This window comes from uncultured Solobacterium sp., from assembly GCF_963517755.1.
GTDB lineage: Bacteria > Bacillota_I > Bacilli_A > Erysipelotrichales > Erysipelotrichaceae > Bulleidia.
The window spans coordinates 1-57,671 of the sequence record NZ_CAUQGG010000007.1 but is presented as its reverse complement, the minus strand read 5'-3'; the positions used below and the strand labels follow the sequence as shown (position 1 = coordinate 57,671).

The 57,671-nt window shown below is 37.5% G+C and carries 54 protein-coding genes and 4 tRNA genes (1 of these 58 running past the window's edge); 15 read left to right on the top strand and 43 right to left on the bottom strand.

Features of this window, described 5'->3' with window-relative positions; genetic code table 11:
* The 6 genes from RWM19_RS05505 to RWM19_RS05480 form a co-directional block, all read right to left on the bottom strand.
* Window positions 1-533, bottom strand: partial view of an alpha-amylase gene (locus RWM19_RS05505; RefSeq protein ID WP_294022852.1) — the 5' end (the start) only. Its footprint begins 937 nt before the window's first position; 533 of the gene's 1,470 nt are visible here — the first part of the coding sequence; it begins with the start codon at window positions 531-533; the stop codon falls past the left edge of the window.
* Window positions 534-542: 9 nt separating this feature from the next.
* Window positions 543-1,043 (bottom strand): hypothetical protein, encoded by a 501-nt coding sequence (locus RWM19_RS05500; protein WP_294020059.1) that lies wholly within the window; start codon window positions 1,041-1,043, stop codon window positions 543-545.
* A 113-nt stretch (window positions 1,044-1,156) separates the two neighbouring features.
* Entirely contained in the window at window positions 1,157-2,140 is a 984-nt protein-coding gene (locus tag RWM19_RS05495) for an ABC transporter permease (RefSeq protein WP_294022853.1), read from the bottom strand.
* Window positions 2,137-3,324 carry an ABC transporter permease gene (locus RWM19_RS05490; protein ID WP_313984637.1) on the bottom strand — a complete coding sequence of 396 codons (1,188 nt, stop codon included), beginning with the start codon at window positions 3,322-3,324 and terminating at the stop codon, window positions 2,137-2,139. The genes RWM19_RS05495 and RWM19_RS05490 overlap by 4 nt, the downstream gene beginning before the upstream one ends.
* Complete coding sequence (locus tag RWM19_RS05485) at window positions 3,314-4,894, bottom strand: ABC transporter ATP-binding protein (RefSeq protein WP_313984634.1); 1,581 nt, start codon at window positions 4,892-4,894, stop codon at window positions 3,314-3,316. The genes RWM19_RS05490 and RWM19_RS05485 overlap by 11 nt, the downstream gene beginning before the upstream one ends.
* A 206-nt stretch (window positions 4,895-5,100) precedes the next feature.
* Window positions 5,101-6,219 carry a BMP family ABC transporter substrate-binding protein gene (locus RWM19_RS05480; RefSeq protein WP_313984631.1) on the bottom strand — a complete coding sequence of 373 codons (1,119 nt, stop codon included), beginning with the start codon at window positions 6,217-6,219 and terminating at the stop codon, window positions 5,101-5,103.
* Window positions 6,220-6,437: 218 nt separating this feature from the next.
* On the opposite strand from RWM19_RS05480, the gene rlmD reads away from it, so the two are divergent.
* Window positions 6,438-7,742: a 23S rRNA (uracil(1939)-C(5))-methyltransferase RlmD gene (gene rlmD, locus RWM19_RS05475; RefSeq protein WP_313984627.1), complete on the top strand. Its 1,305-nt coding sequence runs from the start codon at window positions 6,438-6,440 to the stop codon at window positions 7,740-7,742.
* Entirely contained in the window at window positions 7,742-8,632 is an 891-nt protein-coding gene (locus tag RWM19_RS05470) for an RluA family pseudouridine synthase (protein ID WP_313984624.1), read from the top strand. The genes rlmD and RWM19_RS05470 overlap by 1 nt, the downstream gene beginning before the upstream one ends.
* A 22-nt stretch (window positions 8,633-8,654) precedes the next feature.
* On the opposite strand, the gene RWM19_RS05465 is transcribed toward RWM19_RS05470, so the two are convergent.
* The gene (locus RWM19_RS05465) at window positions 8,655-9,464 is read right to left on the bottom strand and encodes an HAD family hydrolase (protein ID WP_313984621.1); all 810 of its coding nucleotides are present in this window, start codon (window positions 9,462-9,464) and stop codon (window positions 8,655-8,657) included.
* Window positions 9,465-9,514: 50 nt separating this feature from the next.
* Here RWM19_RS05465 and RWM19_RS05460 point away from each other — a divergent pair.
* A tRNA-Arg gene (locus RWM19_RS05460) sits at window positions 9,515-9,591 on the top strand.
* 256 nt (window positions 9,592-9,847) lie between these two features.
* Here RWM19_RS05460 and RWM19_RS05455 read toward each other — a convergent pair.
* From RWM19_RS05455 to RWM19_RS05430, 6 genes are all read right to left on the bottom strand, one after another.
* Complete coding sequence (locus tag RWM19_RS05455) at window positions 9,848-11,017, bottom strand: MFS transporter (RefSeq protein WP_313984616.1); 1,170 nt, start codon at window positions 11,015-11,017, stop codon at window positions 9,848-9,850.
* 386 nt (window positions 11,018-11,403) lie between these two features.
* Entirely contained in the window at window positions 11,404-12,363 is a 960-nt protein-coding gene (locus RWM19_RS05450) for a diacylglycerol kinase family protein (RefSeq protein ID WP_313984613.1), read from the bottom strand.
* Window position 12,364: 1 nt separating this feature from the next.
* Entirely contained in the window at window positions 12,365-13,282 is a 918-nt protein-coding gene (locus RWM19_RS05445) for a ribonuclease Z (protein ID WP_313984609.1), read from the bottom strand.
* 53 nt (window positions 13,283-13,335) lie between these two features.
* Entirely contained in the window at window positions 13,336-14,973 is a 1,638-nt protein-coding gene (locus tag RWM19_RS05440; RefSeq protein WP_313984606.1) for a putative manganese-dependent inorganic diphosphatase, read from the bottom strand.
* Between the two features lie 37 nt (window positions 14,974-15,010).
* Window positions 15,011-15,907: a type I methionyl aminopeptidase gene (gene map, locus RWM19_RS05435; RefSeq protein WP_313984603.1), complete on the bottom strand. Its 897-nt coding sequence runs from the start codon at window positions 15,905-15,907 to the stop codon at window positions 15,011-15,013.
* Entirely contained in the window at window positions 15,882-16,391 is a 510-nt protein-coding gene (locus RWM19_RS05430; protein ID WP_313984600.1) for a deoxyuridine 5'-triphosphate nucleotidohydrolase, read from the bottom strand. The genes map and RWM19_RS05430 overlap by 26 nt, the downstream gene beginning before the upstream one ends.
* A 166-nt stretch (window positions 16,392-16,557) precedes the next feature.
* Here RWM19_RS05430 and RWM19_RS05425 point away from each other — a divergent pair, with 166 nt between their 5' ends.
* Window positions 16,558-17,763 (top strand): D-alanine--D-alanine ligase family protein, encoded by a 1,206-nt coding sequence (locus tag RWM19_RS05425; protein ID WP_294026661.1) that lies wholly within the window; start codon window positions 16,558-16,560, stop codon window positions 17,761-17,763.
* 280 nt (window positions 17,764-18,043) lie between these two features.
* Here RWM19_RS05425 and RWM19_RS05420 read toward each other — a convergent pair whose 3' ends face one another.
* The 6 genes from RWM19_RS05420 to RWM19_RS05395 form a co-directional block, all read right to left on the bottom strand.
* The gene (locus tag RWM19_RS05420; RefSeq protein WP_294022866.1) at window positions 18,044-18,292 is read right to left on the bottom strand and encodes a hypothetical protein; all 249 of its coding nucleotides are present in this window, start codon (window positions 18,290-18,292) and stop codon (window positions 18,044-18,046) included.
* 61 nt (window positions 18,293-18,353) lie between these two features.
* A complete protein-coding gene (locus RWM19_RS05415) occupies window positions 18,354-19,490 on the bottom strand; it encodes a glycerate kinase (RefSeq protein WP_313984596.1) in 1,137 nt (378 codons plus the stop codon).
* An 88-nt stretch (window positions 19,491-19,578) separates the two neighbouring features.
* Window positions 19,579-20,826 (bottom strand): ABC transporter permease, encoded by a 1,248-nt coding sequence (locus RWM19_RS05410; RefSeq protein ID WP_294022868.1) that lies wholly within the window; start codon window positions 20,824-20,826, stop codon window positions 19,579-19,581.
* Entirely contained in the window at window positions 20,826-22,523 is a 1,698-nt protein-coding gene (locus tag RWM19_RS05405; RefSeq protein ID WP_313984591.1) for a hypothetical protein, read from the bottom strand. Before RWM19_RS05405 ends, RWM19_RS05410 begins: the two co-directional genes overlap by 1 nt.
* Window positions 22,516-23,190, bottom strand: a complete 675-nt coding sequence (locus RWM19_RS05400) for an ABC transporter ATP-binding protein (protein ID WP_294022870.1) — start codon at window positions 23,188-23,190, stop codon at window positions 22,516-22,518. Before RWM19_RS05400 ends, RWM19_RS05405 begins: the two co-directional genes overlap by 8 nt.
* A 2-nt stretch (window positions 23,191-23,192) precedes the next feature.
* Window positions 23,193-24,341, bottom strand: coding sequence for an efflux RND transporter periplasmic adaptor subunit (locus RWM19_RS05395; protein ID WP_294022871.1), 1,149 nt, complete (start codon window positions 24,339-24,341; stop codon window positions 23,193-23,195).
* Between the two features lie 165 nt (window positions 24,342-24,506).
* Between RWM19_RS05395 and RWM19_RS05390 the strand changes: the two genes are divergently transcribed.
* The gene (locus RWM19_RS05390) at window positions 24,507-26,504 is read left to right on the top strand and encodes an LTA synthase family protein (protein WP_313984587.1); all 1,998 of its coding nucleotides are present in this window, start codon (window positions 24,507-24,509) and stop codon (window positions 26,502-26,504) included.
* Window positions 26,505-26,522: 18 nt separating this feature from the next.
* Window positions 26,523-27,473 (top strand): restriction endonuclease, encoded by a 951-nt coding sequence (locus RWM19_RS05385; RefSeq protein ID WP_313984584.1) that lies wholly within the window; start codon window positions 26,523-26,525, stop codon window positions 27,471-27,473.
* Here RWM19_RS05385 and RWM19_RS05380 read toward each other — a convergent pair.
* From RWM19_RS05380 to murQ, 9 genes are all read right to left on the bottom strand, one after another.
* Window positions 27,470-28,168, bottom strand: a complete 699-nt coding sequence (locus RWM19_RS05380; protein WP_294022874.1) for a CpXC domain-containing protein — start codon at window positions 28,166-28,168, stop codon at window positions 27,470-27,472. The genes RWM19_RS05385 and RWM19_RS05380 overlap by 4 nt on opposite strands.
* Before the next feature lie 16 nt (window positions 28,169-28,184).
* Complete coding sequence (locus tag RWM19_RS05375) at window positions 28,185-29,132, bottom strand: carbohydrate kinase (RefSeq protein ID WP_313984579.1); 948 nt, start codon at window positions 29,130-29,132, stop codon at window positions 28,185-28,187.
* Window positions 29,133-29,310: 178 nt separating this feature from the next.
* Window positions 29,311-29,859, bottom strand: a complete 549-nt coding sequence (gene rbr / locus RWM19_RS05370) for a rubrerythrin (RefSeq protein ID WP_294020031.1) — start codon at window positions 29,857-29,859, stop codon at window positions 29,311-29,313.
* A 139-nt stretch (window positions 29,860-29,998) separates the two neighbouring features.
* Window positions 29,999-30,256, bottom strand: a complete 258-nt coding sequence (locus RWM19_RS05365; protein WP_294020030.1) for a SemiSWEET family transporter — start codon at window positions 30,254-30,256, stop codon at window positions 29,999-30,001.
* 350 nt (window positions 30,257-30,606) lie between these two features.
* Window positions 30,607-31,563 (bottom strand): L-lactate dehydrogenase, encoded by a 957-nt coding sequence (locus tag RWM19_RS05360; RefSeq protein WP_294020029.1) that lies wholly within the window; start codon window positions 31,561-31,563, stop codon window positions 30,607-30,609.
* A 126-nt stretch (window positions 31,564-31,689) separates the two neighbouring features.
* Window positions 31,690-33,378: a Na/Pi cotransporter family protein gene (locus tag RWM19_RS05355; protein ID WP_313984574.1), complete on the bottom strand. Its 1,689-nt coding sequence runs from the start codon at window positions 33,376-33,378 to the stop codon at window positions 31,690-31,692.
* A gap of 127 nt (window positions 33,379-33,505) precedes the next feature.
* The gene (locus tag RWM19_RS05350; RefSeq protein ID WP_313984572.1) at window positions 33,506-34,429 is read right to left on the bottom strand and encodes a TIGR01212 family radical SAM protein; all 924 of its coding nucleotides are present in this window, start codon (window positions 34,427-34,429) and stop codon (window positions 33,506-33,508) included.
* A 41-nt stretch (window positions 34,430-34,470) separates the two neighbouring features.
* Window positions 34,471-35,520 (bottom strand): MupG family TIM beta-alpha barrel fold protein, encoded by a 1,050-nt coding sequence (locus RWM19_RS05345; protein ID WP_313984569.1) that lies wholly within the window; start codon window positions 35,518-35,520, stop codon window positions 34,471-34,473.
* Between the two features lies 1 nt (window position 35,521).
* Window positions 35,522-36,424, bottom strand: a complete 903-nt coding sequence (gene murQ / locus RWM19_RS05340; RefSeq protein WP_313984567.1) for an N-acetylmuramic acid 6-phosphate etherase — start codon at window positions 36,422-36,424, stop codon at window positions 35,522-35,524.
* Window positions 36,425-36,577: 153 nt separating this feature from the next.
* Between murQ and RWM19_RS05335 the strand changes: the two genes are divergently transcribed.
* Window positions 36,578-37,426 (top strand): MurR/RpiR family transcriptional regulator, encoded by an 849-nt coding sequence (locus RWM19_RS05335; protein WP_294023382.1) that lies wholly within the window; start codon window positions 36,578-36,580, stop codon window positions 37,424-37,426.
* 20 nt (window positions 37,427-37,446) lie between these two features.
* On the opposite strand, the gene RWM19_RS05330 is transcribed toward RWM19_RS05335, so the two are convergent.
* From RWM19_RS05330 to RWM19_RS05305, 6 genes are all read right to left on the bottom strand, one after another.
* On the bottom strand, window positions 37,447-38,385 hold the full coding sequence (locus RWM19_RS05330; RefSeq protein ID WP_313984562.1) for a nucleoside hydrolase: 939 nt from the start codon (window positions 38,383-38,385) through the stop codon (window positions 37,447-37,449).
* The gene (locus RWM19_RS05325; RefSeq protein ID WP_313984558.1) at window positions 38,382-39,341 is read right to left on the bottom strand and encodes a nucleoside hydrolase; all 960 of its coding nucleotides are present in this window, start codon (window positions 39,339-39,341) and stop codon (window positions 38,382-38,384) included. The genes RWM19_RS05330 and RWM19_RS05325 overlap by 4 nt, the downstream gene beginning before the upstream one ends.
* Window positions 39,338-40,297: an ABC transporter permease gene (locus RWM19_RS05320; protein ID WP_313984555.1), complete on the bottom strand. Its 960-nt coding sequence runs from the start codon at window positions 40,295-40,297 to the stop codon at window positions 39,338-39,340. The genes RWM19_RS05325 and RWM19_RS05320 overlap by 4 nt, the downstream gene beginning before the upstream one ends.
* Before the next feature lies 1 nt (window position 40,298).
* Window positions 40,299-41,444, bottom strand: a complete 1,146-nt coding sequence (locus RWM19_RS05315) for an ABC transporter permease (protein WP_294020020.1) — start codon at window positions 41,442-41,444, stop codon at window positions 40,299-40,301.
* Complete coding sequence (locus RWM19_RS05310; RefSeq protein ID WP_313984552.1) at window positions 41,437-42,996, bottom strand: ABC transporter ATP-binding protein; 1,560 nt, start codon at window positions 42,994-42,996, stop codon at window positions 41,437-41,439. The genes RWM19_RS05315 and RWM19_RS05310 overlap by 8 nt, the downstream gene beginning before the upstream one ends.
* Window positions 42,997-43,226: 230 nt before the next feature.
* Window positions 43,227-44,354 (bottom strand): BMP family ABC transporter substrate-binding protein, encoded by a 1,128-nt coding sequence (locus tag RWM19_RS05305; RefSeq protein ID WP_313984549.1) that lies wholly within the window; start codon window positions 44,352-44,354, stop codon window positions 43,227-43,229.
* 138 nt (window positions 44,355-44,492) lie between these two features.
* On the opposite strand from RWM19_RS05305, the gene add reads away from it, so the two are divergent.
* Both add and RWM19_RS05295 read left to right on the top strand, forming a co-directional pair.
* Window positions 44,493-45,524 (top strand): adenosine deaminase, encoded by a 1,032-nt coding sequence (gene add / locus RWM19_RS05300; RefSeq protein ID WP_313984546.1) that lies wholly within the window; start codon window positions 44,493-44,495, stop codon window positions 45,522-45,524.
* A complete protein-coding gene (locus RWM19_RS05295; protein ID WP_313984543.1) occupies window positions 45,518-46,255 on the top strand; it encodes a nucleoside phosphorylase in 738 nt (245 codons plus the stop codon). The genes add and RWM19_RS05295 overlap by 7 nt, the downstream gene beginning before the upstream one ends.
* A gap of 9 nt (window positions 46,256-46,264) precedes the next feature.
* Here the strand turns inward: RWM19_RS05295 and RWM19_RS05290 are convergent, their stop codons facing one another.
* Window positions 46,265-47,161, bottom strand: a complete 897-nt coding sequence (locus RWM19_RS05290) for a ribokinase (protein WP_313984540.1) — start codon at window positions 47,159-47,161, stop codon at window positions 46,265-46,267.
* Window positions 47,162-47,320: 159 nt separating this feature from the next.
* On the opposite strand from RWM19_RS05290, the gene RWM19_RS05285 reads away from it, so the two are divergent.
* The 4 genes from RWM19_RS05285 (at window position 47,321) to RWM19_RS05270 (ending at window position 48,167) form a co-directional block, all read left to right on the top strand.
* Window positions 47,321-47,806: an HD domain-containing protein gene (locus RWM19_RS05285; protein ID WP_294020014.1), complete on the top strand. Its 486-nt coding sequence runs from the start codon at window positions 47,321-47,323 to the stop codon at window positions 47,804-47,806.
* Window positions 47,807-47,915: 109 nt separating this feature from the next.
* Window positions 47,916-48,006: transfer RNA gene (locus tag RWM19_RS05280), tRNA-Ser, on the top strand.
* A 6-nt stretch (window positions 48,007-48,012) separates the two neighbouring features.
* Window positions 48,013-48,089 (top strand) — tRNA-Asp (locus tag RWM19_RS05275).
* A 4-nt stretch (window positions 48,090-48,093) separates the two neighbouring features.
* Window positions 48,094-48,167: transfer RNA gene (locus RWM19_RS05270), tRNA-Gly, on the top strand.
* A gap of 51 nt (window positions 48,168-48,218) precedes the next feature.
* Here the strand turns inward: RWM19_RS05270 and RWM19_RS05265 are convergent.
* Window positions 48,219-48,422 carry a hypothetical protein gene (locus tag RWM19_RS05265; RefSeq protein ID WP_313984535.1) on the bottom strand — a complete coding sequence of 68 codons (204 nt, stop codon included), beginning with the start codon at window positions 48,420-48,422 and terminating at the stop codon, window positions 48,219-48,221.
* Window positions 48,423-48,718: 296 nt separating this feature from the next.
* Here RWM19_RS05265 and RWM19_RS05260 point away from each other — a divergent pair, with 296 nt between their 5' ends.
* Window positions 48,719-49,777 (top strand): hypothetical protein, encoded by a 1,059-nt coding sequence (locus RWM19_RS05260; RefSeq protein WP_313984533.1) that lies wholly within the window; start codon window positions 48,719-48,721, stop codon window positions 49,775-49,777.
* A gap of 136 nt (window positions 49,778-49,913) precedes the next feature.
* Complete coding sequence (locus tag RWM19_RS05255; RefSeq protein WP_294023393.1) at window positions 49,914-51,146, top strand: MFS transporter; 1,233 nt, start codon at window positions 49,914-49,916, stop codon at window positions 51,144-51,146.
* A 26-nt stretch (window positions 51,147-51,172) separates the two neighbouring features.
* Here RWM19_RS05255 and RWM19_RS05250 read toward each other — a convergent pair whose 3' ends face one another.
* The 7 genes from RWM19_RS05250 to RWM19_RS05220 all read right to left on the bottom strand — a co-directional run bounded on the left by RWM19_RS05250 (window position 51,173) and on the right by RWM19_RS05220 (window position 57,502).
* The gene (locus tag RWM19_RS05250) at window positions 51,173-52,744 is read right to left on the bottom strand and encodes a UDP-N-acetylmuramoyl-tripeptide--D-alanyl-D-alanine ligase (RefSeq protein WP_313984528.1); all 1,572 of its coding nucleotides are present in this window, start codon (window positions 52,742-52,744) and stop codon (window positions 51,173-51,175) included.
* A 1-nt stretch (window position 52,745) separates the two neighbouring features.
* A complete protein-coding gene (locus tag RWM19_RS05245) occupies window positions 52,746-53,507 on the bottom strand; it encodes an alpha/beta hydrolase (RefSeq protein ID WP_313984525.1) in 762 nt (253 codons plus the stop codon).
* A gap of 53 nt (window positions 53,508-53,560) precedes the next feature.
* The gene (locus RWM19_RS05240) at window positions 53,561-54,964 is read right to left on the bottom strand and encodes a HAMP domain-containing sensor histidine kinase (RefSeq protein ID WP_313984522.1); all 1,404 of its coding nucleotides are present in this window, start codon (window positions 54,962-54,964) and stop codon (window positions 53,561-53,563) included.
* Complete coding sequence (locus RWM19_RS05235) at window positions 54,964-55,623, bottom strand: response regulator transcription factor (RefSeq protein WP_006525508.1); 660 nt, start codon at window positions 55,621-55,623, stop codon at window positions 54,964-54,966. The genes RWM19_RS05240 and RWM19_RS05235 overlap by 1 nt, the downstream gene beginning before the upstream one ends.
* A gap of 98 nt (window positions 55,624-55,721) precedes the next feature.
* Entirely contained in the window at window positions 55,722-55,961 is a 240-nt protein-coding gene (locus RWM19_RS05230) for a hypothetical protein (RefSeq protein WP_294023839.1), read from the bottom strand.
* A 105-nt stretch (window positions 55,962-56,066) separates the two neighbouring features.
* Window positions 56,067-57,095: a glycosyltransferase family 2 protein gene (locus RWM19_RS05225; protein ID WP_294023841.1), complete on the bottom strand. Its 1,029-nt coding sequence runs from the start codon at window positions 57,093-57,095 to the stop codon at window positions 56,067-56,069.
* A gap of 146 nt (window positions 57,096-57,241) precedes the next feature.
* Window positions 57,242-57,502: a SemiSWEET family transporter gene (locus tag RWM19_RS05220; protein ID WP_294020003.1), complete on the bottom strand. Its 261-nt coding sequence runs from the start codon at window positions 57,500-57,502 to the stop codon at window positions 57,242-57,244.
* Window positions 57,503-57,671: the final 169 nt, after the last annotated feature.

Sequence of the window (57,671 nt, the reverse complement as noted above, 5' to 3'; positions counted from 1 at the left end):
ATAAGATAGACGGCACTTTGTTTCTTCTTTTCATCCCAGTCCGTACCATCAAAATGACTTGCATTCCAGGTAAATGTAGAGTACTTTCCTTTACGATTCGGAAAGGTAAATTTTGTCCATGCGGTAATTTGATAATCACCACCGATTTCTTCATTACGATTATTTGGGTCTGATTTAATGACATCTATCGTTTCTTCTGTATCACCACCCATTTTCTGATTTAGCACAATATCCGCTAGAACTGATATATTTTCTTTTTGCAATGCATCAATCGCATCTAGATATTCTTGTTTCGTGCCATATTTTGTAGGAATCGTTCCCTTTTGATCAAACTCTCCAAGATCGTATAAATCATAGACACCATATCCCACATCATGTACTCCACCAGCTCCTTTATATGCTGGTGGCAACCACACCAGTGTGACTCCCAGATTAGAAAAAGAAGGTGCCAGCACCTTCAGTTTATTCCAATGTTGACTATCATCTGGAAGATACCACTCAAACGCTTGTAATAGTGTATCGTTTTTTTCCATAGTAACCTCTTATTCAAGAGTTAGTTTCGCTACCTCTTTTTCAAAATATTCCTTTGTGTCTTCAATCGATAAATCTAACACAACAGAAAGTTCTTCATATAGGTATTTCTCAGCTATCTGTAAATATTCATCATCAATCGAAGCTAACTTCTTATGTTGTTCTAGACGTTCTTGATTACGTCCATACGAAGTCTTGATGATGCGTACTAATTCACTAATATCATTTCCCTTTAACAGTGAAGCATACTGACTTTTCATATTCGCAGGTTTACTTTCAAGAGTCTCTAAATCAGGTGTATCGATAATCAACTGATCAATCTCCTCTTTTGTAATTAAATCACGTAAGTGACCTGCTTTATTGGATACTGGAACCTGAATAGAAACAGATCCAGAAGTAGGAAAATACGGTTCAAGAATATAACATTGTTCTCCCGTAAAGTCACTGCGTTTCTTTCCTGTAATGCGACATACATCTCTTCGATAGACAACGATATCTTTTACTTTATACAAAGAAATCACCTACTTTCACCACTTCTATTTTACCACAATATCCATCTTTTTCCTAATGCGCCAAGAGTCGCAAAGAAAAGAAGTTGCCTGCCGCAACTTCTCCATCTTTATGATTAACGCGTTCCCTTATCGTAAGGAATACCTTCCGCCTTAGGTGCTCTAGATTTTCCACTAGAGAAGCCTAACACAATTAATACAACCAGATAAGGAATAATGTTATAGAAATACATTGGTAATGGTAGTCCTTTTGTGAATGGAATCTGGTTATAAACAACACTTAAACACTTTAGGAAGCCAAACATTAAGGAGCCAAACGCAACACCAAGTGGTGACCAGTTACCGAAAATCATAATCGCCATCGCTAAGAATCCCATACCAGCTACTGCACCAGAAGCTGTACCATTGGCAACTGTCGCAATATATAAGTAACCACCAAATCCACCTAACGCACCTGAGATTGTTGTGCCAAGATAACGCATCTTATATACATTGATACCTACAGAGTCAGCTGCCTGTGGATGTTCACCACATGCACGCAAACGTAAACCTGTCTTCGTCTTATACAAGAAGATAGATAAGATAATAAATAATACAATTGCGATAAAGGTCGAAATATACGCCTTATCAAATAGTACCGAAAAGATACCTGTCGCTTCTTTATTTTGGATAACATAACCAAAGTCATGACGTTGTCCAAGGGAGTCGACAGCTGTACCCATCTCTAACTGATCTTTACTTGTAAATACCTTGATAAAGAATAGTGCAACAGCTGGCGCAAGAAGATTTAATGCAGTACCAGCAATTGTCTGATCTGCTTTAAACTTAATCGCAGATACAGATAATAGAAGCGAGAATAATGCCCCTGCAACAGCTGCCGCAAGCATCGCTACCACAAACATAATCTGATTATGGTCAACGAAGAACGGAACGTTCTGTCGTAATAATAGTGTCACAACTGCACCAATGAAGGCACCAAAAATCATAATACCGTCTAATGCAATGTTGATGATACCACTACGTTCCGCAAACATACCTGCTAAGGCAACGATCAATAGCGGAATGGTAAAAATCAATGTTTTCTGAAGAATAAAAATCATTTCTTTTCCTCCTTGCTATTTTTGATCTCTGTCTCAATTTCTTGTAAGGATTTCTTCTTCGTGCTTAGTAACATACTGATATATCTTGCAAAGCCTGAGAAGTATACAATCATCGCTACCATTAACTGAGATACATATTCATTAAATGCAGTATTCGCTGCAAGGTTTGATCCACCTACGTTGATATACTTTAAGAAAATTGCAGTAAAGATAATGCCGATAGGATTATTTCCTGCAAGCAAGGCTGCTGGGATACCATTGAATCCATCCACTGGTAATGTCTGGTATGTTTCCCACTTAAAGTCTTGATGACCATTGAGGCACCAGATAGAAGCACCCATCGCCGCAAGACCACCAGCGATAGCCATCGCTAGAAGTAGATTTCTCTTTTCATTCATGCCTGCATACTTTGCACCATCACGGTTGTATCCGCAAGCCTTCAGTTCATATCCAAACGTCGTCTTATTCATCACAACATAAAGTGCGATAGCTACACAGATTGCTAGGAAGATACTTGCGTCTGCATAGGATACAACAGAGCCACCTGAGAAGATCTTATCTAATCCAAATGTTGCCGTTGCGATATTATTTACTTCTGTTTTCATAATGAAGTTTACTTTTGATTCCGCAACGTTGATAAACTTGGAACCATTAAATACCCAGCTAACTACGTTAGCTGCGATCCAGTTTGTCATAATACAAACAATAACTTCATTAACATTGAGATATGCTTTGAAGAAGCCAGGAATCGCACCCCAAAGTGCACCAGCTAACGTACCGCAAATTAATGCAAGTAACCAAATCACTGGAGATGGAACCGTTGCGGATGGAATCGATAATGAAACAATCAATGTTACCATCGCACCCATTAAGTACTGTCCTGGAGCACCAATATTAAATAAACCCGTCTTAAATGCAATACATGCAGATAAACCCGTTAGAATTAATGGAGTTGCATTAAACAACATGTTCCCAAACTGGAATAGTGAGTTACCACCACCAGAGAACGGTCCACCAAGAACAATCAGAATACCGCGTACTGCTTCCGCAAATCCAATACGAGGATTAAATACAGATAGTAATACAAGAACAACAAATCCAACAAAGATACCGCCGAAGATACACAGGAAAGAAGCACTTAGCGACTTCAATCCCTCAGAGGATTTTTTATTTTTATTTTTCATCGCTCTTCTCCTCCTTACCATTACGCTTCGCACCAGCCATATATAGACCTAACTCTTGTACTGTTGTCTTCTTTGGGTCTAGTTCACCGACAATTTCACCTTCATACATGACAAGAATACGGTCAGATAAGTTCATAACTTCATCTAATTCTAGAGAAACAAGTAATACACCTGCTCCACTATCACGACTTTGAATAATCTGTTTATGAATATACTCAATCGCACCAACGTCTAGACCACGTGTAGGCTGTACCGCAATCAATAAATTGTGCTTACGGTCTAATTCACGAGCAATAATAGCCTTCTGTTGGTTACCACCAGACATACTGCGAGAAATTGTAATTGGTCCTTGACCGCTACGTACGTCGTATTCTTGAATGAGTCTTTCCGCATACTTCCGAACTTCCTTGAACCGAATCATGCCATGACTTTGGAACTCTGGTTCAAGATACCGTTGTAAAACTAAATTTTGTTCTAAGGTATAATCCAAAATTAAGCCGTGTTTATGGCGGTCTTCTGGAATATGAGATATACCATGTGTATTCTTATAACGAATTGACGTATGAGATACGTCTCTCATTTCACCATCAATATTAAGCTTTACCTTACCACTCTTAATCTTTTCAAGACCAGTGATTGCATGTACTAACTCCGTCTGACCATTCCCATCAATACCTGCAATACAAACAATCTCACCCTTACGTACCTTGAAAGATACGTCATGAATACTATCCTTCTTATGAATCTTATCAAAGACACATAAGTTCTCCAGTTCTAACACTTCTTCAGTAGGATTGCTTTCCTTCTTATCAACAACGAACTTAACATCACGACCAACCATCATATTTGATAGTTCTTCCTTCGTTGTATTCTTCACATCAACCGTACCAATATACGCACCCTTACGAAGTACTGAGCAGCGATCTGCCACCTGCATAATCTCATTTAACTTATGCGTGATAAATAAGATTGACTTTCCTTCCTTTGCAAGACTCTTCATGATTTGCATGAGCTCTTCAATTTCTTGTGGTGTTAATACAGCCGTAGGTTCATCAAAAATTAAAATATCATTATCACGGTATAACATCTTTAGGATTTCTGTACGCTGTTGCATACCTACCGTAATATTTTCAACTAGCGCATCTGGATCAACGTTTAATCCATAAGACTTCGATAACGCAACAACCTTTTTACGTGCTTCCTTCTTACTGATAAAGCCAAGCTTTGTTGTTTCGACACCAAGAATAATATTTTCTAAAACAGTAAACACCTGCACTAACTTAAAGTGCTGATGTACCATTCCAATGCCCAAATCATTCGCATCATTTGGATTATTGATTTGAACTGGCTTTCCATTCTTATAAATCTGTCCCTCTTCTGGTTGATATAGACCGAAAAGAACACTCATCAAAGTACTCTTACCAGCACCATTTTCACCCAAAAGTGCATGAATTTCACCCTTCTTTAACTGCAATGTAATATTGTCATTCGCGATAATACCCGGGAAAATCTTGGTAATATTGCGCATTTCAATAATATAGGGAGATTCATGAACTACATTTTCATCCATAGTATATCCTCCATTACTGATGATGTAATAATCAATTTTTTCTTGTTGTAAGATAATTATACATGATATTTTTGCAAGGTTATATGAGCAGTTTTATATCACGTATCTTTGATACAGGATATAAAACCGTCCTTGCATACAACAAGAATATACAAATACAGGGATGATAGCGTTACTATCATCCCTGTAAAGAACTTATGACTTCATTACGCTTCAAAATCAATTGTTACGTTTGGAATGCCCTTCAACCAGTCAGCGTTGTTTGCGTCATCCGGTGTCTTAGAATCTGGTACGATTTCACCGTCAGCAACCTTCTTGAACAATGCCTTGTATTGTTCAACTGTGAAGTTCTTCATTGACCATGTGTCTTCTGGCAAGCCTGTAGCACCTTCAGCTGCGCCGAGGTTCTGAGCCTTATCAGCAAGTTCACTGTCCCACTTATCATCATAGAATTGACCTAAAATACGTTCAACAGATGCACTTAAGCCCTTCATAGCACTTGTAATAACCTTTGAACTTTCAGCAGACTGGTCAACGTCTACACCGATAATCTTTGCATTTTCATATTCAGAAGCTGCAGATAATACAGACTGGAACATTGATCCACCACATGCGAATACAACTTCAGTTCCAGATGCATACCAACCAGCAATCTGTGTCTGTAATTCTGTTGAAGCTGAGAATGTAGAACCATACTTATAGGAGTACTTGATTTCTACTGTGATTCCCTTTTCCTTCGCAGCAGCACTTGCGCCTTGAACGAAACCATAACCGAAACGATTACATGCAGGGTTAGCGCCTCCGCCTCCACCTGTATAACCTAGTTTTGTATAGCCTTCCATTACTGCAGCGTATCCAGCAAAGTAACCAGCTTCCTGTTCCTTATAAACAATAGCTGTAACGTTTAGTAGACCTAAAGCCCAACCATCAACGAATGCAAATTTAACATCAGGGTTTTCCTTAGCAACTGTTTCCATTGCCTTAGCCTGTAAGAATCCTGGAGCCACAATGATCTTCGCACCATTTTCGATAGCCTGCTTCATCGCATCGATACGATCATTATCTGTTGCGTCTGCACCGTTGGCTGGCTGATAGTAATTGTGTGTTAACTTGTGGTCTTCCGCATACTTTACAGCACCTTCATAAGTACCTTGGTTGAAGCCTTTGTCCATTAACTGACCAACGTCAGTAACAACCGCAATTTCAGCAGTAGCCTTGCCTGAACCTGTTTCTGTAGCAGTACTGTTCTTTGCAGTATCTCCGCCACAACCTGCCATCGTTGCAATCATTGCAAGTGATAGCACAGAAGTTAATAATTTCTTCATGATAATTCTTTCCCTTTCTTTGTCAGAATTTTCTGACTCCCGTTATATCCATTTTAAAACGTAACGAAAGCGTTTGCAACAACCCAATCTTGAACTTCCTCTTTTCTGGTTATTAAATTTAATCTTTAATTTGCCATTTTATCTATTAAGAACGATAAAAGCGTGATACGCTAAACACAGATATTGTAGAAAGAAGCTTTTAAGCAAATGAGGTCACTATGAAAGTAGAATTTAAAAAGTTAGGAATCAACGGCGAAGGAATCGGTTTTATCAATCGAAAACCAGTGTTCTGTGATGGAGTATTACCAGAAGAAATAGCAGAAGTTGAAATCATCGAAGAGAAACCAAAATACGCAATGGCTCACCTCAAGCGACTTATCACGAAATCACCAGATCGTATTGAATCCCCTAGTCCACTAGAACAAGCACATGGTTGCCCTCTCTTTATTTTGGATTACCAAAAACAATTACGTCACAAACAAGACATTCTTGAACAAGCATTATTTAAATATGGAAATGTAAAACGTTCCTTCGTGCGTGATATGCACGCAAGTGAAAAGCAAGTTGGTTATCGCTCTCAATGTAAACTACCAGTCCAGAAATCACATGATGTATTGGTCAATGGTATGTATGAACCAAAGACAAACCACTTCCATCCTATCGAACATTTCTTAATCCATGATCCAAAGCTAGAAGAAATCCGTAAAGAAATCTTACGTATCCTCAACGAAGAAGGCTATGATGCCTACAACCAGAGATCACAAAAAGGACTACGCTATATCGTTCTACGTGTGATCGATGGCAAAGCACAGTGTACCCTTATCACCGGTAAAGAATATATCCCTTCTATCATCATTGATAGAATCATGGAAATTCCTGGTATGGAATCCCTATGTCAATCCTTTAATACCAATCGTAAGACAAATCAGATATTTGGTTCACCCGCAAAAGTACTTGCAGGACAACATGCATTAACCATCTCCATGGACCAGATTCAACTTCAACTTTCAGCAAAATCCTTCTTCCAGTTAAACATTGACCAAGCCGAAAAGATGTATCAGATGGCAATCAGTAAGATTGACCCATGCAAGGTATTAGTAGAAGCTTATTGCGGTATCGGTACGATGGCACTTATGGCCAAGGATAAGGCAAATGTAGTTTATGGTATTGAATCTGTTCCAAGTGCAGTTGAAAATGCCACAAACAACGCAAGACTAAACAACATCACAAACACAGAATTTATCTGTGATGATGCGGCACATGGCTTACGCAAGATTGCGATGAAGAAGACAGTTGACTGCTTATTAGTTGATCCACCTCGCAGTGGTATGGATGATGAAATGCTAGATACCATCATGCATGTATTACCAAAGAAGATTGTATATATCTCTTGTAACCCTTCCACCCTTGCAAAGAACCTCAAAGTACTCAAGCAACGCTATCACGTAGTGACTGTAATTCCATATGACTTATTCCCACAGACACCACTTGTAGAATCTATTACAGTATTGGAGTTAGGTTAATGAAATACCTCATAAAAGACAATGCGATTACGATTGATCCAGAAGGAAAATACCTCAAAAAAACAGTAGAAGATTTTCTAAACGATTACTATCAATCGAAGAAAAACAAATATCTTCTACTGTTAAATAAACAAATTTTATTAGATGGTATCCCCGTCAAACACAGTAAAGAATTCATTGACCACAAAACTATCACAATCACCTTTCCAGAAAGTACAGTCGATTGGATTCCTGCAGAAACAGAATGTAAAGTCGTATATGAAGACGCATTCATCTATATCGTGCATAAAGATGCAGGCATGATTATCCATGGTGATCCTGGAGATACAACATGCTTGAATGCTTATGCGGCTAGATACCAGATCAACCATGGCATCAAACAACCAGTACGACCAATTCACCGTTTAGATAAAGATACGGTTGGACTTGTCATCTACTCAAAGATTCCATTTTTCCAACCATGGTTTGACACACAACTTTCTAGTAAGAAAATTCATCGTCACTACCTAGCAATTACAAATGGTAATATTGATCCAAACTTCCGTATGACAATCAATAAGCCACTAGGAAGAGACCGTCATAACAATGGTATGTATCGCATTTCTTCAACAGGAGTTGAAGCTATCACACGCGTAGAAGCACTAGGCAATTATCAATCCTACAGTTTACTGGGATGTACACTTGAAACAGGTAGAACTCACCAAATCCGTGTTCATCTTTCCAGCATTGATCATCCTATCGTCAATGACGTACTCTATGGAATTAAAACAAAAGATTTCCCAGCTATGGGCTTATGGGCAGACTGGATTGCATTTAGAAATCCAATTACTAATAAAAAGCACAAGATTTTTGATCAACCAAATCCAATGTATGAACCATTCAAAAAGTAGATGACCAGCATCTACTTTTTCGTTATACAATCCCTAATTCTTCTAATACCTTCGCTACGCCATCATTTGCGCAAGTATCCGCAACAATATCCGCATGCTCACGTACATCATCTTTCGCATTGCCTAATGCAACACCGATTCCTGCTTTCTGAATAAATGGTGTATCATTTCCTGCATCACCAAACGCAATGACATTTTCCCAAGTATAACCTTTCTCCTTGAGAACAGCTTCTACTGTTAATGACTTATTGATAGAATGCAAGAATACATCAAATCCCTTCAAAGATGACCAAGCAAATACCAAGTCAGGTATCTCCTTTGCAAAATTCATAATCACATCTTCATCACCCACTAAGAATGTTCCTAGAGGATTGCCATATTCTATGTGATGCGTGCGCTTCTCTGTATCATCGATAATCAGTTTAGCTTTGATAGGATCACCATTTACATACCCATCCACAAACCTCTGATGTGCGTTGTATGTCACTACGTGATCTACAAACTTAAAACCTAAACCAATATCATTCGCTTGCGCAAAAGAAATGATTCGATTCATATACTCTGTTGGTAGTGGATGTGTCTTTAACACAGTACCATCACGCTTTACCAAACACGCACCATTGATTGTCCCAATGATATCCATTGGTAAATCCTCAAATAGCGTTGGCTGTAAGAACGTATAATGTCTACCCGTATTAATCATGACATCATAACCACTCGCCAGCGCTGTTTGTAAAGCATTACGATTACGCTGACTTAACTGCTCAGAACCACTTGGAATCAGTGTATTGTCTATATCACAGACAATCATTTTAATCTTATCTACATTCATATTCATAACTTCAAAATTATAGCATACCGTGCTAATATATAAAGTGTTCTGTGCTCGTGGCGCAACTGGATAGCGCATTTGATTCCGAATCAAAAGGTTGTGGGTTCGATTCCCATCGAGCACACCATTCAAATTAGAAATAAGCCCTTTATTTAAAGGGTTTTTATTATGTTTTAGTATATTTGGAGAACTTTCTAGAGAACTTTGAAGTAAACCCAATGAGATGCTCGGTCACATAATTCTCTTTAAAAATATATCTAGCTAGAGGTTATGTTCTTCTTTGTACATAGCATTCATGAATTCCTTTTGGTTTGAATTACATTCTTCGTACGCATAGTTTCAACATAGATACTGAGATATTCCGTATTCATGCATTAACTCTTTTATTTACTGTTAGAAAAAAACTTATTTAGTTTTAAACTAAATAACGATATCAAGAAGAAGACTATTCCCATTGATAAATATATAAAATTCTGATTGTAAGAAGTTAATAGAGCGGAAGAAAATAGAAAGATGATTTCCAGAAAATTATTCCCCATATTAAGAATAGAAAGTATTGTAGCTCGTTGATTTTCAAGATGGATTTTATTTATAAAAGAATTTTCCATCTTATCTAATAATGTACTGATAATAGAAAGAATAAATGGAAGTACAACCATTGGAATTAAAATGAATAGATTGTTAAGAAGTGCAAAAATAACAAAGATTAGACTACAAATAGCAGAAGTGCTAATAAATAGAATTTTATTTGAATACTTTTCTGTCATTTTAAAAAAGTAAGGAATAATTAAATCACCTGCTGTATAAATCAAAATAATTGGTGTTATTAATTCTTCAGATAACCCAGCTGATGCAATTTTCAATATATACATAAAGTTAATAATAATAAAAGACAAGCCGATCAAAGAATTAAGAATCAAAAATACGAGTAAATTTGAATTTAAATTCTTAACTATTTCTATTAGTTTTATTTTTTTAACAAGATTTTCTCCATTTTCTATTACTTGAATTTCATTAGGAGATATAGATAAGAAAATGAGACCGATAATAGAAAAGATCAATGATACAAATATTAAACCATTAATTTCAATTTGTTTATATAACAAGGAAAAAAGAATTGTACTCACTATAAAACCTGTAGATCCGAAAGCGATAAATTTTGCTTTTTCCTGTGTATATAAATCATTATCTGAATCACAAAAAGAATGTATATACGCATCGATTGTGCCAGATGAAAATGTAGCTGCGATGGCTTCTATAATGGTTTCTAAAAGAAAAAATGTAACACCGAAACCAATTAAGAATATCAATTTGCATAAACAAAGTAATATTTGATTTAATATCAAGGATTTTTTATATCCTATCTTATCTGTTAGGATTCCAGATGGAATTTCTAGAAGAAAGATAAGAAAAGATAGAATTGCTTGTAGATAGAAGAACCATGATAAAGATACTCCTTTATTAAGACGAACAAGGATAGCAACAGGTGCATAGAGAACCATACCATTACAAAAACCCGCTAAATCTATCCATAAAAATTGTTTAGCTTTCATTGTTATCACTCCAAAGAAGACCATTTAATTTTAGATTAAATGATTCTATAATAATTTTTTTAATATGAACTGCGTATTATAAAACTATTACAATCACATCGTCAGCACCACCACAGCAAAGCTAGTATAGAAGAAAAATTCCTTATAGTATTATATCAAAGTTATAAAATTTAAAATATAACTTCTTGAATGTTGTGGTGATAAGAGGATTCTTAAAATTTAGACTTTAACTAGTAGACCGTCATTCATACCATTGTATGGTCATCCCACAGTCTATCTTCAGCTAGAGGAAGACAAAATGGATTTTTCATAGCCCAAGTTTTTATAAAAAAAGAATTATTATCAAACATGAACGCATGTATTGATATAATCCTTTTTATAACGAATTACCAACCAAGGAAGTGTAACTTTTCATCCATTAGATGATAAGATACAGAGTCCGTCTTATATTCTACTTCACCGTCCGTATGAACCCATACTGGTTGTCCTGTTTGAATATGGATTTGTTTACCATCTTTTAGGGAAACACCTTTGAACTTTCCATGTTCTCCCTTCATTGCATAAGGGAAGATGCGGAAGAAGTCAATTCTACCTAAACCATCCGCAATACAAGCATTCAAGATACCATCGCAGGGATTCGCTGTTGGACAGAACTTAAATCCTCCACCTTCATATGGTTCGTTCATTGTTGCGATAAACAATAACTTATCATAGGAATAACTTTGATCATCAATCTGAATCTTTGTCTTGAAGTGATGATGTAAGAAAATTAAGCGTGCACCGACAAACAAGTAAATGAGCTTACCTAAATGTAATGCATTTAAGACTTTCTTCCATGGTGATCTTTGAACCTGCTCAGAAATTGCGGCGTCATAGCCGATACCAGAACTGATATTGTAGCGACGTGAATACGGTTCGTCAGATACCTTATTTCCCTTTTCATCATAGCGTGTATGGTATGTCAATACACCTACGTCTAAATCTTTGCCATGCTGGTCATTTAGAATACGGTGTAAACATTCAATCTCTGTTCCATGAATCCCAAGTGACTTAGCTAAGTCATTGCCTGATCCACAAGGAATCAAACCAAGATATGTCTTATCAAAGTTTACAATACCGTTTACTGCTAGATTCATCGAACCGTCACCACCAATTAAGATGATATTGACTCTTTCATCATTTGAAGTTAATTCCTTCATTATATCCTTGATACCATGTTCAAGATTTGAAAGATGTACTTTATACTCAACTCCAATTGTATCGAGTTCTTTTTTAATAATATCCCAACACTCGTTTGTCCTACCGCTAGCCCCAGCAGGATTAATCACAATATGATAGACACTCATTTTATTCCCCTTCATCCACAAATCGAAGTACCTTTTTTTGTCCATCTGCAGGAATGATTGCCTGCGGGAAGATTTGTCTTATGACTGTTTCGTATTCCAATGGATCTTTGATGGATGGAGAATAATGTGTAAACCACAATTCTTTTACCATCATCCGCTTTGCAAGAATTGCTGTTTCTTGCATGGTACTATGTTTGTTTAGATTTGCTTTTTCAATCTTTTCTGGATCACCATACATACCCTCACCGATATAGAGGTCCGCATGACTTCCGTATGTTACCAATTCCTCTAATGGTCTTGTATCTGTTGCATAGACCAGCTTGAGTCCTTGACGACTTTCACCCAACACATCATCAGGTGTATATATCTTACCATCAAACTCGACAGTATTTCCTTTTTGCAGCTTTCCCCAGACTTTCATTGGTACATTCTTAGCAATTGCTTTATCCTTATTAAACTTACGCGTACGATCTAATTCAAAGATATACGCATAACAGGGCACACTATGTTTGGCATGTAATGCTTTGATTTTTAGACCGTTTACTTCAAAGTCTGCTTGTGGCCCATCAATCTCTACAAGTTTTATTTCAAAAGGAATATAACGAGCAACTTTATAGATACCTTCAAATACTTCTGTTAATCCTTTTGGCCCATAAATCGTTACAGGTTCTGTACGCTCAGACTTTGCCATCGTCAGTAAAAGACCAGGTAAGCCAGCCGTATGGTCTGTATGGAAATGTGTTAAAAGAATTGTATCGATTGTCTTACAAGAATATCCATATTGATGTATGGCTATCTGTGTTCCCTCTCCACAATCCACTAGTAATGTATTTCCATTCCATCTTACCAATAAGGATGTTAACCATCGATTTGGTAAAGGAACCGTTCCACCTGTACCTAGTAAACAAATATCTAGCATATAACCTCTTTCTACTCATCTATGGTAACACAAAAAGCCCTGCAAAGCAGGACTTAGAGTTCTTTGATAATTGCAGATAGTTTTGGTAATAACTGCTGCTTTCTAGAAATGATATTTGGATCATAACCTGAATGTTCATCAATCTGTGTTTCAATCATCTCTGATAATACATAAGACATCGGTCCATAGAAGACGAAGTAAGAACCATTACCCATTACATCTGTAAATAACATCAGTAACAGATCTAAATGACGATCCTTCTGTTCTTTTTCCATATTCTCTTTGAATGCAGGTAGTAACTTCTGTACTTCTTCGGTATGACTGTAGTTTGTCTGACCGATAGAAATCTTGTATCTACCGATATCATAGTTCTTAAGGTCACGATTGAGGATTTCATGTGGTGTAGAATCCTTCAAGGCAACAGAAGCACCTAACATCTCTCTTGCATAAGCATCAATATCATCGATACCTGCAAGTTCTGCTAACTTCTTAGCCACATTGATGTCTTCTAAGGTTGTTGTGGCAGACTTAAAGTTTAATGTATCAGAGAGAATTGCACTCATCATTAAGCCAGCCATAGTTGGATCTGGAACGATATTCTTCTCACAATATAAGCCATACACAATTGTACTTGTACAGCCACAACGATGGTTACGATATTCAATTGGATGATCTGTTTGAATATCTCCAATATGGTGATGGTCAATAATTGCGACAATATCTGCTTTATCAATATGATTCATTGTTTGGTTTGTTGCGCTATGGTCAACAAGCGCAATACGTAACTTCTTATAGTTACGTGTGTGGTAACGTGATACACCACCTACAACTTTACCATTTTCATCCAGTACAGGATAACTACGTACACGTGAGGCATTCATCTTTGTCGCAACATCTTCTACATACTCTGTATTCTTAAAACAGATTAAATTTGTAGTCATAATCTGAGAAACAGAATAACTTTCCGTGATAACTGTCGCTGTATGCATGGTACGATCAGGTGTCTCAACGATTGCACAACCATACTCCTTGGCTAGTTCTTTAACATCATCCGATGCATGTTCATCACAAGTTAGAACCAAACATTTTACACCTAGACGAATTAAGTTTAGCTGCTTTTCATGGCCTTCGGACATGATGATAATACTGCCAGCGATAAAACTCTCAACCAGTTTTAAATCATCTAAAGTAACGATGTGTACTTGACCATTTGTACTGAATTCTTTTGGTCGCAATACAACCTTGCCACCAATCGTACGTGCGATATTATCTAATGTCGCAGTTGCCATCAAGTCCTTTAAATCAGTATCTTCGTGGATACGATAACGAGAAAGATCACTTGTAGAACAGATACCACATAGATTCTCATTTTCATCCAGAACATATAAAGAACGGTTTTGTGTTCTTAACATCAGATGCCATGCATGATGAACTGTTTCATCATAACGAATGGTTGTTGGAGTATCGAGATTGATATCTGCTAAACGTGCACGTGCATCCGTCATCAATAACGGATTATCTAAATGAAATGTACGTAAAATAAATTTTGTTTCTTCATTCAAAGGCCCTTGACGACAAGCAATTGCCGTACTACCAGTCTTATTCAATAAATTCGCAAACGCAATTGCCGAGCAGATTGAATCACTATCTGGATGTTTATGACCTGTTACATAAATATTGTGATTACTCATGTCCTTTCAACTAACCCTCCACAAATTATCTAATATATTAATAACTTAATACTTCATTACCATCTTCAGTAATCAAGATTGTATATTCCCATTGTGCACTATCTTTGCCATCTTTCGTGCTGATTGTCCAATTATCATATGGGTCAATTACAACCGAAGCTTTTCCTAAGTTAATCATTGGCTCAATCGTAAGAATCATACCTGGTACAAGTACCATACCTGTACCCTTCTTACCAACATGCGCCACAAATGGATCTTCATGGAATTCAATGCCTACTCCATGGCCACCCAATTCTCTTACAACACTATATCCTTTGGATGTCGCATACTTCTGTATTGCATAACCAATATCCCCAACAGTATTCCATGGTTGTGCAGCTGCTAGTCCAATCTCAAGACATTTCTTTGTTTCTTCGACAAGCTTACGGCGCTCTTCACTTACATTTCCAATACAGAACATACGGGACGCATCACCATAATAGCCATCCACAATCGTTGTACAGTCAACGTTGATAATATCACCATCATGCAGTTTCTGAATATGCTTTGGGATCCCATGGCATACAACACTATTTATTGATGTGCATACATGTTTTGGAAAACCTTCATAGTGATATGGTGCACAGATTCCACCATTTTTTTCAGTGAAATCTTTAACAATATCATCGATTTCCTGTGTCGACATACCAACGTGAATATGCTTTTCTACTTCGTCTAATACCTGTTTATTTAATAGCGAAGCCTTGCGAATTCCTTCAATCATCGTTGGACGCTTGATATATTTTTCCTCAGGTAAAATCGCACCTTTTTGTCTTAATTCCTCCATACGTTTCAAAATGTGTTCTGGAATTGGTTCATTCTGATCTATTTCTTGCCAAAGTTTTAAATCCATTTTACTACCTGTCTTTCTATTTTGTTGTACTGCCAAAGCCACCAGTTCTTACAGCATCTACTTCATCATCCACCGTAATGCCGAAGGATACGAAAATACCCTGCAACATTCCCTGGCCACTTGCAATGTCAACTGTCTTATTTTCATTTGTATCATTTGTCAGTTTGCAGAAGATATGACCTTCATTATCTGCGTGATAGTAGTCACTATCAATAATGCCAACTGTGTTATTCATCTGTAAACGATACTTGAATCCTAGTCCACTACGTGGAAATAACATCAATACATAATCATCTGCCATCTTTACTCTGATACCAGTAGGTATTAATACCGTTTCTTGTGGGGCAATCTTCAAATCAATTGGTGTATAAAAATCATACCCTGCAGAACCTTTCGTTGCACGTCGTGGAAGCTTAATTGCGTTGTATATTTCCGCAATATCTCTTGTTTCATTTGGAAAAGTCTTGAGCCAATCCTTATAAAACTCTTCATAACTAACTTTTTCAAACTGTGCAATTTTATTCATTTTGTATTCCTACCTCTTCTTCCTTGATATTTTACCACGTTTATGCGATTTCTCTACACTTTCAGCCACTTTAATTAGTTATGATTAACTTCATTTTAAGTTATAAAATTTCATTTTCGTTTCGAATGGAGTTTAGAGTATAATAAGGAGTGTTAACGGAGGTCTTATGAAATTAAATATCGCAGTATTTTTCGGTGGTGAATCCGTCGAACATGAAGTAAGTATTATCTCTGCACATCAAGCGATTGAAGCGCTTGATAAAAATAAATACAATGTCATTCCTGTATATGTCTCAAAGGAACGCAAACTATATGTATCTGATTTATTAAAGGATATGAGTAACTACAAGGATCTCAAGCATTTGATTTCCCAATGTACACAAGTCTCCATTACATCAGAGGATAATCGTGTTGTAATCCGTCCTGTTAAGCCATCCCTATTTGGCCCTAAAGAATTAGGTACAATTGATGTGGCTATCCCTGTGATGCATGGTACAAATGGTGAAGATGGCACAATCCAAGGTTTCTTTGAAATGTTGAAAGTTCCATATGCTGGATGTGACCTCTATGGTGCAGCGATTGGACAAGATAAGGTTTTACAAAAGAATGTCCTCAATGATAACAACCTACCAATCACAAACTGGTTCTGGGTATATGGGGCAGAAATGGATACACGTCAAAGTGAAATTCTCGATAAAGTACATCGCTTAATCTATCCAGTAATTATCAAACCTGCCCGTACAGGTTCATCTGTCGGTATCTCTATCGCTCATAACGACGAAGAATATCTAGCATGTTTTGATGAAGCACGTCAGTATGACGAAAAAATCATCACAGAAAAGGTTGTAAAACCAATGCGTGAAATCAACTGTTCCGTTGTTGGAGACTCCTATTCCTGTGTAGCCAGTGTACTAGAAGAAGTAAGTTCAGTTTCCCAAGATGAATTGCTCAGCTTCTCTGATAAGTACCTCGGTGGTAGTAAGAGTACAAAGAGCGAAGGTTCTAAAGGTATGGCAAGTACAGCACGTATCGTACCTGCACCACTTACGGATGAACAAACAAGACTCATCCAACAATTAGCGAAGGAAACTTTCCGTGTACTTGGCACCTCTGGTGTTTGTCGTATTGACTTCTTGATGGACGCGGATACTAAGAAAGTTTATGTAAATGAAATTAATACCATCCCAGGCTCACTTGCCTTCTATCTATGGCAAGCAGCTGGTGTATCTTTCTCTGAATTAATGGATAAGCTTGTAGAACTTGCATTAGATAGAGAAAGAAGAAGATCAAAAATGACCTTCTCCTATGAAACAAATATCCTCAGTAACTTCTCTGCTTCAAGCGCAAAAGGTTCCAAGGGATCTAAGATGTAAGATAAGCCCACGTGTTGTGGGCTTTTTAAATGTACATTAGATAGTAAGAATAACTGGTGGAGCTCCCTACTATGTCAAAGCATAGCCATTCCACATACAAGGGCGGCGAAGGAGGTTTTCCGTCTTCAGTCATCCTTACATTAAATTTTATCGTCTTACTACGAAAAAATCAATCCAATGAAGTTCCACAAAACATTCATGCATGCAGTTAAACAAAAGCACTTCGTCTTGAAGTGCTTTTGTTTACTTAATTCTTTTACGAATACTATTCTCTAAAATATTATAGGGTATTCAAATTCACAATATGAACTTCAGGATTATGTGAACAATACAATGTATCTAAACGTACTAAGAATTCTTCCGCATCTTCTTTAGATGGGAAAGTTCTTACTGGTTCAGAAACTCCATTTACAATAAATGTCACATCATACATATCATCTGAATTGTATACAGCTGAAACTGTCATTGCTTGAATCTGTGTAGGAACATAGTATTTCGTTTCCTTTTCACGTACAACTTTTAAAATCATATCAATTATCCTCCATGAAACTTTTCTCTATATAAATCATATCATTTACGATGGCTTTCAACTAAGAAATATTTCCATTTTTGATATCTTCAAACATACGAACAGCTGCCTTCATAAAGTTATCATTCGCATTTGCTAGAATTTCTTTTTCGCTCAAATCATTATCTACTGTTGCATAGAACTTTGTAATACCGTGTTCATATAATGCTTCATAACCGTTTCCAAGGCATCCGCAGATTGCGATGACTGGGATATTTTTTTCTTTGCAGCGTTTACCAATGCCATAAAGTACTTTACCATGTAATGTTTGTGCATCAGCTCTTCCTTCACCACTAATGACATAATCAACGCCATCTAGCATCTGATCAAAGTTCATTAAATCCATTACAACTTCAATACCCGACTTCATCTCACCAATCAAGAATAATGAGAAGGCTGCACCCATACCGCCTGCTGCACCTGAGCCAGGAATTTCATTTACATCTTTCCCAAATGTTTTTAGTAAAACCTGACGGTAGTTTTCCATTCCCTTTTCAAGTTCTTCTAACACTTCTGGGGTGCCTCCTTTTTGTTTTCCATAGCACATTGTTGCGCCATTTGGACCACATAAAGGATTATCCACATCACACATGATTGTAAACTTAGCTTCTTGAACTAATGGGTTCATACGTGAAGTATCGATTGTAGCGATATCTTTTAGACTATCGCCAATCCCTTTTACTTCATTGCCACCTTTATCTAAAAAGCGTACACCTAACGCTTGCATGGCACCGATACCACCATCATTTGTGGATGTTCCACCAATCGCAATCTTAATATCACGAATTCCATCATCAAGAATATGCGCAATTAACTCACCTACACCATAGGATGAAGTGTAACGAGGATCACGTTTCTCTTGCGGAATCAATGCTAAACCCACTGCTTCCGCAACTTCTAGGATTGCTTCTTTTTGATTTACTAAACCAAATTTAGCGTCTCTTCGTTTCATGTATGGATCGTGTGTTGGTACATACATAATTGAACCACGCAGATTACGAGTGACAGTTTCCACTGTTCCTTCTCCACCATCAGCCATTGTTACATCGATATATTCCACACTTCCAAGCACACGATGAGTCGCATGTCTTAACAAGCGATTAATATTGATAGCACTCATCGTACCTTTGAATGAATCGGGGGCAAATAAAAATTTCATATATCCTCCTACTGTCGACATTTTTATTATGATATCATTCTCATCCATTTTTCGCATCAAAAAAGTGATTGATGATATCATCAACCACTTACTCACGGCGTAATGCGTCGATAGGATTTAAGTTTGCGGCCTTGTAGGATGGTAAGATACCAAACACAATACCAATTAACATAGAGAATAATACTGCGAAGATAGAAGCTTCGACGCTAATGGCTATCGGTGTACCATTAAGCTTTGATATCAAGAATGCTAGGATAACACCTGAGATAACTCCAATGACACCACCAGTCGATGTAAGAACGACCGCTTCTGTAAGGAATTGAATCAGAATCGATTTCTTAGGAGCTCCAATTGCTTTCTTTAAACCAATTTCACGTGTTCTCTCTGTTACGCTTACTAACATAATATTCATTACACCAATACCACCGACAAGTAAGGAGATACCCGCAATCCACAACAACATTGTATTGGTTGCTTGAGATAATTGTTGTATTTGCTTGGCTTGCTTCATCAGATCTTCTGACTTATAACTTGTATCACCATTGCCAGTCGCTGTCGCATTTAAGATTTCTTCTGCTTGCTTACCAATTGTTGTCATTGAATTTGTGTCTTTTGCACGTAAGATTACATTTTCTGGCTCATCATATTGGTATAATAGTGGCCAGACGGATGTTGGTACATATACCTTTCCAGAAGTATCCTGGTTATATGTATAGTAATCATTCATATTTTTAATGGTAGGTTCAAACTCTACCGCTGGTGAAACAACACCAACAACTACGAATGGTTCCTTTTGAATTTCTACAGTTTTCCCAATTGGATTTTCTCCTTGGAATAACTGTTCTGCAGAAACTTTATCCAATAAACATACTTTACGATTCTTAACCACATCATTTGTAGAGAAAGCTCTACCGCGACTTACAACCAAGCCATTTGTCTGTAAATACGTATCATCGATTCCGTATACATATCCGCCAGTCAAAGAGTTTGTCAGATGGAATACACCGTCATATACCTGACGGCGATGATAGAGTGATACATTGACTACACCAGAAATATTCTTTAAATCATCTTTTTGAGATGCAGAAACTTCTTTATATTTACCCGGAATTCCTTGTCCAAAGTCATACTCCCAATCGCCTTGTGTCATACGTACATTGACGGTATTGACACCTGAACCGATGAGGTTTGTTTGAATCTGTTCATTGGTACCTTTGATTGTGGAAACGATAGCGATGATTGCCGCAATACCAATAATTATACCCAGCATTGTTAGAATTGAACGCATCTTATGCGATAGGATTCCACGAATTGATAATCTAATATTCTCACCCATTAGTAGCCTCCTAACATAGCATTATCATCCATATCAATCTTCGTACGAGTACCCTCTATCGCACCATCACCATATGGGAAGGCAATATAGTCCGTATCCGCAAGACCAGATAATACTTCTGTTGACATATTGAAGTACACTTTTCCTGTCTTGATGTATGTCTTTACAAGTTTTCCATCTACATCTTTCATAACATACTTCTGTCCGTGTTCATCACGGATAAAGGCATTGCTGAGGTAGATAGAAGATGTATCCATATTTTCTTGTTGAATTGATAAAGCAAGATATGTACCTTGTTTTAAATCATCACCTTTTTCAATATATGCAGTAAAACCATACATTGATACATTTGGATTACCACCATAGAATCCTTCACCAGAATTCGTCGGGAAGTTATCAATCTGTGTAACAACTGCTTCATAGATTGAACCAGTTTCATAACTTGTAACAGATACCTTAGTACCCTTTTGAATTGTTGTTAATAACAATTCTGAAATAGTACCCTTTACTTCCGTACCTGTTCCACCTGCAACAGTTAAGAACGGTGTTCCATCGGTAGGTACATTATTTATATCCTTTAAGCCTTTAATGACACCACTTCGCTTTGCGTAAACAACACCATCCGCTAACTGTGTCTGTAATTCGGATAATTCTAACTGTTTACGACGAATATCGATATCATATTCACGAACTTCAGATTCCTTTGCGTGAATAGCACGTACAAGCTCTGAGGCCGTCATCCCATCCGGTTCAATTTCAGATACTGGATCTTCGTGAGGAACTGGAATAAAGCTAAGCTCATGCTTCTTTAGATCAACCTTTGCCAAATCATTTGTTTCTGTACCTAAGATTTCCTTCAGTCTATCTATAGATACTAACCAAGAATCCACAAGACCTTTTGTTTTATCATCATCTTTGTAAACATCAAGGGAAACATAGAATGTCTTTCCATCTGTTTCTGCTTTCTGAATCAGTTCTTTCACAAACTTTCCAGTTAGGAAACCATCGCCCTTTATCGCAAAGTGATATGGATTAGCCTTTGTGCCCTTTTCATATGTGTTTACAGCAGGAACTGCTGGGGTTGGGGTAGGTGTCGGAGCTGGTGTAGGAGTTGGAACTGGTGAAGTCTGTGGAGTTGGGGTAGGTGTTGGTTCGTCAAGATCCTTTGTAAACTCTGTATCCTCATCCGTTAAAGAATTTAGATAGTTCCACACTTTATTATCTTCTACCTGTGTTCCCACTTCTGTATCCAGTTTAAATTCTGGTTCTGGTGTAGGAGTAGGTGTTGGGGTTACCTTTCTTTCTACCGGCTTTGTATTTTGTAGTTGTTGCAATTCTTTTTTCGCTTGTTCTAAACGAAGCTGTGTAGTAGAGATTTCAATCTTCTTTAATTCCACTGTATAGTTCAAGCTAGTAATATCATATGCAAGTAACTTATCACCGACAGATACAGCTTGTCCTTCCATAACATACACCGCACTGATGATTTGTGATGCGGATGGTGTAACAGTCTGTGTAGCTGGATCTGATACTAGTCCACTCATCTGTGATTCCATTGGATTACCGCCCATATTCATCGTGCTCACTTGCACAACATCCACCTTGCGAGATGCCTTGCGATATTGCAGGATTCCAAAGTATCCAATGACGAAGGCCGCAACGATAGAAACACTAATAATTACTCGTTTTTTATTCATGCGCGCCCTCCTGTATCATGCCATCAATAATATGAATTACACGCTTTGCCATGCTTGCGACATGTGCATCATGTGTAATCATAACGATTGTGACACCCTCTTTGTTTAACTCTTCAAATAATTCCATCACTTGTTTACCAGATGCTTGGTCAAGTGCTCCTGTTGGCTCATCTGCTAAAAGAATACGCGGATGATTAATGAGTGCTCGTGCAATCGCTACACGTTGTTTCTGTCCACCAGATAATTGGTTTGGTTTAAAGTTTACACGTTCGCCTAAACCAACCTTAGTTAGTGCTTCAATCGCAGCCTTTTCACGTTCTGGCTTTGGAACACCAGCATACACTAGTGGTAAAGCTACGTTTTCAATTGCAGTTTCACCTGGCAAAAGTTCAAATGTTTGAAATACAAAACCAATCTTCTTTAAACGTACTTCTGATAACTCATTTTCAGAGATACGCGAAATATCTGTGCCATCTAGTTCATAAGTTCCTTCTGTACAGCGGTCTAAACAGCCAATGATGTTCATTAGCGTTGTCTTACCAGAACCAGAAGGACCCATAATTGCGACATACTCACCTTCTTCTACCTGTATTGAAACATTCTTTAAAACAGGTACTTCAATGGTGCCACCATAGCTTTTATAGATTCCTTGTAAGTTCAATAACATACTTATTCTCCACTTCCTACTGTAGAGATAGATTCTGTCTTCATACCTTCTTTATAGTCTTCCATTGGCCATGCGATACTATCAGATTCAGATACCCCAGATTTAATCTCATATTGGTACAGATTTTCATCTAATTCACCAATTTCAACTTCACGCTTTTCTAAGCGATGATTCTGATTGGCAACCCATAGATATGCTTTATCGCCTTCCATCACGATATAAGACGCATCTAACCAAATACCATCCTTCTTCACAGCAGTTCCGTTATTCTTTTCTAAATACACGTGCTGGCCTAACATTAAGCCATCTGAAGAATCTAATGAAATATAGAATGGATACGTACTGGCCTTTTCAGAATTACTAGAGCCGCCCATGCTGTACATATCATTTTGTTTTGCATTTGGTTCTGTCTTGATTTCTGTAATTTTGCCTGTCCAGAACTTTGACTCATCCGTTCTAGAACGTACAATCATCTCTTCTCCAAGAGAAATAGATGTAATAGATGTTTCATCAATAGTACCCTTGACTCTAAATTCACCAGATTGTGAGATTTCGATAAAGGCAGTTGCATTACCTTGCGCATCTGTACTATTTTCATTGATAGCCTTAATAATACCGGTTGTATTAGCAAGCACATCCGCAGTATCGATTTCTTTTTGTTTCGCAGCCAAATCCAACTGTTTTTGTTGGATAGATAACTGTGCAACACGAATATCATTTTCCGCAATCGCAACCTGGCTGGTATCACCGCTAGCCTTATATTCAGAGATTGCATTATTCTTGTCCGTAATTGTGCCTCTTAATGATTCAATATCTAGATTGATTGAGCTAATTTGTTTCTGTGCTTCCGAAACATCATAGCGGAAAAGGACTGTGGTAGGAATTACCTGATCACCCACAGACACGAACACCTGTTCAATCTTCTTCTCTTGATTTTTATTGACCTTTACACTCTGTTGGGCTTCCACCACACCAGAATAACGGTCATTTCCACCACCTGTGGAACCCATGATATTACTAATGGTATCTACATAGGCAACCGCTCCACCACTAGCTCCACCAAGATTCTTTTGGAAGAAGGTAAATATTGTAGCGACAATCGCCACCACCGCAACAAGTACCGCAATCAAAATCTTCTTACTTTTTAACATATAAATTCTCCTGTATCTTTTCTAACAGACTATATCTTGCAAAATGATGTATTTCTTTTGATATAAGTAGAATAAACTAACTCTTTAATAATATTCTACCATCTTGCAAGCATAGTATATATAACAAAAGTGACAATTCCATTACAATCCAACTATAATATTCTTATGAATAAATTAAGACGCATCACTTCACTCCTAATCACGACCATTTTGTTGATCGAAAATATCTATTTTTATCAGGATTATCATAAACTCGATCCAACAAATACCATGTTTCTCATCACAATCATCGTATCGTTCCTACCAATTCTTCTAAAATGGATACCCCACAAACCAAAAATCGATACGATAATCAAAGTGATTACAATCATGCTTGTACCGCTACTGATAGAAATGGCAGTCGAACTCTGTAATAATAACTTACTCTCCGATATCGAAGGTATCGGTAATGTATTTGTAAACTACGGCATTATTCTTCTGCTTGCGATGATTTTCTACGTACTACTTGCAAACATGAAATTCTCCTTTGCGATTACCACTATCATCCTAAGCATTTTTGGAATCGCAAACATGTATGTAAAGCAGTTTAAAGGTATCCCTCTTTTACCATGGGATTTAAGTGTCATCAAAACTGCAGCTGGCGTCGCCACCAATTATCAACTGACATTTAATGTACAGGTGCTATTTACGCTAACTATAGTCAATATTATCTTTGCGCTATTATTCTGGTTACCAAAAACAAAGAAGACAAAACAACGGATACTCTATCGTACAACTTGCCTCTTCCTATCTGCTGCAGTACTAATTACTTTCTATGGTACAGATTTCTTTCAACTTACGCTTGGCGCAACACCAGACTTCTTCAATCAAGCAAGAGGATATGAAAACTACGGTGCAATTGCGGAATTCTTCGTCAATACACGCTATCTATCCCTTCAAAAGCCACATGGCTATGATATAGAAACACTTTCAACAAAGTTAAAGGAAAATACCAGTTCTAAACAAACCATCACAGAAACGGCACTTGGGCAGCTTCCAAACGCGACAGTAGAACACCCAAATATCATCACCATCATGAATGAAGCCTTCTCCGACTTACAAGTAGTCGGAAAATTCGAGACCGATAAAGATTATCTTCCATTTGAAAACAGTATGAAAAATACTAAAAATACCATTCAAGGAAATATCTATGTTTCCACGATAGGAACTGGCACCAGCAATACGGAATATGAATTTTTGACCGGTAACTCTATGGCTTTTTTACCGATTGGCTCCAATGCCTATACGCTATATGAAAAACATACACAGCCCGGTCTTGCGATGACTTTATCTGATCAAAACTATAGTACGACTGCCTTCCATCCTTACCACAAAGAGAATTGGAATCGTATCAATACCTATCAATACATGAACTTTGAACGATTTATTGGTATGGAAGATATCACAAACTATCAGAAGTTAAGAAACTATATCTCTGATGAATGGGATTTCCAACATGTCATTGATTTATATAAACAACGTGATCCAACAAAACCATTCTTCATGTTTAATGTGACGATGCAGAATCATTCCCCATACGATACCGGATTGATTCATGATGTACATATCACTTCCATGAAGGGAAATTACCCACAGACAGAAGAGTATCTCAGTATCATCCGTAGAAGTGACATAGCCCTAGAACAGCTTGTCAATTACTTTAAAAATGTATCTGAGCCAACAATCATTCTAATGTATGGTGACCATCAACCATTTATTGAAGATGCATTCTACGAAGAACTCTATGGCAAGAGTCTACACGAACTTAGTGATGCGGAAAATCAACAGAGATATATCACTCACTTCTTTATGTGGGCCAACTATGACATTCCTAGTGGTAGTATCCCTTATATCAGCGCAAACTACCTCAGTACCTTACTTGCGGAAAACGCAAACGCAAAACTAACGCCATATCAAAACTTCCTTCAAAATGTATATCAAGATGTACCTGTCGTATCGGCTTTAGGTTGTATTGATAAAGATGGTAACTACTTTGTTTATGGTGAACATAATGCGTATTCATCGAAATTAGAGACGTATGCACAGCTCGCTTATAATAACCTTATCGAAGAAGAAAAGCGTAAAAATGAATTATTTACCCTTCTTCCTGCAAATTCAAAATAAGTACTGTATAATGATTTTATGAACGGAATTCAATACGAACACAGCTGTGCAAAATATTTATCCAAGCTTGGATATAAGAATATTACTCTCACCAAGGTAAGTGGTGATCAAGGTATTGATATTATCGCTACCAAAGGGAATTTAAAATACGGTTTTCAGTGTAAGTATTACAGTGGAACTGTAGGAAACGATGCTGTACAGCAAGCCTTCTCCGGTATCGCTTATTACAAGCTAGATAAAGCAGTTGTGATCACCAACAGCGATTTTTCCTCGGGTGCACGTAAGCTTGCTGAAGAGGCAGATGTCCTATTATGGGATCATGTAGAACCGATAGAAGAAGATAATCGTTATACACTGTATCAGGCAATGGCAATTCTCTTCTTCGGTTGGTCAATCATTCAACTCTATCAAATTTTCTATAGTGCAGAGCCAACCAAAGACTATCAGTTTATTTCCTATAGTCTATTATTTATCGCATCCTTCTTACAAGCAATTCCACATCATGCACGGATCGCAACAGGCATTGCTGTGATACTCTCTTCAATACATGCATACATGTATTCGATACAGAAGGTATTCTCAATCTTCACTTTAGATTATTACCAGCTTGCGTTATTCTTCTTTATTATTGTTACATTTATACGATTTGTTTACTATATCAAGAAGTACTCAATTCGTCGTCAAGCAAATAAACGAAATCAATTACGGCAAGATATACAAGAAACACGTTATACGATTGCACAAAATATGGCTGTCTTCCTTGCAAATGAATTTAACTGTAATGTGAAGGTAATTGATATGAAGGTAGAAGATAACGATCTTATCATCACCTTACAAACAAATCGCACACAAACTAGTCAACTAGCATCGATACAAACAAAATTAAATCAAAACCAAGAACAGATTCAATATGAACTACGTGCTACTGCACTACACATGATTGAACTAACAATAAGAGCCAGTCATTAGTTTGACTGGCTCTGCTTATCTTTTACTTTTCTTAGGAAATCACTGACCCAATTAGAGTCAATTTCTACAGATTCATCTTCAGCTAGATATGGTTTGTAGTGTTCTTCTAAAGTTTGATACAGTTCTTTGGTAAAAGGAACTTCTCCCACAATCCCATCACCAGATTGAATCAAGAACGCATACTCATCACCACTTGTATTGAAATACATATGATCGATTTCCAAACTTTGTGATTGTATCTTAGCCAGATCACCTGTTACATACTTACCGATTTCAATGATACGATCATCTAACCCAAGTAGGGCAATCAATGCCTTTTCTTGCATGTCTGATTGATTCGACACAATTCTCTTCGTGCATGTTTCAATCCACTTATTTAAGGCTTCATCTAACTCATCACGATGATAGCGACGATTGAACATGAGGTTCATCTCTTCATAATCTTTTTGGTTATCTGGATATCCAATCAAAAGATTCTTACTACCATCATGATACATGCATGTATATAACATGTTTTGTTCCGTATGGCATTTTGAGCAGCTATGACGGAATAATTTACCACGTAGTAGGTTTGTTTCTGCCGATGGATCTAAAGCTGTATCAATGAGTGATTTGATTTTAACCTTTTCTTTCTTCCCACAGGAATGACAAGTAATCTCTGCTTCATAGGTATTCATCTCTGCTCTTTTAAACATGATATTCTCCTATTTTTTATTTCTGTAATTCTTCTAATGTTGGGGCTGCATTCATCGCACCCTTTTTCGTCGTAACGATGGCAGCTGCGTGATTTGCAAAGCATAATCCATCTTTGATCATCTCAGGTGAAATCTGATCAGGCTTTTGTTTGTGATGATCTAAATAGTATAACAGCGCACCAACAAACGTATCACCTGCACCAGTTGTATCAACTGGATTAACTTTACGCGCATCCGCATGGCTATGACAATGTTTCAGGTACGCATCACTACCCTCAGGTCCATATGTCACAATGACATGTTCAACACCATATTGTTTTACCACTTCGATAGCTTCTTTGACTGACTTTTTACCAGTGATGAATTCTACTTCATCATCTGCCATCTTAACGATATTTGCATACTTCATAAAGGATAATACTGTTTGTTTACACTCATTTAAATCATCCCAAAGATCTTTACGGATGTTTGGATCAAACAGGATTGTCGCATTCGCTGCTTTTGCCTTCTGTAACAAATACTCTGTTGCGTACTTTACAGGATACTCCACTAAGTCAACAGAGCCAAAACTGATATAGTCATCGCTTGTAAATTCAACTTCTTCAACATCACACTTATCTAAGAGTAAGTCTGCACTTGGATTACGGTAGAAACTAAAGTCACGTTGTCCATCATCCGCAAGGCTTACAAAAGCTAGTGCTGTCTTTGCCTTCTTTGTAGTCTTTAAATATTTTGTATTAACACCATAACTCGCAATCGTATCTTTTAAGAAATGTCCAAATGGATCATCTCCAACCATACCAATAAAATAAGCTTCTGCACCTAGTTTCGCTGCCGCTACTGCCACATTAGCTGGTGCTCCCCCTGGTCTTTTTTGAAAGGCATCCACAGCACTTAGGCTTGCGGCTGTCTGTACTGGAATAAAGTCAATTAATGCTTCACCGATTGTATAGATTTTTCCCATATATTTTCTCCAACTTTACATACTGATTTTACCCTTTTTAATCATACTAGTGCAATCATTCCCATCATTTTATTATCTTTTTCCACTGAAAAAAACTGTCTATTTGTTTATACATATACGATGTATCTTACAACAAAAAAAGCCAAAGCACAGTGTACTTTGGCATAAATTTATCATCTTAGAAATTTTCTGCGTGAATTTCAAAGAATGCTTGTGGGTGATGACATACTGGGCAAACTTCTGGAGCTTCCATACCAACAACGATATGACCACAGTTACGACATTCCCAAATCTTCACTTCACTCTTCTTGAATACTTCCTGCATTTCTACATTCTGAAGTAACTTTCTGTAACGTTCTTCATGCATCTTTTCGATAGCACCAACACCTCTAAACTGAGCAGCTAGGTCGTGGAAGCCTTCTTCTTCCGCATCCTTTGCCATACGTTCATACATGTCAGTCCACTCGTAGTTTTCACCATTTGCAGCTGCTTGTAAGTTTTCCTTAACATCACCAAGCATGCCTAATGCCTTAAACCAAAGCTTTGCATGTTCCTTTTCATTTTCGGCTGTCTTTAAGAATAGAGCAGCGATTTGTTCAAAGCCTGCTTTCTTAGCTACAGAAGCGAAGAATGTATACTTGTTTCTAGCTTCTGATTCTCCTCTAAATGCTTCTAAGAGGTTCTTTTCAGTTTTAGTACCTGCATAAGGGTTCTTTTTGTTTTCCATTATTTTTCTCCTCCATGTTTCCACACACTCTCTTCGGAAACCATACTAATCTTCTTCCTATCGTCGTAGAAAGTCAACGATATTACTATAGATTTCATCAATCTTTTGCATAAAAAAAACATTCCCTTAGGAACGCTTTCTAAAGTGCTGTAATTGCGGCAATTGCGCCAAAGAATACACCAGGTAAATTTGCCATCATTAGTGGCCAATCCTTCTTTTCTTGCATAAAACCATATGTCACCCATAAGGAACAGTTGATAGCCGCAACCATAGGTTGTAGGAAACCACTCTTCATCCCATGTAGGTTATTCATAATTTGTGGGAAGTAGGAAACATACATTAACATTGCTGTACATGTCGCAATCCATCCTAGTGTTTTTAATGCCTTTTGATTCATCACTTATACCCCCTCTTTCTGGATATCGCTCTTCAAGATATGTATATTAAGAACGAACGCAAACATTCTACTACATTCCTTTCTTTTATGTAAGATATTCTTTCAAATGAATTATGTGAAATATGATACTTACAGTTCCATCTCGTATGTGATAAACTTGAATCGTCATTTGGCTTTGTTGCCATTGATATCTCCTCCTTATATTTTGAATTTCGGTTGTCAGCCTTATTCAATTATATACGGAGGCTTTTTTCATCGCTTAAGCTTTTCCATTCTTATACGCATAGCGTATGGTTTTTATAGGAAACTTCATTTCCTATAATAAAAAATCCGGAACTCCGGATTTCTTGTTAGAATTCTACGCCTTCCATCGTCTTCTTTAAGACAGCTGCAGATTCAGATAGCTTTGTACGTTCCTCTTCACTCAGGGAGATTGGCACCAATTCTTCAATACCATTTCTGCCGACGATTGCTGGAACGCTTAGCGATACATCACTAATACCATACTCACCATGTAATGCAGTTGATACAGGTAAGATAGACTTTTCATCACGTAAGATTGCACGACAGATTCTTACAACTGACATTGCAATTCCGTAGTAAGTAGCGTTCTTTCTTTCAATAATCTTATACGCCGCATTCTTAACATCTTCTGCGATATCTTCTTGAGCAACCTTCATGTCAAGGTCACCACCCATACCTCTTAACGCGAAGAAGTCAGCGAGTGGAACACCTGATACATTTGCCATAGACCATGTGCAGATTTCAGAATCACCATGTTCACCGATAACATATGCGTGAACAGAACGTGAGTCAACATCCAAACGTGTTCCTAATAGATATCTTAGACGTGCAGAGTCTAATACAGTGCCTGAGCCAAATACACGATTCTCTGGCATGCCAGAAGCTTTCTGTGCATAGTAAGTTAGGATATCAACTGGATTAGCTACAATCAATAAGATTCCTTCAGGATTTTGTGCCTTAATTTCAGCCATAATACCAGAGTGAATCTGGATATTCTTCTTGATTAAGTCAAGACGTGTTTCACCTGGCTTTTGGGCAGCACCGGCTGTAACGATAATGATAGCCGCATCCTTAATATCGGAATAATCACCCGCATAGATATTCATTGGAGAACTGATTGAAGTACCATGACCAATATCCATGGCTTCTCCTTCAGCCTTAGCACGATTTACATCTAATAAAACCATTTCTGAAAATAGACCGCTTTGCATTAAAGCAAATGCGCTAGAAGATCCAACAAATCCACAACCTACAACTGCGACTTTACGAAAATTAATACTCATATTTCATATATCCTTTCTGTTTTAAGATACGTTTCCATTATAGGCATTTCTTTTTAAAAATACACTTAATGTAATTCAAAAAAACATCTTACGCTTTTATTTTTCGCAAGATGTTTCATATATCAACTATTTTGTTGTTGCGTCTGTCAGGGTTGGATTAAAACTAGCATCTACATAATCTAATAGCGCTGACTTGGCAATATTACAGCAGTGGTCACCCATACGCTCTAATGTACCAAGAATATCACAGTAGATTGAAGCAGCCACAGAAGATTCACATTGGTTCTTAGACATACGTGTGAAATGCGCTTGACGTGCTACATACTCTGCCTTATCCATTTCTTCTTCTAATGCCATTAATTCTTCGTAGATAATCTTATCTTTTGTTCGGTATACTGCAATTGCCTTTGCGTACATTTCTTTAAACTTATCATACATACCGTTGATGTCAGCCATCGCAAAGGAGGTTAGTTCACTACGGTCTTCTTGAACCATCTTATAAAACTCAGAGAGGTTCATAGATAAGTCTCCTAAACGTTCTAAGTTCTTGATGATTTCTAGATCCCTACGAATATCCGCTTGATCAATAGCTGTTAAATTGGAATTTGCGGAAACCTGAACCAAGAACTCTGTAATCTTACGATCCAAAGAGTTGATCATAGACTCAGATTGCTTTAGGTTCTCAAAATCTTCATCCGTACCAGGCTTATTTAGGAAAGTACGAGAATCAGAGACATCTTCACTAACAACATCCGCTAACTTGAAGATCGCATCTCTAGCTGCAGAAATCGCAACTGCAGGAAGTTCAGTACTAGCAAGATGAGCATCCAACTCATCGATATTAATTTCAATCTTCTTAGGTTCTTCACCACGAACAATCAAACGAATTAGTGCTGTAAATTGGCGAAGTAGTGGGAAGAATACGATGGTTGCACTTGTGTTAAAGACGATATGTGCTACCGCTATCTGCATCATTCCACCAATATGTAACTCTGCACAAATCCATTGAATAAAGTTTGCGTATGGCACCAAGAATATCATACCAATGGTAGTACCAATAATATTGAACAGGATATGGATACCAGCCGTTCTCTTAGCAGCTGTAGAACCACCAATTGAAGCTAAGATACCCGTAACAGTTGTACCAATATTAGCACCAAATACGAATGGTAATACTGCGCTAAATGTTAATGCACCAGCTTCATACATCTTCTGTACGACACCAATTGTCGCAGCTGATGCTTGTACTGCACCAGTCATGATTGTACCAGCAAGTAGTGATAAGAATGGATTTTTGGACATAGCTTCCGCAAAGGACATAAATGCAGGCACATCTTTAATTGCCGCAAGTTCATCACCCATCGAATTCAAACCAAAGAAAATCAAACCAAAACCAAGAATGATATAACCAGTACTCTTAATTTTCTGTTTCTTACCAAAGCAGATAATCATTGCACCGACGAATACAAAGTATAAAACAAACTTATTAATATCCAGGGAAATCAATAATGATGTTACTGTTGTACCAATATTGGCACCCATGACAATACCTGCAGCCTGTTCCAAATTCATAAGACCTGCACGAACCAAGCCAATCGTAATTGCGGTTGAAGCTGAGCTGGACTGCATGACGATTGTAATCGCAATACCAATCAAAAAAGCACTGAATGGATTGGTTGTATATTTATCAATATAATCTCTCAATTTATCACCAGCAACAGCTTTTAAGCCATCGCCCATGAAATTGATACCAATCAAGAATAGACCAAAGCCACCTAGGATAATATCCCATCTAATGGATGTAAGTTCCATCATTCCTCCTGTGGATCATTAGACCCTTTAAAATCTCCCCATCTAAAACACACGGAAACAAATTCAATTTAAAATATTTTAGGCTAAAATTCAAGCATTTTTCACATTTAACTCTTCTAACCCATACACATTATTTTGACAATTTACAACCCTGTATATAATTTTTTATCTTCAACATATGATTGATAGAATTTAATACTCTCCGTTTATCTATACTCCATAATGGCGCAATCAACTCATCCGCATTTCCATCTCCTGTTAAGCGATGGATTACAATATGTTCATCTAAATGTGCAATACACTCTGTCACAAGTTCTACGTACTCATCCATCTCTAAAACATGATATTGAGATGGATTCAATAAATATTGCATCCCTAATCTTGTATTTTTTAAATAATGTAATAACTGTAACTTCACACCATCAATTGCACATGCATTTAAATGTTGTATCGTTTCTAACAACATCTTTTGATCTTCCCCAGGAAGGCCAATAATGATATGCACAATCACACTGATATTAATTGCCTTTAGATCCTTAACCGCTTTATCAAACACTTCAAGTGGATAACCACGGTTCATCCATTTGGCAGTACTCTCATGAATCGTTTGTAAACCAAGTTCTATCCAAATAAACTTATTTGGATAATTCTCTTTTAATTCTTTTAAAAGTGAGATAACATCTTCTCCTAAACAATCAGGTCTAGTCGCAATAGAAATGCCCGCAAATAAATCATCTTGTAAGGCTGCGGTAAAGATTTTCCGTAGCTTTACGATAGATGCGTAGGTATTTGTAAAGGATTGAAAATATGCGATATAGTCACCCTTAGGAATTTCTTGGTGATTATAAATCAGTTCTTCTCTGCTTAAACGTTTCCCTTCATAGGAAATTGCAAAATCCCCAGAACCACCTTCACCACAGAAGATACAACCTCCAACAGCGACCTTGCCATCGCGATTTGGACAAGTCATACCTGTTTCAAGTGCTACTTTGTAAAGTTTACGTCCGAAGGTATCTTTGAGATATTGTGGAAATGAATAATACAGTTGTTTCATATCTCTATTTTATGATGAAATGCAAAAGAAAAGAAGATACATCACATATCTTCTCTTACAAATCGAATTTTCATGCCACCCTTAATAAGTTTTAAGATAGACAAGTCCTTAGGTGATACATGACCAATAACATTCACACGATTATCTGCTGGAAGTGCGCTACGGACAATCTGTACTTCTCCTGCATAACGCAGGTAAGCATCATTATCCATGGTGATTGCGCCAATTTCACGTGTCGTTGTGTTGTTTGGTGCGATGTGTTCATCTGCCTTCTTTAATAAGCGTGCTTCTTCTACACGAATAATCCAAGAAGGACTATCGATACGACAAGTTACTTCCTTATCATAGAAATGTTCCGCATGTTTTAAAGTGGCTGGAATATCAATTACCCCTGTATCGCAATACGATTGAATGCGCTGTATCTCATATGCACTGATTCCAGGATCTCCTACAAATACTTGATCTACATGATACTTTAACGTTAGCTCCATAAACGCTGCGTATGGAGAAATATGGCGATGATGTTCCAGAGTTGGTAAACCCTCAAAGATAGGTCCACGCTTTAATACATCCCCTGGGATGAAGGCAATCACGTGGATACCTGCAGCCTGTAATGACTGTGTAATCTTTAAGAAGTACTCGTCATCTAGCCCTGTTTCACTACGTGGATAGTAGTTATGCATGGCAAGGATTTCTTTTCCTTCACGCACCAAGTCTTCTACTTCATCCACACGAATGGTGGATGCGTTTAGTACAATTGGCATCTCTTTTGCTAACGCTAGCATCTCCGCATGGTCAAAACCATAATCCAAGCGCAATGCATATACATCTAGTAACTTTGCGATTTCTCGTACAGAGGAGACCTGAAATAACTCTAATGATTTTGTAGATACATCCGCCACAATACGGAAACCCTCTTCATTTAACCAAGCACACATTGCATGCATGTCTTTTGTATATGTATCACTAAACTCTTCTGCGATGTGTAATGACACAAATACAAGTGGATGATTCTTTCCTACGCCTTGCAAGTATGACTTTTGTTTTTCAAATGTACTTAAAAATACAGAATATCCTAATGAATTTGCCATTTTATTTCTCCATGATTGCTTCACGGACATGACCACAAGCTTTTTCTAAACGAATCAATGCGTCTTCGTAAGAACAATTTGCCAGAATCATCGTGATAGCCACCTTACATGAACCTTTTGCTGTATCTATCGTAGCACGTGCTACAGAGCGTTCAACCCCCGTAGCTTCCATAACAATATTTTCTGCGCGATTGCGTAGTTTCTCATTTGTCTGCATTACGTCAACCATAAGGTTTTGATAAGCTTTTCCAAGACCTACCATCGTTGCAGTAGAAATCATATTAAGAATCATCTTTTCAGCTGTACCAGACTTCAAACGTGTAGAACCTGTTAATACTTCAGCCCCTACCGGAACATCCACCGCAATTTCGGCAACTTCACCAATCTTAGAATGATATGTATTTGAGATTGCGGCCGTATGACAACCTAGCTCTTGGGCATAAGAAAGTCCACCCAAAACATATGGCGTACGACCACTCGCTGCTAAACCAATAACGACATCTCTTTCATTTAAACCAATTTGAATTAAATCTTGTTTAGCAAGCTCTGTGGAATCTTCCGATCCCTCACGTGCTTTGATAAAAGCACCTTCACCACCCGCAATCAAACCAACAACAACATCTGGGGATACACCAAATGTTGGAGGACATTCTGCCGCATCAAGCACGCCTAATCTTCCACTTGTTCCTGCACCCATATAGATGATTCTGCCACCTTTACTGATTGCCTCAATACAATACTGAATTATCTTTGCAATATTAGGAAGATGTGGTTGAATCGAAGAAGCAATTAACGCATCTTCACGGTTCATCTCTGTAATGATTTCAAGTGAACTCATCTGATCCAAATTCATCGTATTTTCATTGCGGTGTTCTGTAGCGATTGTTTGAAGATTAATTGTCATATGCGTACGCCTCCTATGATATGTTCTAGTATATAAATCTATATTCATATTATAGGAAGAATGATAACAAAATTTCAATATTGATACTTTTTTTCGAAATAATATTTCTGTTTTTGGGATAATATGCTATTGTTTCTATAGGAGAATACAGCCATGAAAAATGCACTTATTCGATTACGTGAACATTACCACGAGTTAGCCGGTGCAGAAAGAACTGTCGCGGAATATATTCTTAAAAACCCTGAAACCGCAAGTACACTTTCTGTGCAGGAATTAGCACATAAAAGTTTTTCATCCCCATCTGCGGTTGTTAGAATGTGTCATCGTATCAACTTTGATGGATACAAAGATTTCAAACGCAGCTTGACTATTGAATTAGCACTCCACGCAAAAACTGGCGAACAGATGTATAACGAAGAAATCAAAAGAACCGATAATATCACAGATATCATTCGTAAGGTAACAGCCAAAAATGCAAAATCTTTAGATGAAACCGAAAAGTTAATGGATGTCGAAACATTGCGCGAATGCGTAAAAATCATGAATGACGCAAGAAATATTATCCTTGTTGGAATGGGTGCTTCCCTAGTTACTCTACGTGATTTATATCTGAAGTTACTACGTATCTCAAAGCCATGTACCATTAATGAAGACTGGCATTCACAGCTTCTTAGCTGTAAGAACAGTACTGCAGAAGATGTAGCGATTGTTTGTTCCTACTCTGGTAATACCACCGAAGTTATTACATGCATGAATGCTCTGAAGGAAAACCTAACTCCAATCATCGCAATTACACGTTGTGTTGATACACCAGTTTCTAAGCTGGCGGATCATAAATTATATACAACCGAGAATGAATCCCTTTTGCGTACAGCCGCAATGTCATCTCGTATCTCTCAGTTAAACATTATTGATATTCTCTATACTGCACTCGGCACGATGAATTACGATGAAACGATTAAAGTATTACATCGTACTTACATTGAAAAACCAAAGAACTAAAAAAGCGGAGACCCCGCTTTTTAATATTGTTGTAATAAACCTTTTAGAGTACTTGCGAATTTCTCACGATCAACACCAAGCATTACCATAGTTTCACGTGTCTTAAACTTTGTATCACTCCATATGTCTGTAACCGTCTTACCAAAACATAAGCGACTCTGTGTTTCCACATAGACACCTGCTTTTTGTCCTGTAAAGATTTCAGGATACTGCAAGTAAATTAATGGACATGCATCATGAATACAGAGTATCTCACGCTTGTAGTTTTTGATATAAAAATTTAGATTGGATTGTACAACATCCACAAAGAATTTGCTGATCTTCGTATTAAAATCACGAATATCCTGAATATCTTTACCATCTAGGTAGGCATCAACTGTTACATCTAAACCAAACATAACAACCGGAATACCACTTTGCATAACTGTTTCTGCAGAATGAGGATCTGCATAGATATTAAACTCAGCTGCCATTGTTGCATTACCTCCAACAGCTGCACCACCCATAATGAGAATTCTTTCAATCATATCCTTCAAATCAGGATGAGAGATAATTGCATTTGCGATATTTGTCAAAGGTCCTACCGCAACAATCTGTAGTTTGCCACCTTCTTTTTTCGCAGCCTCATAGATTGCATCCCATGCATGCATTGTTTCCTTTACAGCTGAAGAATCTGGAATCACAACACCACCAAGTCCATCTTTACCATGTACTTCGGAAGCATCATCTAATTCTACGCACATTGGTTTAATTGCGCCTGGATATACTTTAATATCTTCTCTACCTGCATAGGCAAGTACATTACGACAGTTTTTAAATGTCTTGGCATGTTCTACGTTTCCAGCAACTGAGGAAATACCACGAATTGCAAGTTTATCTAACTTGAGCGCACAAAGGAGTGCAACCGCATCATCAACACCAGTATCAGTATCAATCCAAATTGGAATTAAATCTGTCATGCGATATCCACCTTTCTGCCCTCGTATGTCTTACATACTTCCACTAGTAAATCAACAAATTTATCACGGTCAACACCGAGCACAGCAGTAACATTATTCGGATTTCCACTAGATTGGTGCCAATCTGCGATAGTCGCACCACGTGTGTAGTGACCCTCAGTGTCGACTTCAACATACATCTCTTGTGTTGTAAAGATTTCAGGCTTCATTAATACTGCCACAGCACATGGATCATGTAATGGCGAACCATTCCAACCAAGTTCTGCGTGATGCTTGAAGAAGAAATCTAACCAATCCGCAACGATACCAGATACCTGGTTTCCAATTTCACGGATTCTCTTTTCATCCTGTGGATAAACGATAGCCTTCTCTGTTACATCAAGACCACACATTGTTAGTGGGATACCTGATGTAAATACGATTTGTGCAGCTTCTGGATCTTCAAAGATATTGAATTCAGCAGCCGGGGTCCAGTTACCGTTTCTAAGTCCACCACCCATGATGGAAATTCTTCCAATCTTGGATTTTAATTCTGGATGAGTTAGTAATAACGCTGCTACGTTTGTTTGTGGACCGGTAGCGATAATCGTTACCGGTTCTTCACTTTCTCTTAACACTTTCGCCATCAAATCCACAGAGGATAATTCTGATAACTGCATGCATGGTTCAGGTAGTGCAGGACCATCCAAGCCAGATTCACCATGGAAATTTCCAGCAGTAATTAATGGGGATAATAATGGTAACTCTCTCCCTTTCGCAATTGGCGCATCAATCCCTAGTAAAGTACAAATACGCATTGCGTTATATGTTGTTTTAGATAGTGTTTGATTACCTGCCACACTTGTCACTGCTTTGATATCAAAGGCAGGATTTGCCTTAGCAAATACCCAAGCAATCGCATCATCGTGACCTGGATCACCATCTAAGATGACTGGTATTTTCTTGATTTCACTCATGCGTTCACCTTCTCTGCATTTTCACGACGTGCACGCTTTGCACGACTTGCCGCAATCAGAGCGAATACAACTAAACCGATAATCGTTACCAAATATGGAATTGGTGAAACAAGGTTGGAATCAACACCTGTCGCAGATAACTTGATACCAAATGCCTGTGCAAATCCAAAGATAAGCGCTGCTAGCATGCATCCTAAAGGCTCACCAGCACCCATTGCCTGTGCAGCAAGTGCAATAAATCCACGTCCAGCAACCATGTCGAGGGACCAACCCATCGCATAGTACATAGACATAAACGCACCACCCATACCGCAGAGTACACCGGCGATAACCATTGTAATGTACTTCACGCGGATAACACTTACACCAACGGAAGAAGCCGCATGAGAGTTTTCACCAACAGAGCGGATATTTAATCCTAGTGGTGTATGGTATAGCAATACCCATGTTAAGAACACACAGATAAATGCAAAGTATGTTAATAAACTATGTCCGGATAATACCTGTCCAATCACAGGGATCTTATCGATGAGTGGAATTGTAATACTTGGAATCTGTAACTTCTGTGTAATCAAAGAAGTTGTAGAAGTAAGTTGTGATCCCTGGGTAATTCCTGTAATTACCTTAACTAAGAAGATTGTTCCACCAGATCCAATCATATTGACTGCAGTACCAGTTAAGATAATGTTTGTCTTTAGATTGAATGCAAAGAATCCCATCAGTAAGCTAACGATAATACCTACAGCAATTGCCACAAGTAAACCAACAAACCAATTTCCAGAATAGTAAGCAAATAAGGAACCAAACAACGCGGAAATCATCATAGTACCTTCAAGACCGATGTTAGAAACACCCGCTTTTTCACAGATAACAGCAGCCATGGTCGCAAATAAGATTGGAGCTGTAATACGGAAAATTGCGAAGAAGAATTCTGGTGTCATAATTAGTGAAAACATCTTACTTCACGCTCCCTTCTACAATCGCTCCAACTTGTTTTTCGCGCAACTCCTCTTCAGCACTCTTAACGACAAGTCTTTGACGATACTTGGATAAGAATTGATCGGCCGCAAAGAACAAGAAGATAATCGCTTGAATAATATCAATCAACTGTGCAGGAACTGCAGCGTAGGTTGACATTAAAGTACATCCTTTTTCAAGATATGCCATAAAGAATGCGGCGAGCGGAACAAATGCTGGGTTATTACCAGCCAAAATCGCTACGGTAATACCCGTCCAACCATACCCCGGTTGCGCTAACCAGTCGAAGTATTGGTTTCTTCCTAGCATTTCGATGCCTCCACCCATACCTGCTAGTAATCCACCGATCACTTGCGAAAGGATGATGATCATTACAACGTTCATACCAGAGTACATAGAGAACTTCTGGTTGATACCAATCATACGGATTGCATATCCCCAACGTGTACGATACATAAATAGTGCAATAATAATTGTCATTACAATTGCGATAGCGAAACCAATAGATAGCTTAGAACCATTATCAATTAACTGAGGTAGTGCAGCGTTTGCCTGGAAGTTACTTGTCTGAACTGTACCCTTTGTCTTATCAGCGATAAACGCATTCATCATAAACTTGATAACGTACATGATGACATAGTTTAACATTAAGGAGTTTACCATTTCACTGACATTTAACTTTGCCTTTAATACTGCAGGAATTAACATCATCACACCTGTAACGACTGCACCTGCAAGAATGGCAACGATTGGTAGTAATGCACCCGGTAATGGAACATATACTGCAACTAAAGAAGTCACAAACGCACCAAGTAAGATACCACCCTCAGAGCCAAGGTTAAATTGGTTTGCCGAGAACATCACACAAGTTGCTAGACCCGTAAAGATAATAGGAATCATGCTTGCAAGTACATCTGTAAAACCCTTTACACTAAACGTACCATTTGCACGGAATATCGGTTGAATCAACATTGCCTTCAAAGAACTTAATGTCGCAAGTAGTCTTGCACCAAAACTATCTCCCTTTGAACTAATAAAGATTAGGATTGCCGCAACTAGTAACGCAATACCGATAGCCATTGCGCCACGTACAATACTAAATATCAAACTTCTTTTCTTATTCATGACAAACCCTCGCAATCTCTTCTGCTGTTTGTTTCTTAATACCCAACATGTATTGACCCATGATTTCGTCATTTAACTGACTCGTATCTTCAAAGTACGCAACAATCTGACCACCATACATGACGATTAAACTATCAGATAATTCCATAACTTCATTTAAGTCTGCAGATACTAATAACACACCAATTCCAGAACGTGATAATTCTACTAGCTTTTTACGGATAAATTCCGTCGCACCAACATCGATACCACGCGTTGGTTGATCAGCGATAATCAAATCTGGCTGATTGGAGAATTCACGTGCAACAACAACCTTCTGAATATTACCACCAGATAACATCCCAACCTTCTGGTCGCGGCTCTTGCACAATACTTTATATTCTTTAATGAGGGCATCCGTCTCTTCATGCATGTTTTTCATGTTAAACATCAAACCCTTGTTCATCTTCTTAGAATCTGCACGGTCAGAGATAATATTTTCTTCAATTGACGCATTTGCGGCAATACCAAATAACATACGATCTTCTGGTACTAATGAGATATGTTTCTCACGTAATTGGCGTTGGTTTAAACCTATGATATTATCACCCTTCATTGTGATAGTTCCCTCATTTGGTTTATTTAAACCAAACAACATATCGACAAGTTCCTTTTGACCATTACCTTCAACACCCGCAATACCAAGAATTTCTCCTTTACGAACGGATAGAGATACGCCATTGAGCATCTTCTTGCCCCAGTCATTGACATAATGTAGGTCTCTGACTCTTAGGATTTCTTCTGTTGGTTTTGCGGCATCCTTTTGAACCTGTAAGACAACATCACGTCCTACCATCAAGCGAGAAATCTTCTCGGGTGTAACATCCTTTGTCTCATAGACACCCATAAATTTACCACCACGTAAGATACTTAAACGATCAGTAATCTCCATGATTTCGTTTAACTTATGAGAGATAAAGATTAATGTATAACCCTGTTCTTTTAGATGCTTTAACTCCTTAAATAGTTCTGTTGTTTCTTGGGTAGTTAAAACAGCAGTAGGCTCATCTAAAATCAAAATCTTAGCACCACGTACTAATGCCTTTAAGATTTCTACTTTCTGCTTCATTCCAACCGGAATATCGACAACACGCGCATTTGGGTCTACTGCCAAGTTAAACTTCTTGGAGTATTCCTCAGTAATCTTGATTGCCTTTTGACGATCGATGAAAATACCGTTCTTCTTTGGAGTCATACCCAATACGATATTTTCAGCGACAGTTAAACTTGGCACCAACATAAAATGTTGGTGAACCATTCCGATACCCTTTGAAATCGCTACATTCGGTGATGATAAATGTACCTTTTCGCCATTGACGTAAATCTCACCTTCTGTAGGTTGCTCTAAACCAAACAACATCTTCATCAGTGTTGATTTACCAGCACCATTTTCTCCCATCAGCGCATGAATTTCGCCTTTGCGTACATTCAAGTCAACATCCTGGTTTGCCACGACACCATTAGGATAAATCTTGCGAATGCCTTTCATTTGAATGACATATTCTTCGTTCATATCTCTTACCTCATTCCATTTTATATACAGGTGATCTTTTTAAAATGAAAATCCAGTTCCAACCACCATCCCAAGTTATTTTCAAAACTATTGAAAACTACACTTTTCGGCAGCTGAAACTGGATTCATAATCACCAAAGATACTAATCAGATATATTGTTTTTTCGTGGTTGAATGAAACTTTTAAATTTCTACGTAAAACAATTTATGAATCTTTTGTATCGCTACGATTAAGGACGTACCTTTTCACGTAATGTTTCTAAATCTTTAGATGTATTTCCTAATGCTGTAGGAACTTCAACCTTACCGTCTAAGATAGCCTGAATAGCTTCGTTAACCTTGTCCTTAGTTGCTTGAGAAGCATACTTGGCAAAGTTCTTGTCAGTTACTACACCAACGCCATTTTCCTTCAAGCCTAAAGTAACTTCTGTTCCCCAGTGTTCTCTACCTGCATCCCATTCATCAAATACCCAAATGAGAGAGTTACCAACATTCTTTAAACCAGATGTTAATGTGATCGCTGCTAAGTCAGGAGAGAAAGTAGATTCCTGGTCTGAGTCAACACCGATAAACCATGCAGTATTCTTTTCAAGAGCTGCTTCAGCTGCACCATTACCAGCATTACCAGCAACACCCCAGATAATATCAGCCTTGTTATCGCTAATCATGGATAAACCATATTCCTTAGCAATCGCTGTATCTACATAGTCATTTGTATAACGTGTATCAACCTTGATTTCTGGATCAACGTTCTGAGCACCTGTAATATAGCCATATAAGAAGTCATTGATAACTGGGCTATCAATACCACCAACGAAACCAATTACCTTTTCAGGATTAATACGTTCAACAGATGTATCTGTTGTCATGCTTGCAGCTAATGTACCAATGATATAACCTAACTCATTCTGCTTGTATGTTAAGTTGAGGACATTCTTATTTTCGCCAGCATAAGTATTGTCATCAAAGATTGCATACTTCTGATCTGGATACTTTGTAGCAACTTCCTTTAAGAAGTCAGGCATCTGATATGTTCCACAGATAATTAAGTCATATTCTCCCAAATCAGATACTTCATACAATGTCTGTAGCCATCTTGGCTTATCAGCGTCTGTACCACCCATTTCAATTGTCTTTAATGTGATACGACCATCTTTTTCAAGAGTCTGTAAACCAGCTGCTGCTGAGTCAAAGAATGACTTATCACCCAAGTTACCATTAACTAGGTATGCTACGTTGTAAGTCTTTCCGTGTGTCTCTGTTGCGTTGGAACCCTGCTTTTCAGATCCCTTAGGGCCACAACCAACGAGCGGTGTTAACAACAATGCAACCATTGCTGCCTTTAATAGATTTTTCATGTATTTTCCTCCCAAAATCTTTTCAAATCACTAGTCATCTCTTAAAATAAAATAGTGAAAGCGATTTCATGTAAACTCATTTTATTATTGGGTTTTAAATAAGTCAACAAGTACATATCACCAGAAAGGACAAAAATTATGTTGAATCATATACCTAAAATTAATCTTCACTTACATCTAGACGGGTCATTCCGCATGGATACAATATGGAAACTTGCTCATGAACAAAATGTACAAATGCCTGCAGATACAATCGAAGGCTATGAAGCCTTTATTCGTAAGTGCGCAAATGCCAAAGATGTAAATGAATATCTTAAGATGTTCGATACTCCTTTGAAATGCATGCAAGATAAAGCTTCTATTACTCGTATTACAGAAGAGTTAATCGAAGACCTAGCAAATCAAGGCTATATCTATGCAGAGATTCGTTTTGCTCCACAGCTCCACACACAAAAAGGTTTAACCCAAGCCGACGCAACAGAGGCTGTATTAGAAGGCAGAAACAACGCCCTCAAAAAATATCCTAATCTTCGCATTGGTATCCTTACATGCATGATGTGCATAGGTGTTGATACACTAAACCAAAAAGAAAATATGGAAACAGTAGAAGTATGCAAGCAATACCTTGGTAGAGGCGTTGTCGGAATTGACCTTGCAGGTGCGGAAGGATTTGTACCTCTATCTAACTTTGGCCCATTATTCGCAAAGGCGAAAGAATACGGTCTACCTATGACTTGTCATGCAGGTGATAGCCAAGGCCCAGATACCGTTAAAGACGCAATGGACTTTGGTGTAACACGTATCGGTCATGGCCACCACGTATACTTTGACCAAGAACTTGTAGAGCGCGCAAAAGAAAATAAAATACTCTTTGAAATCTGTCCAACATCTAATGTACAATGTCAAACCGTACCATCGTACGCCAAGCACCCAATGAAACCTCTATATGATCAAGGGGTACTCGTTTCTGTTAACACAGACAACGATACATTTGCAGGTGTACATATTACCGATGAGTATGCCCACTGCATCAACGATATGGGATTTACTGTTGATGATATTTTCCAAATGAATATCAACGCTGCAAATGCCGCATTTGTTACAGAAGAAGAAAGAAAAGAATTACTGCATATCTTAGAAACAGCCAGAAAGGAATATGCACCATGCTAGAAGCACATATTCAATTAGACAAAAGCGTAAACGCAAAGTATGCAATCATGCCTGGAGATCCAGCCCGCATCGATCGCATCATACCATTCCTCGAAGATGTGAAAGAACTCGCGTATAACCGAGAATTCAGAAGTATATCCGGTTACTATAAAGGTGTAAAGGTTATTGCCATCTCTACTGGTATCGGTGGTTCCTCTGCTGCCATCGCCATTGAAGAGTTAAAACACATTGGCGTAGACACAATGATACGTATCGGTTCCTGTGGTGCCCTTCAAACAAATATCCAACTTGGAGATCTTATCTTCGCCATTGGCGCAGTACGTGATGAAGGCACATCCAAAGCATACGCAGATATTCGTTATCCAGCAGTTGCGGATACAGAATTCTTACTCAAATGTATCGAAACCGCAAAAGAAAATCATTGGAACTATCATACAGGAATCGTTCACAGCCACGAAAGCTTCTACATTGATACAAACGCAGAAGAAGAAAAGAAATGGTCAGCCATGGGTGTTCTTGGTGCAGATATGGAAACAGCCGCCCTATTTACAGTAGGTCGTTTACGCAACATTCGCACAATGTCCATTCTCAATAATGTCGTCCTCTATGGTCAAGATACTGCAGATGCGATTGGTGATTACGCAGATCAAACAACCAAAACGATGGAAGGTGAACGCAGAGAAATCCTTACAGCACTGGAAGCCATCTATAAGTTAGAAAAAAATGTCTGAATTTTTATTTCAGACATTTTTCATACTCTCTACTACTTGTTCTAATGTAGGAATACTTTTAGCAGCACCTTCTTTGGTAACGGTAATACTACTTGCCTTTGCGGCAATGCGCAATGCATTACCTACCGTTTCACCACGTAAGATACTTGCTAGATAGAAACCTGTGAAGGTATCACCAGCAGCCGTTGTATCAACAGCCTCTACACGATATGCATCTTGATGAATCACCCTGTCGCCAGAAATATAGTAAGAACCCTGACTTCCCACCGTTAAAATAATTTCCTTACTTGGATAAGCCTTCTGTAAACCTGCAATCACATCTTCTACCTGATCAGATGAAACATTCGCAAGTCCCTTACCTTCTACTTCATTCACCACAAAGATATCAATTAAATCTAGAGGATAGCCAAAAATCTTTTCATCCATCGGTGCAGTATTGAAGGCAATACGCAAACCCTTCTCATGTGCCTTTGTGATTAAGTATGTTAAAGAAGATATTTCATTTTGAATCAGTAATAAATCCCCCTTTTCAAAATGTGTTAATACTTCATCAATCTGCGCTTCATCAATCAACTGATTCGCACCACCGTAGAGGATAATACAGTTTTCACTATGACTTACCTGAATAATTGCATGCCCAGTCGCAGTTTCTTCATCCTTCTTTAGATAATCAACCTTTACACCATACTCTTGTAAGTAATCGATAAATGGTTGACCATCAAACCCAACACGTCCAGCATGGTATACATCTAAACCTGATTTTGCTAATGCAATAGATTGGTTTAAACCCTTCCCTCCAAAGCCTCTACTATAGGACAAAGAAGATGTCGTCTCCTTTGGCATCACAAAATGATCCATCTGATACACATGATCAAAATTCAATGATCCAAAACTTAAAACTTTCATATGTAACCTCTCTTGTCGTAAATCTTATAAATTTAATATGACATACTTCTAAGATTTATCCAAATAAAATCTCTAGCAAATCTTCCTATCTGTATAATTTTTTTCAAAAACCAGATAATATTTCTGTTCATTTCGTGCTCAATCGTATAGATTATTAGTATGAATATGCAAAACAAGCACTATAAAGCAGTCATGGATGAAGTAGAACGCTTAGAAAAAACAGGAAGATATAGTTTGGTAAAGAACTTTATTCAGCACGGAAAGACAACTGTATATGCACATTGTATCGATGTCGCACTTACAGCTTGTGAGTTAGCTGAAACTCACAATTTTGATGTAAACTATTCCGCAATGATTACTGGTGCTTTATTACATGATTATTTCTTGTATGATTGGCATATTCCACAGAAACACTTCGGATTACATGGATTTACACATCCGTATACTGCAGCCAACAATGCTAAGGATGATTATCATATCGGTCCTATCGAGGAAGATATTATTATTCATCACATGTTTCCACTAACGATGTATCCACCACAATCGAAAGAAGCTTGGGTTGTATGTTGGGCTGATAAGCTATGTGCAGCACGAGAAACAGTCACAAATCGTCTTGTATTCTTAAAAAAAGCCTTTCAGCGCTAGGCTTTACAAAAATTCATCAAAAAAGCAAAAAACATCTTGCAATGAAAAAATGACCATGGTAATATAGTAAAGCGCTGAACGGTTAGTCAGTATGCACTTGGCAATAGTTGAGGAAATACTCAAGAGGCCGAAGAGGTGCCCCTGCTAAGGGCATAGGTCGGGAAACCGGCGCGAGGGTTCAAATCCCTCTTTCCTCGCCATACATTGGTCCCGTGGAGTAGTGGTTTATCTCGTCTCCCTGTCACGGAGAAGATCGCGAGTTCGAATCTCGTCGGGACCGCCATTACGCGAGTGTAGTTCAATGGTAGAACGCCACCTTGCCAAGGTGGACACGGCGGTTCAATTCCGCTCACTCGCTCCATTAAAAATAAAACCGCTTAAATAGCGGTTTTTCTTATGTTCTGGTCAACTTTTATTTATTTTTTGCTTGGTCAATAGCATCTTGCATTGCATTTCGGATTACTTCAGCTTGGCTTATTCCGAGTTTTTGGCACGCTTCGCGAAATGACAAAACAAATTCATTTTTGTACGTGGCAGATACTCTCATCATGTTTTCTGCTCGCCACTTTGCATTATATTCTTTCTGATTAAAATCGCCGTTACTTGTTTTTGGCATATTATTGATCCTTTCTATTTCTGAGAAGCAAAACCGTTACAACACTTGCAGTAAAAATATCAACTATGACATAAATTATCATACTTGATATTTTATGAAAAACAACCCATAATTCAACTAAGGAGAGGGGCTTTCGCCCCTAGCTGTTATCACTTGGTCAGCCACCATGTGATAAGTCCGGCAATTACTCCTGATAGGACACCGACGAGGAAATCACGTGCAAGGCGTTTCAACTCATCGGTTTTTATTTTTTTAAGATCTACTTCAGATACTATATAATTAATTCAGAGGAAATTATGGAGTACGATATCTTTTATTACGAAAATGATATATCAACAATCAAGAATAACCCAAGAATCATTCTAAGCAATCCTTCTGTTTTACATGTACTTTCAGATATCATTAATCAAACCCCAAATAGTATTGATATCAATCAATACTCAAAGAATGAAATCACAAACAGTTTATTAATGATTGATGCAATTAAACTTTGCAATAATAAACTGTCTTTAAACATCCCTATTTTTATCGAAAGGGATTTACCTATATTAAAGAAATATATTTTACTTGCCAGCAATAAAATTTACCATTCAATAATGCAGCAGACTGATAACTTGATTAAAACCATCCATCAAATCCAAAATGGTTTCTCGGACCAAGTTAATCTCTATCACATGTTATGTGGATATGTTTTTGATGGAACAATATTTGATGAACTTGTAAAACATAACTTAATTACAACTCACAAAATTCATCCGGATTGCTCAGATTATCTCATCATTATGTATGAGAAGAGTAATTCTTTAAACACATATAGCAATAAACTATTATGTTCTTATAATCGCCTTAAAACACATTACGGGGTATTTAGTTCTTTTGGCGATTGTGATGGAAACCGAAATGATTTCTATCGTCAATTCATGTTACAGAATACTCATCAGTCGGATAAAATCATAAAATACTCGCCTGACGAATTGGGCTTAGCATTTCATTCCTTAATTTTCGGAAATAAAATATCGGAAAATCTTATTTCAATCTTCAATCAAAAGGGCTATACAAAAAATGGAATAATAAATATTCCAGTTTATTACTCTGATGATTTTAAAGTCGGTGATGAAATTTCCAAAATTGTTATTGACGCATGTTCGCAAATCCTAATTGAATGCCTTAATCTGTTAAGCAGAGAACAAAATTTATTATCAATTCAACACAATGTAGATATTCGTGATATCGCGAATGAAATTTATCATTTGATTTTCGGTACAGTAAATGAATTGTTAGTTCAACATAATATCGTTGCACAACCAGAGTACCATCCAGATGAAGGTAGATACTTAAAATCCTATGAAATATAGTTTATAGGATTTTTCATTATTGTCGCATCATCCTTTTTCATTGTGTTCACTATATGAAATTTTCATATTTGTTACAAAAATAATTGTTTCATAACTTGTTTTAACGCATAATCAATATCGTAGGGGAGATTGAACTATGTTTACAAAACTTACTAAGGCTGAAAAAGACTGGATCTTATATGATGTCGGTAACTCTGCCTTCATATTATTGGTATCAACAGTTATGCCGCTATACTTTAATAGTTTAGCGGAGAAAGACGGACTATCATCTGTTAGTTATCTAGCATATTGGGGATATGCCGCATCAGCCGCAACACTATGTGTCGCCTTCTTAGGCCCAGTGATTGGTACAATTACAGATTTCAAAGGATTTAAGAAACCTATCTTCTTCGCATCTGTACTTGTCGGATCACTTCTATGCTTTATGATGGGATTTATCTCACATTGGTTGATGTTCCTAATATTCTTCATTCTCGCAAAAGCCGTATATTCTTCCAGTATCATCTTCTATGATTCTATGTTAGGAGATATCACAACAGAAGAACGTCTCGATAGCGTATCCTCATTAGGATATGCATGGGGATATATCGGATCCTGTATTCCTTTTGTATTATCACTTGCAGTGATTCTTGGTGGTAAAAAGATTGGAATTTCAGGAAGTCTAGCAATGACAATTGCCTTTACAATTACAGCTATTTGGTGGTTTGTATTCTCATTACCTTTATTAAAGACGTATAAACAAACACATTATATCGAAAATACAAAGAATGCTATTGCAGAGAGTTTTAAACGCCTAGGAAATACGCTCAAAAATGCAACTAAACACAAGAAAATCTTCTTATTCTTAATCTCATTCTTCTTCTATATCGATGGTGTTTATACAATTATTGATTTAGCGACTGCGTACGGAACAGCGTTAGGCTTAGGTAGCACAAGTTTATTACTTGCATTACTACTAACACAGATTGTTGCTTTCCCTGCTGCTCTTACATTTGGTCGATTAGCACAGAAATTTGATACAACACGATTAATTCTACTTTGTATCTTTGCATATCTTGGTATCGCAATCTTTGCAATCTTCTTAGATACCCAAGTCGAATTCTGGATTCTTGCGGTATGTGTAGGATTATTCCAAGGTGGTATTCAAGCTCTATCCCGTTCTTATTTCACGAAAATTATTCCAGCTGAACAGTCTGGTGAATACTTTGGATTGATGGATATCTGTGGCAAGGGTGCAGCTTTCTTAGGTACAGCGTGTGTTTCGCTTGTATCGCAGTTAACTGGTTCAATTAGTGCTGGTGTTGGAAGTATCGCATTCTTCTTTATATTAGGTATCTTCTTCTTTATCAAAACAATTAAGACAAACTAAAAGCCCACGTGAGTGGACTTTTTTCATCAGTGACTAAATGCGTCAGGTAAATCATTTTCCAATAGAATTGTATCGGTAGGTAATGCATGCCGATAGATATGGGCAAACGCTTCTTTGACTGTCTTTACAACGATAACACGGTTCATATCAAACCCAACTTCTTCTAGACCTTCATAGATAGGCTTTGTTTGAATTTCACCAACAAGGATAACCTCATCTGCTTTACCCTTCATCTTACGACCAAATTCTTTATTTGCGTCATCTTGAATTGCGCCAAGATCAATCATACCTGGTGTTACAACATAACGTGTGTTTGGCATCATTGATAGTACTTCGAGTGCCATTGCAGATCCTACTGGGTTAGAGTTAAATGCATCATCGATAAAGCGATAGCCATTGATTGTCTTTAGTTCTAAGCGATGTTCTACTTGTTTCATTGTCTTAGCTGCACGTTGAATCGTTGACCATGGCACATTGAGATGTCTTGCGACACAGATTGCGGATAGAATATTGAGAATATTTAATTCGCCAAGAAGCTTTGTTTCGATACGTACACGTTCATCACGATGAACGACCGTAAAAGATGAACCCATACGTGTGTAAGTAATATCATCTGCGTAGTAATCTACATCTCTACTCTTTACTCCATAACTAACTGTCTTAACTGGATTCTTTAGGCGATAGTTACGGATAAAGTCATTATCATAGTTCATGACTCCAAGGCCATTCTTTGGTAACAGTTCCATCATCTGCATTTTTTCTTTGATGATATTCTCTTGAGAGCCAAATGTCGCTAGATGTTGAGGTCCTATCGAAGTTACAACACCAATCGATGGCTGTACAAACTTCATTAAGTAAGTAATTTCACCAACATGGTCAGCACCCATCTCGCATACAAATACTTTATGAATCGGTTTTAATAAAGTACGAATCGTAATTGTAATACCCATCGGTGTATTGTAAGAAGCTGGTGTCATTAATGTATTAAACTGTTCGCCAATCATTGCCTGCATGACATTCTTAGTGGATGTCTTACCATAGCTACCAGTAATACCAATCTTGATTAGATCTTTATCTTCGCGAAGAATTTTCTTTGCTTGTCCAATGAACCACTGTTTTACAAATGTTTCAATTGGTGAAGTAATCCATCCTACAAAGAAGATTAAAATCCATGGTAGAATGATTACTAGTGTAGATATGCATGCATACTGTGGTAAGAATTTATCATTAAGAAGTATCAAACCAATTTGTAATAGAGCCATGACAACGATTTGACGTTTTACACGACCAGTATATACAAGTGGCTTTATATACTTTTTATTTTTCTCTCGAATAACATTAATACCCGTAACAAGAAGTAGCAGTACTAGCCATACCCATGCAAAGATTTTAAATCCAGCAAAGTATGTTAATAATCCTGCAACAACGATATAGCAAAGCGTTGTAACGAGCATGTCCTGTATCATCTTTTTATTTCCAACAAGCCATTTACTATATCTGCCTATTTCATAGCGATTCTGTTGAAACATGTGTAATGCATGTTTTGTTGGTATCAACATTGCGACAATTGTCGCAACTGCAAGTATCCATCTTTCCATACTATGCCGTCTCCTTTAAGAATATATCCAGAACGCGATTAAAACGGTCTGCTTGATGCCAATATGCCCAGTGGTCATCACCCGCAAATATCGCTAGACCTGCATCCGGCATCATCTTCTCCATCTGTTGTCCCATCCATAATGGTGCAGCTGTATCTAAATCACCCCACACAAGTAATACCGGACACTTCACCAAAGGTAAAAGCTCCGTAACATCATCATTAACCACCTTTACAAAAGTAGGTCTCATAATACCTTGGGCATTACGATAATCTTCCGAACCAGCATTCTTTTGCAGTTCTTCAAGTTTCTTTGTCTGACCAGTTAACTTTAAAAACCATTTACCAGCCTTAAACATCTTGACGCGAATCTTACTTTCAAGGGATTGCTTTGGACGTATACCTGCAGCACCTGTCAGACACATCTTCTTTACATTCTCTGGGTTCTTTGCAGCGTAGCGAATCGCTACACGACAGCCAAAGGAATGTCCAATAAGAATAGGATTTTGAATTTTATTTACTGCAATGAAGTCTTCTAAGAATGCTTCATAATCAGGTACACCCCAGGCAACTGGTGGATTATCACTCTCACCAAAGCCAGGAAAATCAATCGCAAATACACGATAGCAATCTTTGTAGTGATCAAAGATTGCCTGCATCATTTCCTTATTTTGACCCCATCCATGCAGAAGGATCATATCTGGTCCTTCGCCTTCTGTGATATATGTCGTTTTTACACCGTAAATCTGTTCTGTTTTTTTCATATGTCTTTCTATTTTAATCGATATCGATGAATTTTTCACCCATTTATACAAGTTTATGTTTGATGATTTTCGTTTGTTTTCTTTGGCTTTTGTTTCCTAGCATCATGCCAGATTCTAAAGCATACACCTTCGGTGAGATTTTCTGCCACTACGCGGTAACCATATGTCGTCACTACACGGTGAACAATGGATAAACCTAAACCAAATTGGCCATCTGATCCCTTTTCATAGCGATGGAATAATGTACTCAAACGGTCTTTCGAAATATTCTTACCGTCATTGATTACACATAACTCATCTTCATGTAATGTCACCTTGATATAACTCTTGGCATAACGTAATGCATTATCAATCAGATTTTCCACTACGATACGCCAAGGTTCTTCTTCGCCATGGAAGAAAACCTCTTCATCCAACTCACAGATAAAACTAATTTCTGGACGAACAACCTTGAGCGATAGTAATGCTTTATCAATAATTTTATTCATGTTGAGATGATTTCCTTCCTCAACAGTATCCTTTAAATAATCCATCTTGTTGAGGATAATCAAACTCTTCACTTTCTTTTCCAAACGATTTGCATGTTCGATAATAACATCGACAGACTTTTCTAATGTTTCGTATGGATAAATACCATCTTTAATAGATTCTCCATATGACTTAATAGTTGCGATTGGTGTCTTTAAGTCATGCGAAATATTTTGAATCATTTCTTCTTTCTCACGATTTTGTTTCTTTAGCTGTGCATTCATGTCACGAAGTGCATCCGCAACTTCACCAATCTCATCATTACGCTGCACGAATAGTTCCGCGTCTTCTTCATTCTTAATTTTGGCGATATAGTACTTAATTTGTGATAGCGGTAAAATCAAAGTTGTCACCCATATCAAAAGCATCACCATAAAGCCAATGACAAAGCTAACGTTTAACAATACAACACCATTAATCAAACTATCACGTAAGCGTTGTTGAGCAGCGTTTGACATCACTGTAATTAGTTCACGTCCATCATTTAATAGTGTTTTGGAATATAAAACAATATTATCTCCTGGCGTATTTGTTCCATCTAACTGTGCCTCTGGTGTGTAGTAAGAATCCATCGTGCCAGAATACGGAACATTCGCATTTGTCTTCAGTCTTTCTTTTAAAGTCTGATCCATCTTACTTCCATAGATAACTGTGAAAGTATTCTTCTCATGATCAAATAAGTATGCACTGATTGCGCCATCTGTCTGTACAAAGTCCAAGGACTGGCCTGGGTTTTGATCAGCGTATAAAATCAAACTTTCCTGTGCGCTGTGCAAACGATTATACATTTCCGCTTCCGTAAATCGTTCAATCGACGGGGAAAGAAAGATAATTACGAACATCGCAAAAATCATGATAAAAAGGAATACCATGCTGAGTAATTGTTGCGATAAACTCAACTCGCGCAACCACATTCGTATGCGCTTCATTATCCGAGCCTGTAACCGAATCCATAAATCGTATGAATACTTAAATTCGGCATTTTCTTTCTAAGTCTACGTAACGTATCATCTACGACACGGTCGCTACCAAAATAATTTTCTTCCCAAACTTGGGATAGAATCTGCTCACGTGGGAAGGCAGTACCGCGATTATTCACAAACATCATCAAGAGTTCAAACTCTTTCGTTGTTAGATCAATCTGCTTATCATCTTCGATGACAATTCTCTGTGCTTCATCAATTTCATATCCATCAACTTTGATATGTTCCGCTTCATCTTTATAAATTCGACGAATCAAGTTATTGACACGTAACACAAGTTCTTTTGGAGAGAATGGCTTTGTAATATAGTCATCACTACCCTTTTCCAAGCCAATGATACGGTCAAATTCTTTATCACGTGCAGACATAAAGATAACAGGTACCTCAGAGCGATAGGAACGGATAGCTTCAATGAGGTCAAATCCACTCTTATCGCCTAGCATAATGTCAAGAATCCATAGATGTACATCTTCATCAGAAGTATGAGAATAAGCCTCATCAAAATCCAAATAAGAACGCACTTCATATTCTTCCTTTTCTAAATATCTTTTTACTAATTCATTTAAATCTTTTTCGTCTTCAACGATTGCGATTACTTTTTTCATATTATCACCGCCTTTATTTTATCACAGGTTTGTTTGTTAATGTATCTATGCCACTATTGTACTCCATCAAAGAAAAAAGGGCATTAGCCCCTAAGATATTATTTATATCCATGTTTTCTCATCTTCTGATCGAAGATATCGTTGATGATTTTGCTAAGTTGTTCCTTTAGTTCACCCTGCAACTCATCACATTGTTGCGCTTGGGCATATAGTTCTGGATATTCCCTAGCAATCTTTGCAACGGTATCCTTTGTCGCATGACCTCTTACAAAGAAAGGAATCTTATGCATAACCTCATCAGGTACTAATTCAATAATCATTTTGGCTGTCTTATCCATCTTTTATTACACTCCTATCTGTTTAAAAATGAAACTGTGGTTTATTATACTCCGATTCCACCCTCATGCACGTATACTGCCCAAAAGAAAAGCGGAATCATCCGCTTAGTTAAATCCATATAGTTTTTGAGCAAGTTTATAAATTGTTAGTAATGCACTCTGGCCAAACTTACCAGGTAAGTTAACAGCTCTACCAACAAAGGAATAACGAACTTTATGATAGATTTCTTCATCTGTTTCCTGCATGTACTTCCATAAGTCTTCCTTCATCGCAAGATGTTCTGGTGTTCCAGATAACGTAGCTAGAACCGAAGTAATTGCGGAGATAATCTCTAAGTAAGAATACATATATTCCGTACAGTTAGGAATAGATTTATCATACGCACTTAATGTATCAATCATAATCTTATTGACACGTAACTGTTGGTCGAGTCGTTTGATCATAACCTTTTCGTTAACAGATTGATCATCACGACCAATAAAGTAATGGTAAAGATTAATATCTAAGTAGTATAACTTCTTCACATAAGGTAAAGGCTTGAATACATAAATATTATCTACATAGAATGTATGCTTCGGTAATACCAACTGGCTCTCACGCAATACCTCTGTACGATATACACACGCATGCATGGTCATATACTTCCCTGGAGGCATCTTTCTAACATCCTTCCAAGTAAATGTACGATTGAGTGGCAAGTAACCCTTATAGTTAATTACCTTCTTATTCTTTACACCTACTTTGTCATAGATATAGTTACATAGTACTAAGTCAGGAACATTTACAGCATCTTCACCACTGTTGCTAAACATCTCCAACTTCTCAAGTAAAGTTGCGAGTGCTTCCTCACCAAGCCAATCATCACTATCGACAACTTTGAAGAATACACCAGTCGCATTCTTAATACCTGTGTTTACTGCTTCACCATGTCCACCATTTTCTTGGTGTACAGCTTTGATGATTGTTGGATATTTTTCCGCAAGACGATCAGCAATCTCTGCTGTACCATCTTTTGAACCATCATCTACGATAATAATTTCTACTTTTTCGCCACCAGTTAATAACGTCTCTACACAGTGCTCCATGTAATCCTGTGAGTTATAACATGGTACGGCAATACTCAATATTTTCATAATTACCACCTATCTATCGTTACTATTGTAATATGAAAAAAATAATTAGGCTACCACCCTATATCACATGATCATTTAAAAATGACATCAATCACTGATGTCGTTTTACAAACACTGTATAAAATTTATACAATGGATATAACAATTTATAGTGCTGTTATGAACGTTAAGAATCCTAATACAACGCCAAAAGCATTTGGAATAATTAAGATATAATCCTTCTTTGGCTCCTTCGTCCAACCATAAATAACCCAAATTAAACAAGAAACAGCTGCAGTTAGTGGCTGGTGTGGTTGTCCCTTTATACCATTTAAGTTTGCGATAATCTGTGGGATATAAGTAATGAAAACGAAGATTCCAACAAACGCACCAATTGATCCTACAATCGTATTGATTTTCTTTTTCATATCATTTAACTCCTTTCGACAATGTGTCCTATTTTAAAAGATAATTCTCGCTTCGTCAAATGATATGCAGATATTTCACAATTTTTTCACTTGTATCAAACATAAAAATAACGACCTCAATTATTTTTGAAAGTTCCTCTTTTGATTTTATTGTTGGTGAAGGTTCCCT

Excerpts from the sequence above, each read along its gene's own strand:
- RWM19_RS05335 (WP_294023382.1), top strand. The coding sequence starts at position 36,578 with ATGAAAAATGCACTTATTCGATTACGTGAACATTACCACGAGTTAGCC.
- RWM19_RS05360 (WP_294020029.1), bottom strand. The coding sequence starts at position 31,563 with ATGAGTATTAATTTTCGTAAAGTCGCAGTTGTAGGTTGTGGATTTGTT.
- RWM19_RS05365 (WP_294020030.1), bottom strand. The coding sequence starts at position 30,256 with ATGAATCAAAAGGCATTAAAAACACTAGGATGGATTGCGACATGTACA.
- RWM19_RS05480 (WP_313984631.1), bottom strand. The coding sequence starts at position 6,219 with ATGAAGAAATTATTAACTTCTGTGCTATCACTTGCAATGATTGCAACG.
- RWM19_RS05445 (WP_313984609.1), bottom strand. The coding sequence starts at position 13,282 with ATGCTAGATATTTGTTTACTAGGTACAGGTGGAACGGTTCCTTTACCA.
- RWM19_RS05235 (WP_006525508.1), bottom strand. The coding sequence starts at position 55,623 with ATGAAAAAAGTAATCGCAATCGTTGAAGACGAAAAAGATTTAAATGAA.
- RWM19_RS05390 (WP_313984587.1), top strand. The coding sequence starts at position 24,507 with ATGAATAAATTAAGACGCATCACTTCACTCCTAATCACGACCATTTTG.
- RWM19_RS05410 (WP_294022868.1), bottom strand. The coding sequence starts at position 20,826 with ATGGGTGAGAATATTAGATTATCAATTCGTGGAATCCTATCGCATAAG.
- RWM19_RS05430 (WP_313984600.1), bottom strand. The coding sequence starts at position 16,391 with ATGAATAAAATTGCACAGTTTGAAAAAGTTAGTTATGAAGAGTTTTAT.
- RWM19_RS05405 (WP_313984591.1), bottom strand. The coding sequence starts at position 22,523 with ATGAATAAAAAACGAGTAATTATTAGTGTTTCTATCGTTGCGGCCTTC.
- RWM19_RS05400 (WP_294022870.1), bottom strand. The coding sequence starts at position 23,190 with ATGTTATTGAACTTACAAGGAATCTATAAAAGCTATGGTGGCACCATT.
- RWM19_RS05470 (WP_313984624.1), top strand. The coding sequence starts at position 7,742 with ATGAAATACCTCATAAAAGACAATGCGATTACGATTGATCCAGAAGGA.
- RWM19_RS05330 (WP_313984562.1), bottom strand. The coding sequence starts at position 38,385 with ATGACAGATTTAATTCCAATTTGGATTGATACTGATACTGGTGTTGAT.
- RWM19_RS05230 (WP_294023839.1), bottom strand. The coding sequence starts at position 55,961 with ATGGATAAGACAGCCAAAATGATTATTGAATTAGTACCTGATGAGGTT.
- RWM19_RS05350 (WP_313984572.1), bottom strand. The coding sequence starts at position 34,429 with ATGAAACAACTGTATTATTCATTTCCACAATATCTCAAAGATACCTTC.
- RWM19_RS05245 (WP_313984525.1), bottom strand. The coding sequence starts at position 53,507 with ATGAAAAAAACAGAACAGATTTACGGTGTAAAAACGACATATATCACA.
- RWM19_RS05315 (WP_294020020.1), bottom strand. The coding sequence starts at position 41,444 with ATGAATAAGAAAAGAAGTTTGATATTTAGTATTGTACGTGGCGCAATG.
- RWM19_RS05355 (WP_313984574.1), bottom strand. The coding sequence starts at position 33,378 with ATGATGGAACTTACATCCATTAGATGGGATATTATCCTAGGTGGCTTT.
- RWM19_RS05440 (WP_313984606.1), bottom strand. The coding sequence starts at position 14,973 with ATGAGTAATCACAATATTTATGTAACAGGTCATAAACATCCAGATAGT.
- RWM19_RS05305 (WP_313984549.1), bottom strand. The coding sequence starts at position 44,354 with ATGAAAAATCTATTAAAGGCAGCAATGGTTGCATTGTTGTTAACACCG.
- RWM19_RS05255 (WP_294023393.1), top strand. The coding sequence starts at position 49,914 with ATGTTTACAAAACTTACTAAGGCTGAAAAAGACTGGATCTTATATGAT.
- add (WP_313984546.1), top strand. The coding sequence starts at position 44,493 with ATGTTGAATCATATACCTAAAATTAATCTTCACTTACATCTAGACGGG.
- RWM19_RS05455 (WP_313984616.1), bottom strand. The coding sequence starts at position 11,017 with ATGAAAGCTAAACAATTTTTATGGATAGATTTAGCGGGTTTTTGTAAT.
- rbr (WP_294020031.1), bottom strand. The coding sequence starts at position 29,859 with ATGGAAAACAAAAAGAACCCTTATGCAGGTACTAAAACTGAAAAGAAC.
- RWM19_RS05385 (WP_313984584.1), top strand. The coding sequence starts at position 26,523 with ATGAACGGAATTCAATACGAACACAGCTGTGCAAAATATTTATCCAAG.
- RWM19_RS05250 (WP_313984528.1), bottom strand. The coding sequence starts at position 52,744 with ATGGAAAGATGGATACTTGCAGTTGCGACAATTGTCGCAATGTTGATA.
- RWM19_RS05490 (WP_313984637.1), bottom strand. The coding sequence starts at position 3,324 with ATGAAAAATAAAAATAAAAAATCCTCTGAGGGATTGAAGTCGCTAAGT.
- murQ (WP_313984567.1), bottom strand. The coding sequence starts at position 36,424 with ATGACAATTAATCTTCAAACAATCGCTACAGAACACCGCAATGAAAAT.
- rlmD (WP_313984627.1), top strand. The coding sequence starts at position 6,438 with ATGAAAGTAGAATTTAAAAAGTTAGGAATCAACGGCGAAGGAATCGGT.
- RWM19_RS05295 (WP_313984543.1), top strand. The coding sequence starts at position 45,518 with ATGCTAGAAGCACATATTCAATTAGACAAAAGCGTAAACGCAAAGTAT.
- RWM19_RS05395 (WP_294022871.1), bottom strand. The coding sequence starts at position 24,341 with ATGTTAAAAAGTAAGAAGATTTTGATTGCGGTACTTGTTGCGGTGGTG.
- RWM19_RS05310 (WP_313984552.1), bottom strand. The coding sequence starts at position 42,996 with ATGAACGAAGAATATGTCATTCAAATGAAAGGCATTCGCAAGATTTAT.
- RWM19_RS05290 (WP_313984540.1), bottom strand. The coding sequence starts at position 47,161 with ATGAAAGTTTTAAGTTTTGGATCATTGAATTTTGATCATGTGTATCAG.
- RWM19_RS05375 (WP_313984579.1), bottom strand. The coding sequence starts at position 29,132 with ATGGGAAAAATCTATACAATCGGTGAAGCATTAATTGACTTTATTCCA.
- RWM19_RS05465 (WP_313984621.1), bottom strand. The coding sequence starts at position 9,464 with ATGAATGTAGATAAGATTAAAATGATTGTCTGTGATATAGACAATACA.
- RWM19_RS05265 (WP_313984535.1), bottom strand. The coding sequence starts at position 48,422 with ATGCCAAAAACAAGTAACGGCGATTTTAATCAGAAAGAATATAATGCA.
- RWM19_RS05240 (WP_313984522.1), bottom strand. The coding sequence starts at position 54,964 with ATGAAGCGCATACGAATGTGGTTGCGCGAGTTGAGTTTATCGCAACAA.
- RWM19_RS05415 (WP_313984596.1), bottom strand. The coding sequence starts at position 19,490 with ATGAAATTTTTATTTGCCCCCGATTCATTCAAAGGTACGATGAGTGCT.
- RWM19_RS05225 (WP_294023841.1), bottom strand. The coding sequence starts at position 57,095 with ATGAAAATATTGAGTATTGCCGTACCATGTTATAACTCACAGGATTAC.
- RWM19_RS05495 (WP_294022853.1), bottom strand. The coding sequence starts at position 2,140 with ATGATTTTTATTCTTCAGAAAACATTGATTTTTACCATTCCGCTATTG.
- RWM19_RS05450 (WP_313984613.1), bottom strand. The coding sequence starts at position 12,363 with ATGAGTGTCTATCATATTGTGATTAATCCTGCTGGGGCTAGCGGTAGG.
- RWM19_RS05320 (WP_313984555.1), bottom strand. The coding sequence starts at position 40,297 with ATGTTTTCACTAATTATGACACCAGAATTCTTCTTCGCAATTTTCCGT.
- RWM19_RS05285 (WP_294020014.1), top strand. The coding sequence starts at position 47,321 with ATGAATATGCAAAACAAGCACTATAAAGCAGTCATGGATGAAGTAGAA.
- RWM19_RS05420 (WP_294022866.1), bottom strand. The coding sequence starts at position 18,292 with ATGATTTTAAAAGTTGTACGTGAAAAGGAAACGAAATACTATGTTCCT.
- RWM19_RS05485 (WP_313984634.1), bottom strand. The coding sequence starts at position 4,894 with ATGGATGAAAATGTAGTTCATGAATCTCCCTATATTATTGAAATGCGC.
- RWM19_RS05325 (WP_313984558.1), bottom strand. The coding sequence starts at position 39,341 with ATGAGTGAAATCAAGAAAATACCAGTCATCTTAGATGGTGATCCAGGT.
- RWM19_RS05380 (WP_294022874.1), bottom strand. The coding sequence starts at position 28,168 with ATGTTTAAAAGAGCAGAGATGAATACCTATGAAGCAGAGATTACTTGT.
- RWM19_RS05425 (WP_294026661.1), top strand. The coding sequence starts at position 16,558 with ATGAAATTAAATATCGCAGTATTTTTCGGTGGTGAATCCGTCGAACAT.
- RWM19_RS05260 (WP_313984533.1), top strand. The coding sequence starts at position 48,719 with ATGGAGTACGATATCTTTTATTACGAAAATGATATATCAACAATCAAG.
- RWM19_RS05220 (WP_294020003.1), bottom strand. The coding sequence starts at position 57,502 with ATGAAAAAGAAAATCAATACGATTGTAGGATCAATTGGTGCGTTTGTT.
- RWM19_RS05345 (WP_313984569.1), bottom strand. The coding sequence starts at position 35,520 with ATGGCAAATTCATTAGGATATTCTGTATTTTTAAGTACATTTGAAAAA.